This window comes from Bdellovibrio bacteriovorus (genome assembly GCF_001592735.1).
GTDB lineage: Bacteria > Bdellovibrionota > Bdellovibrionia > Bdellovibrionales > Bdellovibrionaceae > Bdellovibrio > Bdellovibrio bacteriovorus_D.
Genome location: NZ_LUKE01000006.1, coordinates 192,738 through 250,408 on the forward strand (window position 1 = coordinate 192,738; position 57,671 = coordinate 250,408).

Annotated in this window: 54 protein-coding genes and 1 riboswitch (1 of these 55 only partly in view); of the genes, 34 read left to right on the forward strand and 20 right to left on the reverse strand. The window is 45.9% G+C overall.

All coding sequences use genetic code 11. The features are described from left to right. Nucleotides 1-44: 44 nt before the first annotated feature. From AZI86_RS17815 to nrdR, 3 genes are read right to left on the reverse strand one after another with little or no spacing between them, the layout of a single operon-like run. Nucleotides 45-497, reverse strand: coding sequence for a hypothetical protein (locus AZI86_RS17815; protein WP_061836646.1), 453 nt, complete (start codon nt 495-497; stop codon nt 45-47). Further along, complete coding sequence (gene nusB / locus AZI86_RS17820) at nt 497-904, reverse strand: transcription antitermination factor NusB (protein ID WP_061836647.1); 408 nt, start codon at nt 902-904, stop codon at nt 497-499. Before nusB ends, AZI86_RS17815 begins: the two co-directional genes overlap by 1 nt. Continuing rightward, nucleotides 843-1,427: a transcriptional regulator NrdR gene (gene nrdR / locus AZI86_RS17825; RefSeq protein WP_061836648.1), complete on the reverse strand. Its 585-nt coding sequence runs from the start codon at nt 1,425-1,427 to the stop codon at nt 843-845. The genes nusB and nrdR overlap by 62 nt, the downstream gene beginning before the upstream one ends. A gap of 147 nt (nt 1,428-1,574) precedes the next feature. Between nrdR and AZI86_RS17830 the strand changes: the two genes are divergently transcribed. The 4 genes from AZI86_RS17830 (at nt 1,575) to AZI86_RS17845 (ending at nt 4,830) form a co-directional block, all read left to right on the forward strand. Continuing rightward, nucleotides 1,575-2,207 (forward strand): hypothetical protein, encoded by a 633-nt coding sequence (locus AZI86_RS17830; RefSeq protein ID WP_253716010.1) that lies wholly within the window; start codon nt 1,575-1,577, stop codon nt 2,205-2,207. Continuing rightward, nucleotides 2,204-3,391, forward strand: coding sequence for an RsmB/NOP family class I SAM-dependent RNA methyltransferase (locus AZI86_RS17835; protein ID WP_061836650.1), 1,188 nt, complete (start codon nt 2,204-2,206; stop codon nt 3,389-3,391). Before AZI86_RS17830 ends, AZI86_RS17835 begins: the two co-directional genes overlap by 4 nt. 66 nt (nt 3,392-3,457) lie before the next feature. Further along, entirely contained in the window at nt 3,458-4,006 is a 549-nt protein-coding gene (locus AZI86_RS17840) for a hypothetical protein (protein WP_157684761.1), read from the forward strand. Between the two features lie 92 nt (nt 4,007-4,098). Next, nucleotides 4,099-4,830 (forward strand): hypothetical protein, encoded by a 732-nt coding sequence (locus AZI86_RS17845; RefSeq protein ID WP_061836652.1) that lies wholly within the window; start codon nt 4,099-4,101, stop codon nt 4,828-4,830. 339 nt (nt 4,831-5,169) lie between these two features. Here the strand turns inward: AZI86_RS17845 and AZI86_RS17850 are convergent, their stop codons facing one another. Continuing rightward, on the reverse strand, nt 5,170-5,925 hold the full coding sequence (locus AZI86_RS17850; protein WP_253716011.1) for a hypothetical protein: 756 nt from the start codon (nt 5,923-5,925) through the stop codon (nt 5,170-5,172). Nucleotides 5,926-6,019: 94 nt separating this feature from the next. On the opposite strand from AZI86_RS17850, the gene lgt reads away from it, so the two are divergent. Then, nucleotides 6,020-7,078 carry a prolipoprotein diacylglyceryl transferase gene (gene lgt / locus AZI86_RS17855; protein WP_061836653.1) on the forward strand — a complete coding sequence of 353 codons (1,059 nt, stop codon included), beginning with the start codon at nt 6,020-6,022 and terminating at the stop codon, nt 7,076-7,078. Nucleotides 7,079-7,114: 36 nt separating this feature from the next. Here the strand turns inward: lgt and AZI86_RS17860 are convergent, their stop codons facing one another. Together AZI86_RS17860 and hisS are read right to left on the reverse strand one after the other, a co-directional pair. Further along, on the reverse strand, nt 7,115-7,336 hold the full coding sequence (locus AZI86_RS17860) for a hypothetical protein (RefSeq protein ID WP_061836654.1): 222 nt from the start codon (nt 7,334-7,336) through the stop codon (nt 7,115-7,117). 50 nt (nt 7,337-7,386) lie between these two features. Beyond that, entirely contained in the window at nt 7,387-8,637 is a 1,251-nt protein-coding gene (hisS, locus tag AZI86_RS17865) for a histidine--tRNA ligase (protein ID WP_061836655.1), read from the reverse strand. A 131-nt stretch (nt 8,638-8,768) separates the two neighbouring features. On the opposite strand from hisS, the gene AZI86_RS17870 reads away from it, so the two are divergent. From AZI86_RS17870 to AZI86_RS17890, 5 genes are all read left to right on the forward strand, one after another. Next, entirely contained in the window at nt 8,769-9,218 is a 450-nt protein-coding gene (locus AZI86_RS17870; RefSeq protein WP_081111988.1) for a DUF3299 domain-containing protein, read from the forward strand. Nucleotides 9,219-9,260: 42 nt separating this feature from the next. Continuing rightward, nucleotides 9,261-9,755 carry a ZrgA family zinc uptake protein gene (locus AZI86_RS17875; protein ID WP_061836656.1) on the forward strand — a complete coding sequence of 165 codons (495 nt, stop codon included), beginning with the start codon at nt 9,261-9,263 and terminating at the stop codon, nt 9,753-9,755. Then, nucleotides 9,742-10,434, forward strand: a complete 693-nt coding sequence (locus AZI86_RS17880; protein WP_061836657.1) for an ABC transporter ATP-binding protein — start codon at nt 9,742-9,744, stop codon at nt 10,432-10,434. Before AZI86_RS17875 ends, AZI86_RS17880 begins: the two co-directional genes overlap by 14 nt. After that, complete coding sequence (locus AZI86_RS17885) at nt 10,431-11,696, forward strand: ABC transporter permease (RefSeq protein WP_061836658.1); 1,266 nt, start codon at nt 10,431-10,433, stop codon at nt 11,694-11,696. The genes AZI86_RS17880 and AZI86_RS17885 overlap by 4 nt, the downstream gene beginning before the upstream one ends. A gap of 88 nt (nt 11,697-11,784) precedes the next feature. After that, nucleotides 11,785-12,036: a hypothetical protein gene (locus tag AZI86_RS17890; RefSeq protein ID WP_061836659.1), complete on the forward strand. Its 252-nt coding sequence runs from the start codon at nt 11,785-11,787 to the stop codon at nt 12,034-12,036. Here AZI86_RS17890 and AZI86_RS17895 read toward each other — a convergent pair. From AZI86_RS17895 to AZI86_RS17905, 3 genes are read right to left on the reverse strand one after another with little or no spacing between them, the layout of a single operon-like run. Then, on the reverse strand, nt 12,033-13,862 hold the full coding sequence (locus tag AZI86_RS17895) for an adenylate/guanylate cyclase domain-containing protein (RefSeq protein WP_061836660.1): 1,830 nt from the start codon (nt 13,860-13,862) through the stop codon (nt 12,033-12,035). The two genes, AZI86_RS17890 and AZI86_RS17895, sit on opposite strands and share 4 nt — an antisense overlap. A 15-nt stretch (nt 13,863-13,877) precedes the next feature. Continuing rightward, complete coding sequence (locus AZI86_RS17900; protein ID WP_061836661.1) at nt 13,878-15,497, reverse strand: hypothetical protein; 1,620 nt, start codon at nt 15,495-15,497, stop codon at nt 13,878-13,880. After that, the gene (locus tag AZI86_RS17905) at nt 15,497-17,287 is read right to left on the reverse strand and encodes a FecR domain-containing protein (RefSeq protein ID WP_061836662.1); all 1,791 of its coding nucleotides are present in this window, start codon (nt 17,285-17,287) and stop codon (nt 15,497-15,499) included. The genes AZI86_RS17900 and AZI86_RS17905 overlap by 1 nt, the downstream gene beginning before the upstream one ends. Nucleotides 17,288-17,357: 70 nt before the next feature. Here AZI86_RS17905 and greB point away from each other — a divergent pair, with 70 nt between their 5' ends. The 3 genes from greB (at nt 17,358) to AZI86_RS17920 (ending at nt 19,359) form a co-directional block, all read left to right on the forward strand. Then, the gene (gene greB / locus AZI86_RS17910) at nt 17,358-17,834 is read left to right on the forward strand and encodes a transcription elongation factor GreB (RefSeq protein ID WP_061836663.1); all 477 of its coding nucleotides are present in this window, start codon (nt 17,358-17,360) and stop codon (nt 17,832-17,834) included. An 83-nt stretch (nt 17,835-17,917) separates the two neighbouring features. Beyond that, nucleotides 17,918-18,397: a DUF3465 domain-containing protein gene (locus AZI86_RS17915; protein WP_253716012.1), complete on the forward strand. Its 480-nt coding sequence runs from the start codon at nt 17,918-17,920 to the stop codon at nt 18,395-18,397. Then, the gene (locus tag AZI86_RS17920; protein WP_061836664.1) at nt 18,385-19,359 is read left to right on the forward strand and encodes a YheT family hydrolase; all 975 of its coding nucleotides are present in this window, start codon (nt 18,385-18,387) and stop codon (nt 19,357-19,359) included. Before AZI86_RS17915 ends, AZI86_RS17920 begins: the two co-directional genes overlap by 13 nt. Here the strand turns inward: AZI86_RS17920 and AZI86_RS17925 are convergent. Then, nucleotides 19,330-20,052 (reverse strand): glycosyltransferase, encoded by a 723-nt coding sequence (locus AZI86_RS17925; RefSeq protein WP_216635931.1) that lies wholly within the window; start codon nt 20,050-20,052, stop codon nt 19,330-19,332. The genes AZI86_RS17920 and AZI86_RS17925 overlap by 30 nt on opposite strands. A gap of 29 nt (nt 20,053-20,081) precedes the next feature. Here AZI86_RS17925 and AZI86_RS17930 point away from each other — a divergent pair, with 29 nt between their 5' ends. The 3 genes from AZI86_RS17930 to AZI86_RS17940 all read left to right on the forward strand — a co-directional run bounded on the left by AZI86_RS17930 (nt 20,082) and on the right by AZI86_RS17940 (nt 25,498). Beyond that, nucleotides 20,082-21,587 carry a hypothetical protein gene (locus AZI86_RS17930; protein WP_061836666.1) on the forward strand — a complete coding sequence of 502 codons (1,506 nt, stop codon included), beginning with the start codon at nt 20,082-20,084 and terminating at the stop codon, nt 21,585-21,587. Next, nucleotides 21,588-23,813, forward strand: coding sequence for a transglycosylase SLT domain-containing protein (locus tag AZI86_RS17935; RefSeq protein ID WP_253716013.1), 2,226 nt, complete (start codon nt 21,588-21,590; stop codon nt 23,811-23,813). It begins immediately after the preceding gene. A gap of 68 nt (nt 23,814-23,881) precedes the next feature. Next, nucleotides 23,882-25,498: a LysM peptidoglycan-binding domain-containing protein gene (locus AZI86_RS17940; RefSeq protein ID WP_061836668.1), complete on the forward strand. Its 1,617-nt coding sequence runs from the start codon at nt 23,882-23,884 to the stop codon at nt 25,496-25,498. A gap of 72 nt (nt 25,499-25,570) precedes the next feature. Here the strand turns inward: AZI86_RS17940 and AZI86_RS17945 are convergent, their stop codons facing one another. Continuing rightward, nucleotides 25,571-26,755, reverse strand: coding sequence for a hypothetical protein (locus AZI86_RS17945; RefSeq protein ID WP_061836669.1), 1,185 nt, complete (start codon nt 26,753-26,755; stop codon nt 25,571-25,573). A 126-nt stretch (nt 26,756-26,881) separates the two neighbouring features. Between AZI86_RS17945 and AZI86_RS17950 the strand changes: the two genes are divergently transcribed. Continuing rightward, nucleotides 26,882-27,478 (forward strand): hypothetical protein, encoded by a 597-nt coding sequence (locus AZI86_RS17950; protein WP_157684763.1) that lies wholly within the window; start codon nt 26,882-26,884, stop codon nt 27,476-27,478. Then, nucleotides 27,479-28,798, forward strand: coding sequence for a sensor histidine kinase (locus tag AZI86_RS17955; protein ID WP_061836671.1), 1,320 nt, complete (start codon nt 27,479-27,481; stop codon nt 28,796-28,798). 151 nt (nt 28,799-28,949) lie between these two features. Continuing rightward, nucleotides 28,950-29,032: riboswitch (cyclic di-GMP riboswitch) on the reverse strand. Nucleotides 29,033-29,494: 462 nt separating this feature from the next. Here the strand turns inward: AZI86_RS17955 and AZI86_RS17960 are convergent. Together AZI86_RS17960 and AZI86_RS17965 are read right to left on the reverse strand one after the other, a co-directional pair. After that, on the reverse strand, nt 29,495-29,857 hold the full coding sequence (locus tag AZI86_RS17960) for a VOC family protein (RefSeq protein WP_061836672.1): 363 nt from the start codon (nt 29,855-29,857) through the stop codon (nt 29,495-29,497). A gap of 139 nt (nt 29,858-29,996) precedes the next feature. After that, a complete protein-coding gene (locus tag AZI86_RS17965; protein ID WP_061836673.1) occupies nt 29,997-30,659 on the reverse strand; it encodes a glutathione S-transferase family protein in 663 nt (220 codons plus the stop codon). Nucleotides 30,660-30,846: 187 nt separating this feature from the next. Here AZI86_RS17965 and AZI86_RS17970 point away from each other — a divergent pair, with 187 nt between their 5' ends. Then, the gene (locus AZI86_RS17970; protein ID WP_061836674.1) at nt 30,847-32,301 is read left to right on the forward strand and encodes a mechanosensitive ion channel domain-containing protein; all 1,455 of its coding nucleotides are present in this window, start codon (nt 30,847-30,849) and stop codon (nt 32,299-32,301) included. On the opposite strand, the gene AZI86_RS17975 is transcribed toward AZI86_RS17970, so the two are convergent. Beyond that, entirely contained in the window at nt 32,298-33,092 is a 795-nt protein-coding gene (locus tag AZI86_RS17975; protein WP_061836675.1) for an Mrp/NBP35 family ATP-binding protein, read from the reverse strand. The genes AZI86_RS17970 and AZI86_RS17975 overlap by 4 nt on opposite strands. A gap of 47 nt (nt 33,093-33,139) precedes the next feature. Between AZI86_RS17975 and AZI86_RS17980 the strand changes: the two genes are divergently transcribed. Both AZI86_RS17980 and AZI86_RS17985 read left to right on the forward strand, forming a co-directional pair. Beyond that, nucleotides 33,140-33,568, forward strand: coding sequence for a hypothetical protein (locus AZI86_RS17980; RefSeq protein WP_061836676.1), 429 nt, complete (start codon nt 33,140-33,142; stop codon nt 33,566-33,568). Between the two features lie 75 nt (nt 33,569-33,643). Beyond that, entirely contained in the window at nt 33,644-35,242 is a 1,599-nt protein-coding gene (locus AZI86_RS17985) for a hypothetical protein (RefSeq protein ID WP_061836677.1), read from the forward strand. Nucleotides 35,243-35,245: 3 nt separating this feature from the next. Here the strand turns inward: AZI86_RS17985 and AZI86_RS17990 are convergent, their stop codons facing one another. The 5 genes from AZI86_RS17990 to AZI86_RS19075 all read right to left on the reverse strand — a co-directional run bounded on the left by AZI86_RS17990 (nt 35,246) and on the right by AZI86_RS19075 (nt 41,109). Next, on the reverse strand, nt 35,246-36,064 hold the full coding sequence (locus AZI86_RS17990) for a TIGR02147 family protein (protein WP_061836678.1): 819 nt from the start codon (nt 36,062-36,064) through the stop codon (nt 35,246-35,248). After that, nucleotides 36,061-36,780 (reverse strand): hypothetical protein, encoded by a 720-nt coding sequence (locus AZI86_RS17995; RefSeq protein WP_061836679.1) that lies wholly within the window; start codon nt 36,778-36,780, stop codon nt 36,061-36,063. Before AZI86_RS17995 ends, AZI86_RS17990 begins: the two co-directional genes overlap by 4 nt. Beyond that, nucleotides 36,777-37,496, reverse strand: a complete 720-nt coding sequence (locus AZI86_RS18000; RefSeq protein WP_061836680.1) for a hypothetical protein — start codon at nt 37,494-37,496, stop codon at nt 36,777-36,779. Before AZI86_RS18000 ends, AZI86_RS17995 begins: the two co-directional genes overlap by 4 nt. A 108-nt stretch (nt 37,497-37,604) precedes the next feature. Beyond that, nucleotides 37,605-40,670 carry an efflux RND transporter permease subunit gene (locus tag AZI86_RS18005; protein ID WP_061836681.1) on the reverse strand — a complete coding sequence of 1,022 codons (3,066 nt, stop codon included), beginning with the start codon at nt 40,668-40,670 and terminating at the stop codon, nt 37,605-37,607. 85 nt (nt 40,671-40,755) lie between these two features. Further along, a complete protein-coding gene (locus AZI86_RS19075) occupies nt 40,756-41,109 on the reverse strand; it encodes a photosynthetic reaction center cytochrome c subunit family protein (RefSeq protein ID WP_157684764.1) in 354 nt (117 codons plus the stop codon). Between the two features lie 119 nt (nt 41,110-41,228). Between AZI86_RS19075 and AZI86_RS18015 the strand changes: the two genes are divergently transcribed. The 12 genes from AZI86_RS18015 to ppdK all read left to right on the forward strand — a co-directional run bounded on the left by AZI86_RS18015 (nt 41,229) and on the right by ppdK (nt 56,255). Next, nucleotides 41,229-42,563, forward strand: a complete 1,335-nt coding sequence (locus tag AZI86_RS18015) for a glycine--tRNA ligase (protein WP_061836683.1) — start codon at nt 41,229-41,231, stop codon at nt 42,561-42,563. 211 nt (nt 42,564-42,774) lie between these two features. Next, nucleotides 42,775-43,485, forward strand: a complete 711-nt coding sequence (locus tag AZI86_RS18020) for a MotA/TolQ/ExbB proton channel family protein (RefSeq protein WP_061836684.1) — start codon at nt 42,775-42,777, stop codon at nt 43,483-43,485. A 9-nt stretch (nt 43,486-43,494) separates the two neighbouring features. After that, nucleotides 43,495-43,950, forward strand: coding sequence for an ExbD/TolR family protein (locus AZI86_RS18025; protein ID WP_061836685.1), 456 nt, complete (start codon nt 43,495-43,497; stop codon nt 43,948-43,950). A gap of 9 nt (nt 43,951-43,959) precedes the next feature. Further along, nucleotides 43,960-44,457 (forward strand): ExbD/TolR family protein, encoded by a 498-nt coding sequence (locus AZI86_RS18030; RefSeq protein ID WP_061836686.1) that lies wholly within the window; start codon nt 43,960-43,962, stop codon nt 44,455-44,457. Nucleotides 44,458-44,496: 39 nt separating this feature from the next. Beyond that, the gene (locus tag AZI86_RS18035) at nt 44,497-47,481 is read left to right on the forward strand and encodes a tetratricopeptide repeat protein (protein WP_061836687.1); all 2,985 of its coding nucleotides are present in this window, start codon (nt 44,497-44,499) and stop codon (nt 47,479-47,481) included. After that, the gene (locus AZI86_RS18040; RefSeq protein ID WP_253716014.1) at nt 47,481-47,738 is read left to right on the forward strand and encodes a hypothetical protein; all 258 of its coding nucleotides are present in this window, start codon (nt 47,481-47,483) and stop codon (nt 47,736-47,738) included. Before AZI86_RS18035 ends, AZI86_RS18040 begins: the two co-directional genes overlap by 1 nt. Beyond that, entirely contained in the window at nt 47,735-48,868 is a 1,134-nt protein-coding gene (locus AZI86_RS18045) for an AgmX/PglI C-terminal domain-containing protein (RefSeq protein ID WP_061836689.1), read from the forward strand. The genes AZI86_RS18040 and AZI86_RS18045 overlap by 4 nt, the downstream gene beginning before the upstream one ends. Nucleotides 48,869-48,871: 3 nt before the next feature. Then, nucleotides 48,872-50,026 carry a hypothetical protein gene (locus tag AZI86_RS18050; protein ID WP_061836690.1) on the forward strand — a complete coding sequence of 385 codons (1,155 nt, stop codon included), beginning with the start codon at nt 48,872-48,874 and terminating at the stop codon, nt 50,024-50,026. Then, complete coding sequence (locus AZI86_RS18055) at nt 50,023-50,748, forward strand: outer membrane beta-barrel domain-containing protein (RefSeq protein ID WP_061836691.1); 726 nt, start codon at nt 50,023-50,025, stop codon at nt 50,746-50,748. Before AZI86_RS18050 ends, AZI86_RS18055 begins: the two co-directional genes overlap by 4 nt. Further along, nucleotides 50,745-52,340 (forward strand): tetratricopeptide repeat protein, encoded by a 1,596-nt coding sequence (locus AZI86_RS18060; protein WP_061836692.1) that lies wholly within the window; start codon nt 50,745-50,747, stop codon nt 52,338-52,340. The genes AZI86_RS18055 and AZI86_RS18060 overlap by 4 nt, the downstream gene beginning before the upstream one ends. Before the next feature lie 3 nt (nt 52,341-52,343). Further along, a complete protein-coding gene (locus tag AZI86_RS18065) occupies nt 52,344-53,381 on the forward strand; it encodes a vWA domain-containing protein (protein ID WP_061836693.1) in 1,038 nt (345 codons plus the stop codon). A gap of 165 nt (nt 53,382-53,546) precedes the next feature. Next, nucleotides 53,547-56,255, forward strand: coding sequence for a pyruvate, phosphate dikinase (gene ppdK / locus AZI86_RS18070; protein WP_061836694.1), 2,709 nt, complete (start codon nt 53,547-53,549; stop codon nt 56,253-56,255). Nucleotides 56,256-56,262: 7 nt separating this feature from the next. Here the strand turns inward: ppdK and AZI86_RS18075 are convergent, their stop codons facing one another. Continuing rightward, complete coding sequence (locus AZI86_RS18075; RefSeq protein WP_061836695.1) at nt 56,263-57,033, reverse strand: heparin lyase I family protein; 771 nt, start codon at nt 57,031-57,033, stop codon at nt 56,263-56,265. Nucleotides 57,034-57,289: 256 nt separating this feature from the next. Between AZI86_RS18075 and AZI86_RS18080 the strand changes: the two genes are divergently transcribed. Next, nucleotides 57,290-57,671 carry the 5' portion of a hypothetical protein gene (locus tag AZI86_RS18080; protein ID WP_061836696.1) on the forward strand. Its footprint extends 242 nt past the window's final position, so 382 of the gene's 624 nt are visible here — the first part of the coding sequence; its start codon is at nt 57,290-57,292; its stop codon lies off the right edge, out of view.

The following is a 57,671-nucleotide window of genomic DNA, read 5'->3' on the forward strand; positions in this document are numbered from 1 at the left end:
AACTTATCTATATGCTCAGTAATATTGTGGGGAGAATTAGGTCGTTAATCAAGCACGACGGTGAATTCAGGGACTGTATGGTGGGACTGCCAAGCGGTCTGAAGGCTCCCGGTACTTTGTCCAGGAGGCAAGAAGACACGCAAAGAAGGCTCTTTAAGCTGGCTCCAAACTTCGAAAATTCTTGTGCTCCATTCGCGCAGGTCACCATTCCAAGGAAGAATGACCACCCACTTATTTGGCAGCAGATTTTCAGAGCTGATCATCAGGGGAGTGGTCCCCATTTTCTGGGGTGTGCGAACATTCAGCTCACTTTCACGCAAGACATCGGTCAGATATTTTTCTAAGTGCGGGGATACATGGCGAGAAGATTTGCAAACTTGAAAGTTTAAATACCAATCAAGTTTGGCTGTCCATTGCGACTTTTCCAAATCAGGCACGATCCACAAGTCGGATCCAGGATTCAATGCACTGGCCTGGGAAAGAACGCTCAAAGCCATCAGCGGGCCTTACTAACTTGGTCCAGAAGACCATTAACGAAACTTGCCGATTCTGTGGTTCCGTATTTTTTGGCAATCTCTACGGCTTCATTGATAGCGATATTTTCTTTGATCGGATCAGCGGCGAATTTCATTTCATACACAGCGATACGCAAAATATTGCGATCAATGGTCGCCATGCGCTCCACTTTCCAGTGAGCACTAGAAGCTTGGATTTTAGCATCGATTTCGGCTTTTTTACTTTGCACGCCTTTGATCAACGCATCGGCGTAAGAAGTGGTTTCTTCTTCAACACTTTGTTCAAAAACATCGAGCAATGTTTGTGGGCTGATTTGCGGCGCGAACTCAGTTTGAAATAGGATTTGGAGAGCGAGTTCTCTGGCTTGTCGTCTTGCTGTCAGTTTCATGGTTCGGTTTCTTTTCGTTGTCTACTAAGTTCATGGAAGTCAGACTTAATTGTGGATTATTTGTATCCACAAAATCAAGAAGTTCAGTGTCTTCCAGGGTCTCGACAAATTCTTGGACGTCTTTAAAGGTACGATACACACTTGCAAAACGGATGTAAGCCACGTCATCAAGCTGTTTGATTTCAGCCATGACTTTCTTTCCGATCAAGCGAGAAGAGATTTCGCTCTCTCCACGGTTGATAACCCAGGCCGAGATACGTTCAACGACCGCGTCGATTTGCGCTAGACTTACGGGGCGTTTTTGACAAGCTGCTTGCAGGCCTTTTAAGATTTTCTCTTTGCTGAAAGGTTCACGGCGTCCATCTTTTTTAATGATGAAGGGGAAAGCCAACATGATGGTTTCCACCGTCGAGAAACGGGCTTTGCATTCTAAACATTCGCGACGCCGACGGATGCTGCCATCCTTCTGCACTCGCGTGTCTAAAACTCTGTCATCTGCATGCGCACAAAATGGGCATTTCATAGTCTTTGGTCCCGTCCTAAAGCTGCTTGGAGATTAGGGGAGCGGGCATTCATGAGTCAATCTAAGCAGAGGTAATGCTAGGCTGCGTCAAGGGCTTAACTCTGGCAGCAAAAGCTGGATAGAATAGAAGACAGAATTGAGGTGCGTGTGAAGACTTTTCTTTTGATCATTTTGCCCTTGTTGGTCGGTTCGGTCGGATGGGCGCAAAGCTCTCAACCTATCGTGGGGCGCGATGCGGCGACGAAGTATTTTCAAAAAAGAGATGTTTCCAATGATATCCAAAGTGGTGGCATCACGGGCGCAAATGATCACTATCTGGCTTTACACTACGGAAGATTGATGTCTTCTCAGTCTTATGATTGGGGAAAAAACGGCCAAGAAGATGATGTCGGTAAAAACAATTTCGGCGTCACCTATCGCATCGGCGAGTGGGTGAACTCGATGGATATGAACATCCGTATCGACTATATGGACTATGAGATTGCCGGAGAAAAACCGACGAAACTTTCATTCCTACCTTTGATCACATTCCCGGATGCGAATTCTCGCTTTCCGCTTTATTTCGGTGCGGGCTTAGGCTTGGGAGTTTTCTTAAAGCAAATCAACGAAAAATCGGCGATCTCTTTGGACTATCAATTGGTGGCGGGGGCCAGATTTTTCAACGTCTTTGAAAACACTGGCTTCTTTATCGAAGCTGGTCTAAAAAACAGCCTTTTCATCCTGTCCTCAGGACAATATAACGGCACCTTTTTAGCAGGTGGATTGGTATTTACGTTTTGAAAATTCATAAGCACTTGGTTGCGCAGGTCGTGACCACTCTGGAAGAGATTTTTGATCAAGGGCAATACGCCGACAAAGTCATCGAACGTTCGATGAAGTCCAACAAAGCTTGGGGCGCACGAGACCGCAAGTTTTTTGCCGAAACCGTTTACGAAATCGTGCGTTGGGAGCGTCTTTTAAGTCATGTCGCTGACAATAACGATTTTTGGGCCATCTGGGCCGCGTACTGGATTCGTCAAGGTCATGAGCTTCCAGACTGGGAAGAGCTTTCCGATATCGATGCAAAATTCATTCAAGCACGTTTAAAAGATCTGCCGTCTTTTGCGGTGGCTCAGTCGATTCCGGACTGGATGCACGAGCGTGGCACAACTGAATTAGGGGATGCGTGGAAAGACGTGATGCGCGCGTTGAATAAGCCCGCAGAAGTTTTCTTACGCGTAAACACTTTGAAATCAAATCCCGATCAAGTGATTAAATCTTTAGCCGAAGATGGCATTGAAGCGGTGAAAGTTTCTGCGGATTTGCCGGTGGCTTTGCGTTTGCCGGTAAGAAAAAATGTCTTCACTTCGAAGGCTTTCAAAGAAGGTTTCTTTGAAGTGCAAGATGCTTCTTCACAAATGATTGCTCCACTTTTGGGAGTTGAGCCGGGTCATCGCGTGATTGATGCGTGCGCGGGGGCTGGTGGCAAAAGCTTGCACATGGCCGCGATGATGAAGAACAAAGGCAAGATCATCTCTTTAGATATTCACGAATGGAAATTAAATGAGCTAAAAATCCGTGCGCGCCGAGATGGGGTGGACGTGATTGAAACCCGTTTGATTGATTCTTCCAAAGTGATCAAACGCATGCACGCAACGGCCGATCGTTTGTTATTGGATGTGCCGTGTTCCGGAATGGGCGTGCTTCGTCGTAATCCCGATACAAAATGGAAATTAAATAACGACGAGATCGCGCGCCTGCAGCAGCTGCAATATGAAATCTTAACCAGCTATTGTGTCATGACCAAAAAAGGCGGGCGCATGGTTTATGCGACTTGCAGTATCCTGCCGAGTGAAAACGAAAAGCAGATCGAACGTTTCTTAAAAGAGCACGGTCAGGACTGGACCTTGATTCAAGAAATTCATTTGCGCCCGGATAAAGAGGGCTTTGATGGATTTTATGGAGCCCTTTTAGAACGACGTTAGTCCAAAGTTGTTAGCTGGACTTGGTAGTTTATGGCGAAGCTCTCAAAACCACGAGATACTCATTTTGTGGGCCGTATAGCTTTTCTTGTCCTCTTCTTAACAGCTTCCTCGTCTTTTGCCGGTATTATGATTGATGTCGGTGGCATCTATTATTCAGATTCTTTAACAACTCCCAGTGATCGCACTTCCACGCAGATGTTTTATGGAGGGGGGTTATTATTAGACCTCGGCAAACAAGCCTGGTTGGGATTTAACTATTCTGGAATAAATCAAACGCAGTCGACCAGTACGACAACAACCTTTAGCAGTTCCGATATGGGTGTGGGATTTAAATATCAACTGGGTCGCGGGAAATTATACAACTTTGGTGCTGCCTATAATCTGATAAGTAAAGCCACTTATTCATCTGGAACGACGAATGAAAACTGGGAAGGCACAAGCTTTTTAGTTTCATTCGGTGTGTCACCCGAAGTCGCCGAGAAACTTTATATTGGTATGTCGTTGAACTATTTTTCGGCAAGTTACACCAAGAAGATTGTAAATAATGTTGAATCCAGTGCGTCGAATGGCAAAACTTGGCTATTTCCGATGCTCACCGTCACCAAACAGTGGTGACGCAAGAGGCTGATACCGCACATTAGTTTATTTTCATTTGAAACGTCCCCACCCCATTGATATCACCTTCGGGCAACAAACAGGGGGACCTAATGATTCGTTCACTAACAGCATTCGTTTTGGCTTTGGGCTTGGCAAACACAGCTTTGGCCGTTGATAAATCTTACTATGAAATCAAAAACATGAAAGTGACGGACGTCACTGAAAAATACTCTTCTCAAGTAAACCCAATGGCTCAGCCAGGTTTGAATGAAGAGTGCGCATCTTCTGGTCCATTCGCGATCCGTTACTCTGGTCAAGCACCAGCAGATTTGAATCCACTAAATGGTGTAGAGTTGATCGTAGATCAAATCATCAACATTGGTAAAAAAATCTGGACGATCGTTCAAGCGGGTAAACCAGTGATGAACATCAAATTGGATACAGCCAATGCTCTTCCAAAAGGTTTGACTTGCTGGTCTGATCTTTCTGGTTGGAATGTTCCTGAATCAAAAGTTTACCAAATCGATTACACAAATGGTTTCGGTATGAACGTAGTAAGCTTCGCGTACCGCGTAACTTACACTGCGGGCGGATCAGCAAACGGCGTGGGTAAATACATCACGAACGCGACCTTTATGCCAGCTAACGTAAAAGTAGCATGGGGCTTCCAATTCGACGCCGAAGCAGCCATCCCATCAGTATTCAACACGGGAACAAAAGAAGCTCCAGTAGCAGGAATGCAAATGAACATGGGCTGGAAAGTAACTTCTCCAGTAGTAGAACACTTGTCATCAGAATCATACTTCGTGTCTGGCGAAAACAAGTTAATCAAATTGCAATAATCTTGGTAACACGAGTTTTATAGGCTCAAAGGTCCCTCCGGGACCTTTTTGCTTTTTTAGGAACGCAAAAAGTCTTTCGACGTGATGACCTTCACGAAGCCCAAATTCCGTCTGATCTAAGTTCTTATTTTTTTATTTTCTGATTTCTTCTTATTGCTTCAACCAAGACTGGTTCATTGAGATGGGGTGTTACCCTTAATTTGTGGGCTCCGCAGCGACACGAAGTCGTATGAACCTGCGGCGAGGCCCGGATGGCCGTCCCACAAATTAAGGGTAACACTCCATCTCAATGGTAAAGCAGGCTATGATTGAAAAAAGAAGCAAGAACCAACAAGAAGGCTAAAAGAAGATTTTGATTCCTGACCTAATCCCTGTGCGATCGGTGACAGTGTCTTCCGTCGCAGCAGGGATCTTGTTTTTTTGGCTCTCCTTATACCAAGCACCGAAGATCCGCAGAGCTTTGAAGTCTATGAAAACTCCCGCTTCGGTCATATCTCCTTTGACGTCGCCTAATTCATCAGTCGATGTCGGCAGGAAATATCTGTATTTTCCGTCGATTCCAAAATATTTGGTTAAGTATAATTGCAAACTGGCTTGCCCGAATTGCTGACGTAAAGTGCTCGTATCCGAAGTGCGCGTGCGTTGACCATAATGAATGGTGAACGAGGTGTTCTGAATGGAATTTCCTAAAAGGCGCAGATTGAAAATACCGGAAAGATCGTTGAAGCCTTCTTCCGTATTATTCTCATATTCGGCGGTCACCCCCACGAGTTGGGCATAGGCGGCGGCTTCGGCCTTGTAAGACGAATGCGATTTTGCTTCGGAGCCATCGCCAAGATCGGTCTTAAACGAGTTGTAAGAGCCCGACATCATAAATTCAAACGCGGACGGTGAATTAAGGGAAAGCCATTGATCCATCATGCGATTGCGCTCTTTCATCGCGAGCCAATCGGTGAGGGACCAGCGGCCTTTTTCGCGATTGGCGGATCTTTGGGTGAAGTCGATCCCAGAGCTCCATTTGCTCTTGGTTTGAGCCTCAGACAGAGACGAAAAGATGATAATGCACAGTAGAAGCAAGGATGTAATTCTAGACATAGGCTTATTTTCCCGCTTTTATATCGAAAACCCTAATTTTTCCCACGCTGAGACGTACTGTTTGTCTCAAAATATGTCGAAAAAAGGAGGCCTCGTGGTTCACGATTTTGACCCATTTGCACTTAGAATTTCCGGAGACTTCGGTATCCGTTGGTATGGTTTGTCTTACATGATGGGCTTTATTTGTGCCTATCTTCTGATCAAGTGGTTGGCCCAACGCCAGCGTTCGGGATTAACCGCCCAAATGGTGGGCGATTTCATCACGTATGGTGCGATTGGCACTTTGGTGGGCGGTCGTCTGGGGTATGTATTTTTTTATGGCCCGGATTTGTTAACAAAATTCAAAGGTGAGTTCCCTTGGTGGGGAGTTCTCGCGGTGAACGAAGGCGGGATGGCGAGCCACGGTGGTATTATCGGGATCGTGATTGCGTGTTGGTTGTTTGCCCGCAAATACTCCGTGAACACACTTTATCTTTTCGATTTAGTGGCCGTTGTTGGACCTTTGGGAGTTTTCTTTGGTCGTATTGCGAACTTTATCAACGGTGAACTTGTGGGACGTCCTTGTGATCCGACCTATCCGTTGGCGGTGAAGTTTCCTCAAGATATTTATTCTTGGCCGGCGGCAGAAGCGGGACGTTTACCGGAGCTTGCACCCGTGGCTGAAAAAGTCGGTGTGACATCTGAAAAATGGTTAGAGCTCGCGCAAAATTTCCGTATGGACATCGGCGCGCGCGAACAGTTGTATGATATTTTAAATAAAATCGTTGTCGGCATCCAAGATGGCAACACGGCGGCCAAAGAGGCCATCGCGCCTTTATTAACGCCTCGTTATCCATCACAGCTTTTTGCGGCTTTAGGCGAAGGCTTGTTTTTGTTTTTAATTTTGTTCTTCTTGTGGCGCAAACCGCGTAAGCCAGGATTTATCGCGGCTTGTTTTGTATTGCTGTATGCGATCGTGCGTGTGATCGATGAACACTTCCGTATGCCCGATGCACATATCGGTTATCAGTGGTTGGGATTGACTCGTGGTCAGTGGTTAAGTGTGGTGATGTTTATCGTCGGCTTGATCTTGATGTTCGTTTGGACCCGAGCAAGTTCGTTGTCGGTGCCTGGCTGGGCAAGAGGATATTCGATCAAGTTAAATCGTAAGTAGTCACCGGCAAGCCGGTGACAGGCGGTCTTCGCAAACCTAGTGAGCCGTGGTGCAAACTTTTTCGACGCATTTCTTGCCACCACAATCTGCATCTTTGGTGCAGGCTTGTGGAGCCGCTGAAATATCAGCACTGGGATCTGGCAGGTCTTGGTTAATAACTTCTGCATGGGGGCCTGAATGGGCCGTAGAAACAGAATCCGATTTTTTAGTACATGATAGACACGACAACGCAAAAAGTACGATAACTAAAAACTTCATTCTAAACTCCATGAAAAAAGCGGCCCATCGTGGAGCCTAAAAAATTAAAACTAAATTTTAAATTCGTAAGTCGTCAATGCCGCGCGCGAGATTTCGCTTTGTTCGCCGCTAGCAAAGTTTTTTATCGTGACCGTTTTATTGGCGACTTCATTTCCACCCAAGATCAAAGCGTAATGCGCACCCAGTTTGTTGGCTTTTTGCATTTTCTTGCCCATTTTTCCTGAGAGGAAGTTCTCGGTCTTAATTCCGCGGGCGCGAAGCTCGTGGGATAATTTCACGCTTTCAGCTTCCCCTTGGTCGTCAGCGCCGATCACCGCGACTAAAAGATCTTTTTTCACGGCCAGCTCGGGTGGAACAAGATCAGCCAAACGGTCAAGACCTGCGCCCCAGCCGACGGCCGGTGTGCGTGGGCCGCCCATGGACTCAATCAATCCATCGTAACGACCGCCAGCTAAAACGGTTCCTTGGGCACCTAACTTTTGCGTGGTGAATTCAAAAACAGTGTGAGTGTAGTAATCTAAACCACGCACCAATAATGGATTTAATTTAAATGGAATCCCCAAGGCCTCGATGCCTTTAAGGACGCCGGCAAAAAAATCTTTCGAAGTTGCATTTAGATATTCTGCAAACTTAGGCGCGCCGGTATTGATTTTTTTATCGCCCTCGTCTTTGGAATCTAAAATGCGCAAAGGATTTTTTTCCAAACGCATCTTACTATCTGCGGACAAAGAATCGACGTGTTGAGAGAAGTATTTTACTAGCGCATCGCGATAGGCGGTGCGGCTTTCTGCATCACCCAGAGTATTGATTTCAAGCGTGCACTCGGCCGCGATTCCGATGGATTTTAAAAAGTCCCAAGCAAGCGCGATCGTTTCAACATCCGCCAGGGGCGAATCGTAACCTAAGCACTCGGTGCCGATTTGATAGAATTGGCGATAGCGGCCTTTTTGCGGGCGTTCATAGCGAAACATCGGACCTGAATAATAAAATTTAAGAGGTAAATTCTGACTTAAGCCCTCGGAAATAAAGGCGCGCGCCACTCCCGCCGTGCCCTCCGGTCTCAGCGTGAGATTTTCTCCACCCCGATCGGTGAAGTCATAAGTTTCTTTGTTTACGACGTCAGAAGTTTCGCCCAAAGTGCGATGAAAAACGTCAGAAAATTCGAAAATAGGAGTTTCAATTTCTCCGTAACCATACAGAATCGCGTTGCGATAGGCTGATTCTTCGACAAAGCGGAAAACATTCGAAAGCTCCGGAAGAAGATCGCGGGTGCCTCGTACACATTGAAATTTGTTACTCATAACTATCCTCTTAGATCTGACGTGAACTCCTTTATATCAGAGTGAAGGGCGCGGCGCAAAGCTATTGCATTTACCCCAGGCGAAGTCTTTAATATAAGGAGGAACAATCGGCGAAAATAGGATCTGAAATCATGAAAAAGTTTGTATTAATCGGTATTTTCATTTTAGCCACGGTGGCCGGAGCCGCTCTTTACCATTCCGGCGCGTTAAGTCCTTCGGCGCTAACGGGAGTGGAAGTGGATTGGCGCTTGTTAGGCGATATGGATTATATCACCGGCAAGGCCAGCTCCGAATTAACGGCGCTCAATGGCCAAGCTGTCAAAATTCCGGGGTTTATGGTTCCGTTAGAAGATAACCAGAGAGATGTCGTTGAGTTTTTGTTAGTTCCCAGTCCTCAAGCTTGTATTCACGTGCCGCCACCACCACCGAATCAAATGGTCTACGTGAAAATGAAAAGGGGTGCTGAGGCCGCGCAAGGACCCATCTGGGTTTACGGCACTTTGAATCTTGTCACTAAAAAGTCCATGTATGGAGATGCTTCATTCGAACTCGTCGGCGAGGCTATCGAGCCTTATCGCTAGACCCTTTCGCACAAAGCGAAAGTGCAAAATACGGAGGTTTCAATGCTTAAAGTGATTTTATTTTCTATCACGGCGCTCTCAATTTCAGTCTATGCGCAAGAACACAAAGCCCATGTGCATGGAGCGGCCCAGGTCAGCATGGGCTTTGATGGATCTAAAGGAAAAATTGAGTTTAAAGCACCCGCTGAAACTGTGTTTGGATTTGAACACGAGGCGCGTTCGAAAAAAGATCGTGAGGCCAAAGACAAAGGCCTGCAAGCGCTCAATGACAACATTTCTGAAATGATTGCGTTTGATAAAGAACTGGCTTGCGAAATAAAAATGGAAGCTTCTCAAGTGAATCAAGAAAAAGATCACGCCGATGTGGAAGTAGAATATGCGGTCACTTGTCAAAAGCCAGTTGCGGGGTCCACCATCACATTTAATTTTAAAAAAGGCCTTTCTCGGATTAAAAAGGTGAAGGTCGAAGTGATTGCGGACGAAGTGCAAAAGTCGTTAGAAGTGAAAAAGAACGGAGAAAGTCTTGAGCTCAAGTAATATCCTGATCGAAGTTCGGGACCTGCAGTTTGACTATTTAGACGGGACATCCGTTTTGAATATTCCCGAATTTTCGGTCTTACGCGGGGAAGAACTCTTTCTTTATGGACCCAGTGGAACGGGAAAAACCACTTTGTTAGAAATCTTAGCGGGGGTCTTAAAACCCTCGAAAGGAACTTTAAAAATTTTAGGTTGTGACCTAGTGCAAATGTCGGATGCGGAAAGGGATTCTTTCAGGTCCGAGCATATGGGTTACATCTTTCAGAACTTCAATTTGATTCCTTATCTTAGTGTTCAAGAAAATATCGAACTGCCTTTACATTTAAGTGCAGCTCGTCGTGCCCGTTTAGGCAGTGTCGGCACCGACTTAGTGATTCGCGGCCTGTGCGGAAACTTAGGTATTGGGGATTTGTTAAGTAAACCTGTCGGGGCCTTGAGTGTCGGTCAACAACAGCGCGTGGCCGTGGCCAGAGCTCTTTTGGGGAAGCCGGATTTATTACTGGCCGATGAACCCACATCGGCTTTAGATTTTGATCATCGCGAGAAGTTTTTAAAACTCATGTTCGAACTTGCGGAGCTTTATGGAACCACCGTGGTGTTTGTTTCGCATGATCGCACGATGGAAAAGCTATTCACTCGCACCATTTCTTTAGAGTCTATCAATAGGGCGCATGCATGATTTTTTTGAAACTGGCCATCAAGTCGCTTCGCAACCGTGCTTTTTCAACAACCCTGACGGTGATTTCAATTTGTCTTAGTGTCACTTTGCTTTTGACGGTGGAAAGGGCCAAGCGCGCTGCCGAAGAAGGTTTCACCCAAACCATCAGCCGCACGGATTTGATCGTGGGCGCACGCAGTGGTCCCTTGCAACTGATCTTGTACACGGTCTTCAATATGGGAAATGCCACGCACAATATTTCCTATGATTCCTATAAAACCATCAGCCAATTGCCGAATGTGGCTTGGACCATTCCTTACTCTTTAGGAGACGGTCATCGCGGTTTCCGGGTGGTCGGCACCAACGAAGATTTTTTTAAGTATTATCATTATCGCGGTTACCAGAAGGTGGAACTGGAGCAGGGCGTTCCTTTTGACAAGTTGTGGGACGTGGTGATTGGGGCGGATGTCGCCAATAAATTAGGTTATAAACTAGGAAATCGTATTGTGATATCCCACGGGGTCACCAAAACAGAAGGTGTGCTTAATCACGATGACAAACCTTTTGTGGTCTCGGGGATTATGAAGCCGACGGGAACGCCTTTGGATCGCGCGGTGTATGTCTCTTTAGAAGGGATGGAGGCCTTGCACTTAGATTGGCAAGATGGCTCGGCCCCCACGTCGGACAAGGTGATTCCGAAAGAAAAGATCTCTAAAGAAAATATAAAAGTTGATACGATCACCGCTTTCTTTTTAGGAGCTAAATCCAGAGCCGAAACATTACGCCTGCAAAGAGAAATCAACGACTTTAAATCTGAGCCGTTATTGGCAATCATTCCCGGCGTTGTTTTGTCCGAGCTATGGCAAGGACTTTCTTATATCGAAGGAGTTTTGCGCGGAATTTCTTGGATGGTTGTGGTGGTCGGTTTTTTAGGAATGCTGATTGCATTAACGACAACATTAAATGAACGCCGTCGTGAAATGGCGATCTTGCGCGCTGTGGGTGCCAGGTCCTTCCAAATCGTGGGGCTTTTGGTTTTCGAATCAGCACTGCTGACAACCTTAGGAGTTTTATTTGGCGTGCTTCTTTCTTACGTCTCAATGGCGGTATTAGGTCCGTGGGCTGAACGAGAATTTGGACTTTATTTAGCTGGGGCGGCATTCACCAAAAAAGAACTGTTATACGTCATTGTTACCTTGGTGGGTGGAACCGTTATTGGTTTAATTCCAGCCCTGCGCGCTCAACGCTTAGCCTTAAAAGACGGGCTTAGTATTAAGATTTAACAAGGGCTTCACGTAAGCCTGTTAACTATCAATACCGTTGAAATTAAAATGCGGTGTTATTGGAGGCATAATGCTCTTAGGAGGTCTTATGCCCAAAGTTAATAATGTTGAATACAAGTCCCCAAATTCCACCGCCTTTTTCGGTCAGAAAAAAGAAACCGTCGCGACCGAATTAAAAACGGCGGCCGGTGTGATGGCTGGCGCCTGGGCCTTAAAAAAATTCCCTAAAATTGCGGTGTTTGGACTGATTGGTGTTGGCATCATCATCGGCATGACCGTCAAGGAAGTCGCGCGCAGCGTGGACCGATTTCCACGCCGACGACCTGAGGACTTGCACTAAGCGACGTCTTTGGCGATTTTTACTTTATCCGCGGATTCGGCCTCATAGTCCGAGTAAGCCGTTTTTACTTCGACCATATGGCCGTCCTCCGCGACGTATCCGCGCACTTTAAACATCTTTAAAGCTTCAGAGCGGCCTTTAACTTCGGCAGCCCCTGCAAGTTCAATTTTAAAGGCTTCGCCGATTTTTTCGATGACCGTATCTGAAATTAAAAGATCAGCACCGAAAGCTTTCGTCGAAGCCTCGATTCGTGAAGCCGTATTGACGGTATTTCCGATGACGGTGTATTCCATACGTTCATCAGATCCGATCGTTCCGGAAATCGCCGGGCCTGCATGCAAGCCCATTCCGATATTAATCGGAGGTTGCCCACGGTTGATGCGTTTTTCATTCAGTTTTTCTAATGAACGACGCATTTCCAAACAAGCGCGAACTGCATTGTGAGCATCCTTCTGTGTTCCTTGCGGAGCCCCCCAAACGGCCATGATGGCATCCCCGATAAATTTATCTACGACGCCGCCGTGAGAGTTAATAATTTTTACCATCACGCCAAAATATTCATTGAGCATTTCAACGACTTCTTCCGGAGAGCGTTTTTCTGAAAAAGCGGTGAAACCACGAATGTCTGAAAAGAAAACGACGACTTCTTTAGACTGACCGCCGACACCAATGTCTTTGCTGATTAAGTCTTCGGCAACCGAAGATCCATGGAATTTTGAAAAAAGGTTTTTCACCTTATCGCGTTCTTTTAAACCCTCGGTCATATGATCGAAGGCTTCCGCTAAATCGCCCACTTCGTCGTGAGACCGCACTTGCGACCGGGCTTTCACATCGAAATTACCCTTGGAAACCAAATGAATCATGTCCGCCAATTTTTCAATCGGGGAGGTGAGAGTCATTGAGAATAAGAAGATAAAGAAAATGGCCATCGAAATCGCCGAACCCGCTACAAAGATCGCGCGGCGTTTTACTTCGTTAGAAACTTCTAAGATCGTTTCTTCAGAAGTTTGCGAAATAACCGTGCCGCCGAAAGACGTTTTGACCGAGGCGCCGAAAATATTTTTATCAGTGTCGGGATCCACAAACTTCGTTTGGAACTGGGGAGATTTTTGTTCTAAAGCTTTTTGCACGATCGGATATTTTTTCATGTTAAGACGGGCGATGGCTTTATGTTCATCTTTATGAGCTAAAAGTTCACCGTCACGGTCGACAAGGTACTGCGTTCTTTCCGAAGGGTCCGTGAAAGGTTTTTCTAACGGGGACAGCATGACATCCGCAATCGCGATATGCGTGATTTTTCCCTGATCATCCCTGACTAACGGAATACCGATGGTAATCAACGCGGGCGCCTTCGGATAAGAGCCATTGCGAATTTCTAAATTTCCTTGCGCCACAGAGCGTACGGGAAATTTCTGCCAAGCTCGCAGATGAGTAATATAATTAGGATTCAGTTCATAAGATTTTAGAATATCGTCTTTCACTTTTCGCGAAATACTTTCAACGCTGCTGCCATCAAGTTTTAGAACTTCGATGGAAACAAAGTTTTTATCTTTGGCAAAGTTAAAATCGAGATCGTTGTTCGAAGTTTGTTGAGTCGTGTCCTTCATTAAAATCGAAGCCGTAACGCGTGTTTTATCCACCAAAGAGGCCACGATGTTGTCGACTTCCTTGGCTTTCGCGGCCGCGGATTCCAAGTTCGCGATATCTACTTGCTCTGAAGATTTCTTTTCAAAATAATCAGAAGAGATCCAAGTGATCGTGCCCGTGGCGGCTACCAAGATCAGGATCGTAACGGTGATGAGTTTTGTTGAAATAGGTATTCTCATGCAAATCTCCACGAGCTAAAAAGCCCACTCCGCGAAAAAGTTTAAATAGTTCCCCACGACGGTGGACTCAACAGTATTACCAAAATTCAAAGAAGGATCGATCGGGGTATATGGATTGGACTGATATTTCACGCGGTCTTCGCGCATCGCCCAACCCACCAGGCCCGTAAAGTTTTGAGTCATACGATAACTGCCTAAGATACCAATCTGGTAAGACATCGCCGGTTCGATATCGCGGTTATTAGGCGTTTCCATTTTCAATAGCGAATTATACAAGTGAGCATTAAATTGAATACCCAGTTTTGGCGTTAACGAGTACCAGAATTCAGCGCCAATGTGAGGACCGGCGACCACGACCTTGGTGTCTTCAGCACTCGAGGTGCTGGCATCGGCGATGCTGTCGGGATGTTCTTTAATATAAGGGCCGGCTTGCAGACGCAGCTCGGTGCGATCCCCCATGGAGATGCGGTAGACGCTGTTAAGTTCGGTGGAAGCAAAAGTTTTAGTTTTTCCGTCGAAAGTAAAACCACTTAAGTCTAAGATTCCTAAAAATCCCCAAGGAGTGCTTGAACCAAACCACCCCACACCCAAGCGACCCGTTCCGCCCACGGCATTGTACGTGCCTTTAGATGATTTTTCTGGATATACACCTGAAAACTTCACTTCAGTAATAAGATACGAGGCAATCCCGTACCAGCCGGTCACGCGATCAATGGATTTTCTGACTAAGGCCGTGTATTCCGCGGCAGGGGAGCGGTCACCAGAACGAACTTTGAAGCTTAATTTAGCAAGCTCTGAACTAGGGCGCATATTTCCATTGGCGCGGACCGCGACTTTATAAAGGCCTCCGGGCCAAGAAGGATCGAAATCTAAGTTCGCGGACGTGGTTTTTTCAATGGATTTAAACTTTTCAAATTTCTTCGTGCGTTCGTCGCGACGGATAATATAGATATCATAAGACGTCGCGTATTCGGGGGCTTCCCATTTCAATTCGCGCACGAATTCTGTTTCAGGTTTATCTAAAGAGGGCTTCTCTAATTTTTTGCCGTTGAGGGCAAATTTAGATGTCGCCGTTCCTTCGCTAATAATTCCTTCTCTATTAGAAGCGCTCACACTCCAAGAATAATTGGCGGCGACGGGAACTTCCGCTTTGAAGTAAGGCTCGGTTAATTTTTGCGTGATGGCGGTGGTGCCATCTTCGGAAGTCAGTTTGAATTCGTATTGATCAGCACCGCCCACGGCTTCCCATTTGAATTCGATTTCTTTTTTGTCGGCAGAATCAGTCTCTATTTTATCTGTCAGTGGCGATTTTAAAACGACATTATCTAATCCCACGTTGAAATCACTTTGCGGGCTCCAGTCCCCCGGAACGCCACGATAATCGCGCGAACGAAGCCGCATTAAATATTTCCCGGGCGTGAGGCGACCATTCCACGCAGCATCTTTAGTTTTAAAGTTAAATGCCTTTGGTTCTTCAGAATCGATTTTGACGGGGATAAGTTCGATTTCATAGCTTGTCGCGCCCTCGATGGCTTCCCACTCAAAATTCACCAAACGACGATACTTCGCCGCTTCGGCGATTCCCGTCGTGAAAATGAAAATGAAAAGGAAAATCCCCGCGGTCGCTTTAAGCATCAATTCACCTGGATTTTCTTTAAGGTCGGCGCCTTAAGACCCGAATTGTCAGGAACGGTGAGCTTACGCGGAGCACTTGTTTGACCGGGACGACCATAGGTGTCCGTCGCGGAAACTTCGACTTCGTATTCACCAGGTAAAAGATTTTTCAATGAAGTCGCCGGACCTCGGTAACGAGATTTCTTAAGCTCTTTGCCATCTTTTTTGATCGTCAGCCAGTATTCTTGCGCGCCCTCTAAGGCCGTCCATTGCAACTGAGTTTTACCATTCATCTCGGCTCGCAATTCACCCTCGCGAGGAATGAATGTCGGAGCTTCTAATAATGGACGAGGTAAAACGTTAATAGGTTCTGATGTTTTTGTGCCCAAAACTTCGCCGGTCTTATTTAAGGCTTCAACCGAAGCAATATAGCGACCGGGTTTCGCCAAGGTCGTGGTGAATTGCGTGGTGGTCGCATCAAAACTTTGCGCGGTTTCTGGGGCGGCATGTTCTTCAAGAAGTTTCACGCGCCATAAAGCGACCTGGTCGGATTTATCAACCTTCCAGTCCATGCCAAATTGTGGTTGGCCCACATAGTATTGAGTCGTCGGGGTGTGCAGATCCACATTTACGGGAACTAATGCTACCGGAGTTTTTACTTCTGGCTCTGTTGAAACGGTGAACTTTTGGATTTTACCCAAAAGAGGCGTCGCGGAATCCGTGTATGTCGAGCTCATGCGCCAATAATAAGTGCCTGCAGCTAAATTGCTCGCGGTGAAAGAGTCTTCGTTGGCGAAAGATTTTGCCGAGACTTTCTTTTGTAAATTCGCATCTGCCCAGATTTCTAAGGTCGTCTGTTTAGTGTCATCACCTTTTTGCCAGCGGAACTCAACGGCAGCCGGAGTTTGTGCCACCGTGATATGGGCATCCGCGGTCGGGAAGACCACCGTCGGGGCGTAGCGAGCCATGACATCAGTGCGGTACACGCGTGTCTCGATGATGCGGCCTTCAGGTGTTGTGCCGACAAGCTTCCAGTAATGACGTCCGAAAGTCAGCGGGGCTTTTAGGTAGGATGGACCGCCCTCGCTGACCTTAAACTCTTGCAGTTTTTTACGGCTGGGGCCGGCCCACAATGAAACTTTTGTTTGGGCGGGAAAACCCTCCCATTGAAATATCACCGGCTGCAAAGATTCCGCGTTCATCGCAATGGGTTTTTGCGGAAGCGGAGAAATGATTCTCACATCATCGCGAGATTTCAAATCTTGCGTTTGACCATCGGTTCCTTGCATGGAAGCGCGGCCTTCTAAGACATCGATGTTTAATTTTCCGCCAGAGCCTTTGCTTAAAGACGCAGAGGCTTGGGAAAGATCGACTTTTCCATTTTCAGAATTTAAAACCAGGCCGGGACCATTCTCTGTTCCCGCACCTTCTTGGGCGTTGACGAAAAGAGAACCTTCCATCAAGTCCAAAGAGATTTCGCCAGCAGATTTTTTTATCACGATCAACGACTCCGGCTCTAAATCCAAATAGCGATCCGAATCGGTGAACTGAATGCGCACCTCGCCCTTTTCACTCGTACGAATGGCTTCACCGTCGTACAAGGGTTCCCCGGTATTGACTAATTGCCATAACAAACGCGAAGCGGGACGGCGTTGGATATCGTCCACAACATTGCCGACATAAGCCAAAGGTTTTTCATTTCCATTTCGTGAAAATTTTTGATCAGAGGATTGATACCAATACCAGGTTGCAGCAAAAACAGATGACGATGTCAAAGCGGCGATAAGCAAGCGTTTCCACTGTTTTTTCATCAAATTCCTCCTCTGTCTTATTTCGGAATTTTCACTAGAAAGCTCAAGGGAGTTGGTCTAGAGTCTAGGCATGGATTCAACAAAGAACTACATCACGCCCGAAGGTCTAGCTAAACTTAAAGCCGAGTACCATGCTTTGATGCACGATGAGCGCCCTAAGCTGGTCGAGGTCGTGGCGTGGGCCGCGAGCAACGGGGATCGTTCCGAAAACGCGGATTATCAATATGGGAAAAGGCGTTTACGCGAAATCGACCGCCGCGTGCATTTTCTGACCAAACGAATTGAAGACGCGGAGGTCGTGGATCCCAAGGCGATGAAAGCGGCAACCGTGCTTTTTTCAGCTACCGTGACTATAACTAACGAGGACGGCGAAGAGTTTGTGTACCAAATCGTAGGGGAAGACGAGTTTGACCCGAAAATGGGTCGCATTTCATGGAAATCCCCGGTGGCAAAAGCCCTCTTAGGCAAGAAAGTCGGCGATGAAGTGAGGCTTGTGAAACCGGCCGGTGAAGAGTTCGTCACCATCGAGCAGATCGAGTACAAGTAAAAATTATAATGCCTGACAGAGACGTTGCTGAATGAAAGCGAATTAGCCAAACTCCGGTCCGCTTACAAGCAGGGGGGTTTTGGGTGAAATTTTATTTTGCGGTTCTATTGTGTTTCCTAAGTTTGGCTATGGGTCTAGAGGCAAGTGCGAAAGCCAAGCCTAAAAATCCTCCTCCGCACATAGAGCGTGAAATTGAAAAACGCCAAAGCATTGCGGGTCATGGGGAGGATGCGGATTTAGTTGATGCCGTGAACAATCGTCGTCCCGTTAATTTTGTGGAAGGCTCAGGTTTGTTGGTCGTGACAATTCTTCCAGACGATACTAATGGCCGAGAGCACCAAAAATGGGTTGTCCAGCTTTCCAATGGAAAATTAGTTCAAGCCGTGTACAATTCAGACATGTGCCCACGCGTTCCTTTAAAAGAAGGTGACGTCGTGGACATGGGTGGACAGTTTATCTGGACACCAAAGGGTGGACTGATTCACTGGTTGCATCACGATCCTCGCGGGAATCGTCCTGATGGATACGTAACTTTAAACGGAACAGTATATTGCGGAAAATAGAACTTCTTCCATGTAAAGCGCCCTTTTGGGCCAACAGCGGTCACACACAAACGCTGTGGGGGCATTTTTTAAAATCGCCGACGCTTTCGCAATTAGGAGCTTTAAATAAAGTCGATCTTCCTGATGGGGATCGACTTTTTTGTTATATCACTGAAGGCCCCTCGGACACGGTGGTCGCACTTTTTCATGGTTTGTCGGGTGATGTGCACTCGGACTACATGCAGCGCACAGCTCTTTTGTGCCAGCAACTGGGGCACACCTTTGTGCTTGTGAATCATCGCGGCGCAGGGGAAGGTTTTTTAGAGGCTCGTCATCCTTATCATTCCGGCAGAGCTGAAGATATGTCTGCTGTTTTGGGATTCTTGCGCGGGAAATTTTCAAATAAAAAATTGATCGCTATTGGTTATTCGATGAGTGCCAATATCTTACTAACTCTTTTAGGCGGTTTCCGCGGAACTCATTTGCCGGACGGGGCGATTGCGGTGAATGGGCCGATTGATTTAGGCCAGGGCTCGGCCTTGCTAAAAAAAGGTCTTAACCGCATCTATGATATGCGTTTCGTTTTAAGCTTGCGTAAGCTGGTTCAAGAAAGACATCGCCTGGGGTTGAGTGATCGTTATGAGATTTCGCCATGGGCGACGATTTGGGATTTTGACGAGATCTATACGGCCCCGGCCTCGGGATTTAAAAATCGTGCGGATTATTATGCGCAATGTTCGGCGAAAAACTATATTCCGAACATTAAAACACCGACGTATGTTTTAACGGCGGGCGATGATCCTTTTGTATCAGCAGAGAATTATTTAAAAACAGAATTTCCAAAAAGCACGCAGCTGCATATCGAAGCTCGCGGCGGGCATATGGGATATCTTTCGGCACAAGCCACCCCTTTTGGGTCCACTCGATGGTTGGATTATTACCTGCATGAAGCTTTACAGGGTCTCAAACAGACTTTGGCGTAAAAGTTCCCACCTTGCGCTCCAGAGAGAAAAGTCGGTCGGGCGCAGTCCTGAATCATGAATATGCAAAAAATGTTGGGGAAGGTTTTTCTGTCTTAAAACTTTCTGACAATGATTTGCTAAAAACCACCCTTTGGATTTTTTGAGCTCTGGTGCATTTTCAATTTCAGACCAAGCTGTTTTACGAAGACCGCCAATTTCGCACAAAGGATCTAGAGCGCTGTGCGGATTTTTTTCTTTTAAAATTTTATTAAAAGTATTTTCTGTTTTCAGGGCAGCATGCAGGCTGTGGGTCATGACTTCCGATTTTTTTGAATAGCGCTCACCCCAGCACGCCATCATGCTTGGTTCGGACATGAGATGTTGCAGGATTTTAAAAAGATCGCCTAAGGGAGTTGCCATCATCAGCGAAGGGAAGATGATGAGCTCACCCCGGGCATGACTTGCACCTTTTTGCAGGCTTTGGGCGCGTCCGATTTTTGCCGCATTAGTCAGAATCTGCCAAGATTCATTTTGCGGTGCCGTTGACTTCAGTTCTTTTAAAACATGTTCTTCAGGTGTGCTGTCAATGACGCAAATCAGCTCGTAATTCAGCGGAAATTTTTGAAAGAAAGCACGAAAGTCTTGAATAAAAAGCGGCAGCGCTTTTAAGTCGCGAAACAAATAAATCACGAATGAACAATGTGGGGTTGACACGCTGGATTCCATCTTTACCATAGTTAGCAATGAAATCATTCAAGGTCACGCAAAACTCCGAAGCGAAATACCTCCAAACCTTGTTCTTGATAGTTCTGGGACTCGCGGTCTTGGCGTCGCGTTTTTATGGTCTTACCTTTAAACCGGTGCATTTTGATGAGGGCATCAATGGTTGGTTCTCATCCCAAGTGGCTGAACTGGGGTATTACAAATATGACCCGAATAATTATCACGGTCCTTTGTATTTTTACGTTTTACGCTTTTTTGAAATCGTTTTTGGTAAAAGCATTACGACCTTGCGCGCAGTGCCCAGTCTTTTTGCCGTGTTAAGCGTGATGCTTTTTGCGCTGCCGTCTTTAGGCGGTGTGGTGTGGCGTCGCTGGGTGATGGGGCTTTTACTGATCAGCCCGGCATTTATTTTTTTTGGGCGTTCAGGCATCCATGAAATGCCGTTCGTATTTTTTCAGTTGGTTTTTGCAATGGGCATCCTGCGCAGTCTGGAAGAAAAAGACGGCACGGCTTTAAACTGCCTGATGATCGGCCTTTTTGGTATGATCACTCTGAAAGAAACTTTTGCGGTGACGCTTTTTAGTTTCGCGATGGGACTCTTGGCATTAGGACCCAAAAAAATCTGGGAATTGGTTTCGCTTAGAGATTGGAAGCAGGCATGGACTTATAAGCAAAGTATTTTGCTTGCCATTTTGCTTTGGGCCTTTCTGGTTATGTTCACCGGCTTTTTTAAAAACTTTGCCGGCCTTATAGATTTTTTCCGCGCGTTTTTACCCTGGATGAAAACCGGTGTTCATGGCAATGGTCATGATAAATATTTTTTCTATTGGATAGATACCTTGTGGCAGGCAGAGCCCCTGGTTCTTCTGGGTGTGCTTTTAGCCATGGCAGGGGTGTTTTCTCATCACCGTGGACTTAAATTGATCAGCGTTTTTTCGCTGGTGCAGCTTTTCGTTTATTCTGCGATTCCCTATAAAACGGTGTGGTGCATACTCAGTTTGGTTTGGGGATTTTACCTGGTGATTGCTTATCATCTGGCAAACACCACCAGTCCCAAGCTTCGCTGGGGATTGATGGTGGCAGTGTTTTTCGGTGGACTGTTTAATCTTTGGAGTTCTTATGAGTCTTCCTATCGCAATCCAATTAATTTAGATCATCGCTATGTTTACGTGAATTCCACATACGAAGTAAATGAAGTGATAGATTTCCTTTTGCAAAACAATCCCGAAAAGACTGCACGAGTGCAAGTGGGAATGGTTGAACAATGGCCATGGCCGTGGCTGCTGAGGGACTTTCCGATTGTGAGTTATGAAGGCTGTATGAAAAGCTTTTCTCCAGAACTAGAAATTTATTTCTGTGATAAAGCTGACACCGATTACATGGATCAAACCTTAGCAGAAGCTTATTGGAAGGCGGAATTTGAATTCCGTCAGGAAAAAGGCGCATCTTCGTATGTGTATTTGAAAAAGTCAGTTTTCCCAACCGTTCCATTTAAGCGCGTTCAGGAAATTCCCGGGAAGGAGTAGATGATGAAAAAAACAAGTGTGCTGATGTTGGCCCTAGCAGCCAGTGTCCCGGTGGGTGCTCAAGTTTCTAAGATCTCTGTGCTTAAAGATCTGCCCGCAAAGCCTGTGGTTGATCTTTATTCATTAAAAAGCGAAAAAAAAACCAAGCTGTCTCCGTTATCACAGCTGAAAGATTATGAAATTCGTCTGAAATGGTCGGAGTGCTCTAAGCTAGCACCTAAAGTTTTTGCGACGTCTAAAGATCTGCAAGGCTGGGTGGCTTTGGCTTGGCTTCATTGTGCAGAACAGGAAAATAAAAAAGGATCTTCAACCTTGTCAATTCAGGCGGCTTTAAATGCGATCGATGGGCATGAAAAGCTTTTCGCGGAAGGTCCTTGGTCTTCGGATTTGGCGCAAAGCTACAGTTCTTTGCGATTAAAAATATTAGAAGCACAAGTCGCCAAAAAAGATTTAAAAGCGGTGACGGCGTTAGAAAAAATTCTGGCGGATCGCTATCAGCTCAGTAAAGATCAAAAAGCTTTGGTTTATCAGTTGTTGGGTGATTTGGCATTGTTGAAAGTAAATTATCCCGAAGCGCAATTCTTGTTTGAGCAAGCGCAAGAATACAAAGACTCCGCTTACCTTCAAGAAAAATTGGATTTTCTTAAAAAAGCGCGTGGAGAAACGGCGACCGTTTTACCAATTCCGGCTCCGCTAGAGACGGGTGAAGAAATCCGCATCGAAGAGCGGATTCGCCAGTCGATGAAACAAAACGAAGTCACGTCGGCCATTCAGGATGCGGTGATTATTTTAAATCAATATCCGGGCAGTCGTTCGGCACGTCGACTCAAAGATCGTCCTTTAGAAATTTATCTGCAAATCAGTGATGCCAATGCCAAAAGCAAAGCGCTGAATTTGATGGAAGAGGCGGATGGCAGTCGGATTTTAGAGTGGGCGCAAAATCTGCATCGTCGGGCTGATTACGCGGCCGCCTTAAAGCTTTCCGAAGAAGCCTCAGAAAAATTGTCAGGCTCGGCCCAAGCCACTAGTGCATTATGGATGGCCGGGCGCAGTGCTCATTTCTTAGGTCAATACGGCGAGGCTTTGAAATACTTCAATAAACTGATTGTCGGGCATAATGGCTCTGACGAAGCGGCGGAAGCTTTGTTCCGTTCGAGCTTGATTTATTATCGTCAAAAAGATTATTCCAGCAGCTCGGCTCTGTTAGAGCGTCTGCTTTTGCAAAATCGGGATCGCTATGACTTAAACGGTCGTTATTGGTTGGTGCGCGCTTTACAGCAAACTAATCCCGAACGCGCCAAGATTGAAGCGGCCGACTTAATAAATCGTTATCCTTTTTCGTATTACGGATTAAGACTGCGCGCCGAAGCCCAAGATATGAAGCTGACTTGGCCTGAGGTGAAAGAAAAAAATATTTCTTTGCAAAGTGATATTTACCTTGTGGGCGAACAAAAAAAATCATGGCAGCGCTTTAAAGAACTGTCGGCGGCGGGCTGGTTAACGGAGGCTCAAAAAGAGTTGTCGGGCTTACCGCCTATTAAAGATGCTACTTTGAAAATGACGATGGCCCAGAAGTTTGCGGATCGTGGTCAATTCATGCCCGCGATTCGTTTTGTCAACGAAGCGATGGAAGCAGATCCACATTTGCGGCAAGAACAGTTTTTAAAAATCGGGTACCCCATGATTTTCAAAGATCTTTATAATGCCGAATCAGAACGCTATGGTGTGAGCTCGGTGGTGTTGCGCAGTCTGACTCGTCAAGAAAGTGGCTTTAATTTGCGAGCCGTGTCCACGTCCAACGCTTTGGGTTTGATGCAGATGATTCCGCCCACGGCCCAAGAAGTCTCAAAAAAACTGGGACTGAAAATTGAATTACCCGACGATATGTTCCGTCCCGAAGTAAATATTCCGATGGGCTCGTTCTATGTTTCCCAGATGTTAGACCAGTTCAAAGATAATATTCCGTTCGCACTCGCCGCTTATAACGCAGGACCTACCAGAGTTAAAATCTGGATCGAGTTGCGTCCCGAAGTAAGTGCTTTGTTAACAAAACAAAGCAGCGAAATTGCAGATGAGCTGTGGTTTGATGAGCTTCCATGGACAGAAACCAGTTTTTACGTGAAAGCCATACTGCGCAACATTTTGCTCTATCGTCTAGTCGATGAAGGCCCGCTGACTTTAAAACCCGTCCTATGGGCGGATTTGCGGAATAAAAAGGCAAAATAAGGGCGTTGTTTTATTGAAAAATGGCCCTTCTTTCTGTAGCCTAAAACCTGCGTCGAAAGAGAGGGCTCATGCGGAGACTTTACACACTGGTTTTGGTCCTGGCCATGATGGCTGGTTGTGCACATAAAAATGATGGTGCTTCAACAAAACAAATCCCAGGAACGGGACCAACCTCGGAATCAGAGATCAAAGACATCTCTTCATTCCGTTTGTCTGATCCGGAAGGCCCTAAGGTGGTCGATCAGGAGTTGGAAACAATTCCTACAGAAGTAAATCCCTTGGTTGAAAAGTGGATTGCCTATTTCCAAGGACGGGGACGTCCTCATATGGAACGTTACTTAGCTCGTTCCACTCGTTATGAAAAACTAATGAAAAAAGTTTTGCGTGATAACGGTCTTCCTGAAGACTTGTTCTATATCGCATTGATTGAGTCCGGATTTAGTTCGCATGCCACCTCGCACGCTTCGGCGGTCGGTTACTGGCAGTTTATTCGCGGAACGGGAAAACGGTATGGTTTAGAGATCACACCGTTTGTGGACGAACGTCGTGACCCGGTATTTGCCACGCAAGCGGCGGCTGAATATTTCAAAGGTTTATATTCAGTTTTTGGATCTTGGTATTTGGCGATGGCTTCTTACAACGTGGGTGAAAACCGGGTGAAGCGTGAAGTGATGAATCACTACACGCGTGATTTTTGGGAGCTAGCTCGTAAAAAACGTTTGCCTAAAGAAACAATCAATTACGTTCCTAAATTTATTGCGGCAAAAATGATCGCTAAAGAACCAGATAAATATGGTTTCGGCGAAATCGATTACTTGCCACCAATTGAGTTTGATCACATCACTTTGACTAAAGCAGTGAATCTTCGCGCGATGGCCGATAAGTTGTCTTTGAACTATGAAGACTTCAAAGCTTTGAATCCTCGTTTTAAAGGTGAAGTGGCGACGCTGAAAGGTTCTGATTTGGTTTTACGTATTCCTCCAGGGATGACAGAAACGGCCGTTGTGGCGGCAAATGAATCCGTGGTTGAAAGTGTGCAGTTCATCGCCGACTCGGGCGATACGACATCTTATCGTGTTCGTCGTGGTGATACTTTAAGCACGATTGCTCGCCGTTATCGTACGACGGTGGCCTACCTTCGTGATTTGAATGATCTTCCTCGTCGTAAACCCATGAAAGTGGGCATGCGTTTGTATGTTCCAGATCGTACACCGGTGAAAGATCGTCCAACCACCGCAGGTTCTTTGGCGAAACGTTCAAAAAATGCAGACTCCGTTGTGAAAAACACAGTTTCGGTAAGTGCTGATGGTCGTCATTACATCGTGCAATCGGGTGATTCTTTATACACAATCGCGCGCAAGTATTCGACCAGTGTTTCTGAGCTTCAACGCTTAAATAACATCAAACGCGGTCGTGTGTTGAAAGTAGGAATGAAAATCATCGTTCCAAATCCAGACAGCACATCCATGACTCGTGGGGTGGCGAGCTCGGTTGCTAAGGCAACCCCTGTTAAGTCAGCGCCAAAACAACGTGTTCACGTGGTTCGTCGTGGAGAAAACCTTTCCGTGATCGCGGCTCGTTACAATGTGCCATTGACCGATATCAAGCAGAAAAACAATATCCGCAATGCTTCGACACTTTTAGTGGGAACGCGCATTTTAATTCCGCCGGTCGCCTCTAATTAAGCTTAAGCTCATCAGAAAACAAAAAAGGAATTGGTGAACCAATTCCTTTTTTTGTTTTAACGTCTTAAAAAATTAAAAGCGCTCTTCGATATGAAAACCTTTGATTGCCTCGCGAATCAGGTTTCCCTTAATGCTAAAATAAGGTGTCGCGGTTTTATTGATAATTTCGGATCGGCGCCCTTGATAAAGATAGTACATATAATTTTGCAGGGTCTCTTCGGTAATGCCCGGATGTTGATCGGCGCGATTGCGAATCTGTATTAAGAACTCTGCTGATTTTCCTAAAGTGGCAATGGCCGCTTTTTCGGGGTCGTACAGATCTTCTTTTTCTATACCATAGTGCTTGGTGATCAATTCTGGAATGTCTTTGATTTGGGTGGGTCCGCGGCTGTTATCAGAGGTGTCAAGGCCATTGCCTTTTCTTAAGGACACGATGTAGGGAACCATTTCTTTAAAGCGATAAGTCCAGCTTTTTCCGAAATTAGTTTCCGGAGCTAAAACCCCATAAGCAAATTCAGCTAACAGGTTGTATTCGTCGTTTTCTAACTTATAGATCTCCATCAAACGAGGTTTTTGTTTTTCTAATGCTTGAACATAGCGCTGACTAAAGCGATCCGTGCGATCTGTGGTGAAGCGAGTTTCATGGACTGTATAGTTGCGAGGCGTGTAGTTAAACTCTTTTAAATTTTTCAGCACATCTTCAGAGTTAAATGTGATATGGCGGTTGCGAATACGAAAGCGATGGGCCGTTGTCTCGGGGACTACATACAAAACCATCCCCTTAGTTAAAGGCGGAGTTTCGGTGGTGAAAAATAATCCATGAGCAGATTGATCTTTTTCCGCGCGCGCAAAATAAACACCGCCTTTCACTCCCAAAAGGGAATAAATTCCAGAGCCCCCTTTGGCAAGCTCATCACCGGCGTAAGTTTTAACTTTTAACGTGGCTAAACGCTGGGCTTTTTCATCTAGGACATAAAGCATTTTGGTTTTCTTGTCTAAAATTGCGTAAGGGGAAGGATTTTGCCGCTGATAATAGTCGATAACGATCAGGTCACCCAAAGTATTGGAATACTTCTTAAGGTCATTATACCGTTCATAATCCTGATCCGTGAGGGCCGATGTGGCCGGCAGGGAAAGTAAGATGGACATGGTAAATAAAAGCAGCTTTTTCATGCTCTTAGACCAGAGCAATGCCGGTGCCACCGAAAGCGTCGCTAAAGTGTCTATATCGTTACTCGTTCCCAAAAGGTGTTTCATTATGAGATGAACTTCGTTTGATGACAAAACTTGGTAGTCAGGTAGGACTTGTTAATTAACAATGTGTACGCTTAGTAAAGTTTTGCATGTTTGCTTCCAAAATTTTACCCAGCTATGCTCATATCTATGAAGAAATGGATAGCGGTCACGATCTGGATACTCTGTGTGGGAGTGGGACTTCAATTTCTTTGGTCCTATGAAAACAAAGCAGCGATCAGTAAAAAAGCGCCCTTAAGAATTCCGGCTTCACATTCTATCACCTTGGACGCACGTCGGCCGACGGTGGTAGTTTTTGCGCATCCTTATTGTCCTTGTTCGCGGGCAAGCCTTGTCCAGTTAGAAAGAATTTTTGGTACGTTTGAAAATAAATTAAGTGCCCGTATTTACTTTTATAAACCAAAAGGGCAGACCGACGAGTGGCTAAAAACGGAATTGTGGCGAATGGCTTCGCGCTTTCCCAACACCGCGATCACCCCGGATCACGAAGGGTATGAAGCCAAACGATTTGGCGCAACAACTTCAGGGGAAGTTTTTGTGTACTCTCCGGATGGAGCCATGCTTTTTCATGGCGGCTTAACGGCCTCGCGGGGACACGAGGGGGACAGTGTTGGCACCCGCAGCTTAGAGCAAATCGTGCATCAAGGTTTCAGCGAAGTGGTTGAGGCTGCTGTTTTTGGATGCTCGCTTTTTCAAAATACCAAAGACACCTTCGGGGGATCTTAGATGGAAAATTCCAGCTATCTTCCTGAAGCTCAAGCCTTGCAAGAAGTTCGTCAGCACGATAACTACGTCAAGATCGATCGTGCTTTTGGTTGGCTGATGATCGGGCAGTGGGTGTTTGGAATTTTGGCGGCCGTGGTGATTTCGCCCTACACCTGGATTGGCGAGGCCAAACAGGTGCACCTTCACGTGTGGGCCTCCGTCCTGCTGGGGGGCTTGATTTGTCTTTTTCCATTTTATTTAAGTCGTCGTCAGGCGGGTGATTTTCTTACTCGTCATGTGATGGCGGTGGCGCAGCTTTTATATTCATCGTTATTGATTCACTTGATGGGCGGGCGGATCGAGGCCCATTTTCATATATTTGGATCATTGGCTTTTTTAGCCTACTATCGTGATGCCAAAGTGATCTACACGGCTTCGGTGGTCACTGTCTTAGATCATTTGATCCGGGGTTATATTTATCCTTTATCTGTGTACGGAGTTTTAAATGCTTCAGAGTGGCGGTGGCTAGAGCATACCGCGTGGGTGATTTTTGAAGATGTCTTTTTATTGATCGCAATTAAAAATGGCCTGCATGAAATTAAGAAAAGCACGATGTATGAAGCCGCTCTGATCAAAGAGCGCGAGCGAGCTTTGAATCTTTCAAAAATCAAAACTAGATTTTTATCTAATATGAGTCACGAAATTCGCACGCCATTAAACAGCATTGTGGGCTACAGTGATTTATTAGGGCAGACGCCGTTGAACCCGGAACAACAGCAGTATATCGGCACGATTCATCGTTGTACCGAATCGCTATTGGGGGTGGTGAATGATGTCTTAGATATCAGCCGAATTGAAAGCGGGCGTTTGACGGTGGAAAAAGGGGCTTTTGATATTCGTGAACTGCAATCCACTTTGCAGGGAATTTTTGCCGTTCAGTGCGAAAAAAAGAAAATCCAATTGCGCGTGATTACCGAGGGCGATTGGCCGCCGATGGTCACGGGAGATCGTCATCGCTTGCAGCAGGTCTTAGTGAATCTTTTAGGAAATGCGGTCAAATTCACGCAAGAGGGTTCGGTTCACTTGCACCTTCGTCGGGACGGCGATTGTGCGATTTGGTCGGTCAGTGACACGGGCATCGGCATTCGACCCGAGAATCAGGAATTAGTTTTTGGTCCTTTCACGCAAGAAGATGCCTCCACGGCTCGCAAATTTGGCGGCTCAGGCTTAGGCCTGACGATAAGTCGTGCGCTTGTAGAGCAAATGGGTGGTGAATTAAAAATGCAAAGCACCCCAGGGGTGGGATCTGTTTTTGAATTTTCCGTGAAAGTCATTGAGTAGGAATTTAGATTCCTGTTGCGCCTAAAAAAGTGCTTGCGAGGAATCGTCTGTGATAACTCGCAAGCTAAGGGGAATGAAACCAATCCTTGTATGTATATAACTTTGAACCTTCCATATGCACACCTCTGATTCCTCAGGTGACTCATTGACCTTTGGCAGCTGGCTGACATGGCTTGCGCCGACATCCCTTTAGCTTTGCGTCCCAGCGTTTCCACTGGTTTGCCTTGAGGCAAAGGAAGGATCTAAATCCTAACGAGTATAACCCTAGGAACCTCCTTTGAGTTATTTATCGCCCCGGCCGGGCCGAAGCATCCCGTAGATCCAACCTTAAATGTTTATCCGTCATTCTTTATCGAGGCCCAGACCGCATTAAACCTCGTGGTAGCAATCCTGGTGATTCGCACGTCACTTCGGTGGTTCGTCATGATGATCATGTATTCTATGTTTCATCTCGCGTCCTTTCTTAGCTGGCCCAATAAGCATTCGCCTACCCGTGGTAAGCCTCACGAGCCTTCGGTTTCAACTCTTTTAGGATAGCTCGACCAAAGTTTTGTTTTCAAGAGGGTGAGATTCGATTCTCAAAATACGTCACAAAAAAGCGGAAAATCGTCTCGAGTGCAGAAAATCGGGGTGTTTTGTGTTTAAGGATGAAACGAAAAAAGTCCTCCATGGGCATGACCTGGAGGAACCAAAGAATTATAAATCTGCTTCCAAACCAAAAACGTTACCGTAAGGATCTTTTATTTGCACGATGGTTCTTTTAACTTCGTCCACTCTAAGAGGTCCACGATACACTTGACCATCTAGACTCTTAGCTTTGGCAATAGCGTTCTCCAGATTGTCGACCAACCAGTAACCCACCGATCCTCCCGTGGACAGAGGTGACTTTTGATCTGCGAGAGAGATATCAAAAAGAGTATTTCCAATTCTGAAAGAGGCGAAGTTTTCTAAATCCTCGATAGGTTCAATACCAAAAAAAGATTTGTACCAGTCTCGACTGTTTTGAACGTTTGATACACAAATACGGATGGTTGCGAAATTTCTGATATTAAATGCCATGTCTTGATACTAAATATTTTTGCAAAAGAGTCATGAGATTATTGAGTGGTTTGAATATTTTTATGGAATCATAGACGGGTGCGCGGGTTGTCCCTTGCGCACCCACGAAGGTGAAATGGATTTGAGCGCGGAAAATATTTTACCACGCACTGCCGCGGGCGATGCCTAGCCGGTCTTCGTAATTTTCTAGAACTTTGATAAACGCCGGACGTTCCTCACAGCGCTTTCGGTATTTTTCAATCTGAGGATAACCGCTTAGAACTTCGTTTTTCCGTAGTTCGCGAAGCACGCACACAAAAATAATATCCGCGACGGTGAACACATCACCGGTAATAAATTCTTGATTTTTCAACATGTCGTCGATGGTCGGTAAGAATTGTCCTAAAACTTCGACGTACCAAGGGCGTAAAGCTTTTAAGTGAGGATTGTTGTCCCCTTGAAGATCCGCAAATAAAATCGGCAACGCAAAAAGTTCGATATTGTTTAAGGATGTGATCAACCAACGATACACTTGCGCCCGTCCTTGAAGGTCGGAAGGGATCAGCTTTCCGGATTTTTCTGCTAGGTATAGCAGGATGGCGCCGGATTCAGTGAGAACGTACCCATTATCATCAATGGCCGGGACTTGTTTGAAGGGCGATACGTCGGCAAACCAAGTTTCTTCTTGCAATCCCTTCGGACCACAATCAAGTCCTACGGTTTCATAAGCTATCCCGCATTCCTCTAAAGTCCACATCGCACGGATGTCACGCGTGTATCCCCAAAGAAATGGTGGCAGTGATTTGAAAACGTAAACTTTCATCAGTGATCCTTGCTTAGGATGAAGTGACTGTTGAATATACAAAATAGCATTGTGCCCGCGTCGGGTCATGACCTAATATAAATCAACAGAGTGCCAAGCGACAAAAGCCCCATTGGTTTTACTCAAAAACCCTTGGCTATCATTGAGGGATCGCCCGTTTTGCATTTATATAATTCTAGGGAGGCTTATGAAGAATCTTGCAGTACTAGCCTTTGTTTTGTTTTCCATTATTTCCGCCACCACCCACGCGCAGTGGGGTGCGATCATTCGCACGACAACCACGCCTTCCAATAACGGAAAAGCCGAAGTCGCCGCGCCTGGTTTTCCGATTCTGGAGTTTCCCACCCCTGAAAGTGATCGCAAAATCATGGATCAGTTGCAAAGCCTGGTGAAAGAATCAGGATGGTTTTCAACTATTCATATCCGAGTCAAAGATGGCATCGTGGTGCTTGAAGGAAACATCAAAAGTCGCGAGCACTTGAATGTGTTTTTAGAAACCGCGCAACGCTTGCCGATGACGGTGGCGGTGATCAACAAGGTGCGGGTGCAGCCGCCGCTGGCGGACAACATTGAGCCCGTCATCGAACAGCTGCGTGATTTTGGTCAAAAAGCGTGGCAAATGCTACCGGTGCTTTTGATCAGTATCTTTGTGGTCGTCTTTTTTATTTTCTTTGGCGGGTATCTTTCTGACGGAATTAGAAATATTTGGAAGTGGCGAATTCCCAATCCTTTTTTGTTGGCTTTAGTTACGCGGCTGACCATGGTGCCGATCTGGATTCTGGTATTTTATTTTGCGTTAAGAATTGTAGGGGTTTCAAATCTTGAGGCCACAATTATCGGGGCGACGGGTTTTCTGACTCTGCTTTTCGCGTTGGCCTTTAAAGGGATCGGTGAAAATTATCTGGCTGGTATTTTACTAGCCAGTCGCAGTCCGTTTACAAAAGGGGATTTAATCAAGGTCGGGGATCATCAAGGGTACGTGCAAAACCTCAATATGCGTGGAACCACGATCATTGATTTTAACGGAAATCTGATTCTTATTCCCAATATTATGGTCATTCAGTCGGTCGTTGAAAATCGCACGGCGAACCCCAGCATGCGCACTTCGTTTTTTGTGAACATTGGTTATCATGAATCCATTTCGCGTGTTCAAGAGCTGATTATCAATGCCTTAAAAGAAGTGAATGGGATTTTGTCCGACCCCGCGCCGAACGTGGTGGTGGAGGAGTTGACTCCGTCCGCGGTGCGCTTAAGGGTCATGGTGTGGTTAGATGCCAAGAACAGCGCTGAAGCCAGAGTGAAATCGCGCGCGATGATGAAGACAAAAGATATCTTGTTAGTAAATGGCATCACGATACCCGATGAAGCCCGCGAAATTATTTTTGCCGACGACTTAAAAGTTCAATTGGTGCAAGATGCTGCCCAAAAATCCACGCAAACAGATCGCAAAGAGCAGATTCGCAGGGCGGCGGCTTACAATTTAGAAGACGCCAAGAAAGAAGAAAATTTGCCGATCGAAGAGCCTAAAGAAAAACTGATGGACTTAGCCAAACAAAATCCGTTGCCGGGAAATAAAGATTCATCTGATTTATTAGAACCCTCTAAGCCGAAAGAGGGTTCTGAGGAAGAGAAAAAAAATTAAGGACAAAGTTCGCGCAAGCGATCTGCCATACGCATAAAGCTTTGAGCTTCCGCCCCCGCAGAGTTGGCATCAACCACGGGAATGCCCGCTTCGCAAGAAAGTCCTACAGACGGGTTGAAGGGAACTTCACCTAGTTTTGGAATGTTTTTGCTTTTGGCGTAGCTATCGATTTCGCCCTTAGGAAATAGCTGCATTTTTTCGCCATTGGCGGGGTTGATCATATAAGCCATATTTTCAACCATACCCAATAAAGGCACGTTCACGCGCTCAAACATGTCGACTGCTTTTTTGACGTCAAGCAAAGCTACGTTTTGTGGAGTTGAAACCACCACGGCACCAGCAAGTGGAACTTTTTGCGCGAGGGTCAATTGGATGTCACCAGTCCCAGGTGGCAGGTCTACCAAAAGATAATCCAGCTCTCCCCAGTTTACGTCGCGCAGGAATTGGTCCATGGCTTTAAAAAGCATTGGTCCACGCCAAACCACGGCCGAATTTTCTTCGATCAAGAATCCAATCGACATCAACTTCATCCCATAACGGGTGATGGGTTCAAGCTGGTTCGTCTCGGCGTTAATGTGAGGTTTTTGTCCTAAAGCGCCTAACATTCGAGGGATGCTCGGGCCATAAATATCGGCATCTAATAAACCGACCTTGCTTTTTTTGCTTAAAGCCATGGCAAGATTGGTCGCCACCGTGCTTTTTCCCACCCCCCCCTTACCGGAGCTGATCGCAATAATGTGTTTCACTCCGGGAATGCCGGTCTGTTTTTCAAAAGGATTGGGGGCAGCCATAGGGACTCCTTGATAAATGCTTGCGGACAACGAATAATAGAACTTGGATGAATAGCCAAGACTTTTTGACTATCAATTTGGTAGGAGCCGGCGCGTTTGTGCTTTGGTACCTCGTTTCACGAGGCGGACCGATTCAACCCACTCGTCTTAACATGAAAGCTCCCGACACAGCGCCCACGGTGCTAGAGCCAGCTATTTCACAAGCCCCAGATCACGACGCGCCTAGCTCGGCGCCCGCATTGGCAAGAAATAGCCCTATCAACCACTCGATGACTCCAAAAATGAAGTCGTTGAATGTGATGTTCATTTACAATGGGCACAGCTGGGATGCGTACGAAGTTTTAGGAGTTCCGGCTGGAGCTTCGATCCCCATCGTGACCGAAGCTTATCAGACAGCGTTACGCCGTTGCACCGGGGCAGAGTCGGCCGAGTTTCTAGAGACGGCCTATAAGGCCATCCTCAATAAATCAGCTTAAGACGTTAGCCAAGCTGGTAACACTTCCTTGCTGCAAGCTCTTGTGAAAATGTAAGTGAGCACCGACAAGTGGAGTATGAGAACCTTTCGGTATATTTTTGTATTAGTGGCGATCTCTTCACACGTGTTAGCATCACCTTTACAGCTCACTTATCAAGGGCGCATCATCAGTTCGAAAGGCGTACCTTTAGAATATGACGACGTGTCTTTCGAGTTTCGCATCACCAACCCTCAGGGCACGTGCGTGCTGTATCGAGAGCGGCTCAATTCGGTGGATATGACCAACTCGAAAGGCGTCTTTGATACGCCGATCGGAGCGGGTACTAAATTATATCCGCCATCTACAAGTTCCACTCTGATGGATGCTTTTTCCAATCAAAGTTCAATGTCCTGTGAAGGTGGTGGCACTTACAGTCCCGTCGCCGATGATGGACGACTTTTGCGCGTTCTTTTCCACGACGGCAATGGGTGGAAGGTGATCAGTCCCGATAATAAAATTCGATCTGTTCCTTATGCCGGATTTGCGTATGCATCCCAAAAATTAGGAAACCACTGGGCGAACGAGTTTTTTTTAAAAACAGGTGTCCCGACATGCACTACGGGAGAAGTTTTGAGCACCACTGGTGCGGGGATTCTAATTTGTACACCGGATGTTGGAGGCAGCTCGGGAGGAGCTACGCGGATCGTGGCTTCCGCGTTGCCGGGAAGTCCGGCCCTAGGTGACGTCGCCATTGATTCAGGTGATGGCAACAAATTTAAATGGTATGACGGATCAGCGTGGCAATCGGCTCAGAGTGTGGCAGGAGGAGCCGGAGATATTTTAAATGGAGGAAACTCCACGGGCAGTTCGGTCTTTGTGGGAACAAATGATGCACAAAGTGTGTCGCTAGAAACCAATAATATACCCAGATTGACGATCACATCGGGCGGCAATATTGCGTTGGGTGGGACCACGACCACCGATCGCATGGCCTTGATCGCCAATGATGAGGGAGCGCGTTTTCGCGTCATCAATAACAGTTCAAGTGTGGCTCGTTATCCTGGTATCAGTGTCCAAAACTTTGCGGGAACCGGTGACGGGTATCCTGGTATTAGTTTGATAAATGGGGCGGGAAGTTCGACGTCCCCTACGGCTTCTAGTGCCGGCGATAATTTGGGGCGAATCACATTTTATGGCTTGGATTCTGCGGGCACGGCGAGGTCGGCTGCGTATATTCAAAGTACTCTTGCTGAAAATGTCACAAGCACCGCTTCTGGTGGGAACCTGCAGTTTTTTACAAGTAATACCGGATCGGTAGTGCCTACAGCTCGCATGACGATTACGTCCGCGGGTAATATCGGTATCGGCACGACATCTCCGACGGCAAAATTAGAAGTGGCCGGTCATATTGCGAATTCGGCGCCCAGTGCCAGTATCACGGCGTGCGGAACCAGTCCCTCGATCTCGGGGAATGATACTCGCGGGGAAATCACTTTAGGCGGCGGCTCTCCCACGTCGTGCCGTGTGAATTTTACGACGGCGTTTAACACCGCCCCTTATTGTGTGGTCAGCCCCTCGCAAGGCGACGCGGGCGCGATTCGATATTGGGTTGTTTCCGCGACGACCTCTTTAACCTTAAATCTTTCGGCGGCCGCAACGGCAGGTCAGAAGTTTAGTTATTTTTGTATTCAATAAGGGCTATTTGTTTTCGCCTAAAGGAAAAAAAGCTGTGCTCAATTGATAAATGGTGTCGGCTGCGTTTTCTTCACAAAGACTGAAGATTTCTTGATAAAATTTTGCGAGGAGGAATTCTATCTTATTATAGTTTTCTTTTTTAATGGCCAAGGTTAGACCCTGAATGCTTCTTTTTTCGCGTGGGACATCGCGAATGGATTCTTTAGCCAAGTCGAGCATTTGGCTGTGGAAATTTCCTAGGGCGACACTTTTTTGAGCGACGGTGGTATGGCTGAGTTCTTCTTTTTTGATGCGGATATAAATGTCATTTTCTTTTTTTATCATGCCCACCTGTTGAAGAACGGTGAGCGCTTTTTGAATTTGCACGATGGTCAGTCGAGGTCTTAAAACGGATTTAAAATCACTGGCCAAACGAAATTCTTTATCCAGGCTGAGGGCCTCCATGATGGCCGCATAATACCACTCTGAAATCATCGTAAATTCATTGAGGCTCAAGCGATTGACACTTACTTGTTTGGATGGCCGTAAAGCTTCTTGTATCTGTCGGTAAGAGTCTGGAAATTTGTGTTTGCTAAACTGAATCAAACATTCCGCATAAAGGCGCTCTTGTTCAGAAAACTCGAGAGCTTTGGCAATTTTTAGAACGTGTGCTAAAGTCGGCTCTCTTTTTCGGCTTAAAATTCGCGACAACGGGCCCGGGGCGGAAAAACCTAATTTCATACTCCATGAACGCAACGAATAGCGGGGGCGTTTTTTCTGAATGTCTAGCAATCTGGCATTCAAAAAATCAACAAAATCATCGAATTCATAAATGCTTTTCATTGATGTTTTTTCTTTTCGCAAATGAGGTTGGTCGCGGGGCCATAAAGTTTGCTGGCTATTTCGACCTCGTAGGTCGTCAAGGGAGCTATACCGTCACGCTCAAGAAGCAGATTTTTCATTGTTCCGGAGTCAATTCCATCAACCAGGCTGGTCAGAAATATCCGGGCTCTACCCGCGTCAAGATGCCCGTAAACATCTTTTGAAAACTGCGTGAAATCTTGTTGCAGGCGTAGCAAAGACATCGTTTTTTCTTGGGACATCCGAATGCGTTTAATTAAGCTTGGAATATAAGCTTGGGTCGTGGACGTATGCAGAATAACCTGGCGCAGAACACAGTTTTTCGGCAAAGCTATTGGCAGTTGGTTGTCATCCAAAAGCGGAAGCTCGTCGGTGGTAGCAGGCTCTGTTATTTTTTTTAGATCCTGGCGATAATAGCACCAGACCGGTTGAAACAGATGAGGCGTGGCCCACTGAAAACGAGCCCACACTTCATCATAAAATGTATCTTCTTCGAAAGTACCGAAAATTTTATTCTGACTGGTCCAAGCAATGAAAGGTTGAATAGATTTTAGATTCTTTTCGCCTTCGGCGGAAAGATCCCCACCATTAAAAAAACTCGTTTTTGCCGCGTCCTTAAAACAAACAACAACTTGAGCACCATCCGCCATGGTGGGTAAGGCCGCCGTTAAAAGTAAAAAGAAGAGGCATTCCTTCACATAGCACCATCGCAAAGGGGAGCCTTATAAGGCCCGAATTGAGTATAAATCTTCCGGGCTTCTGATGTGTTTTCAGCTAAAAGGGCGGCGACCAAAAGGCGTGTTAAAACGCCATCCTCATGACCATAGGAATTCACCGCATAAGTAAATAAAAGCTCATGAACGCGCAAAATCCCCGTTTGGGACGGACAGCTCGACTTAGAAAGACGTTTTAACAACGGCTTACTAAAATAAAAATGAGGACCCTGGCGAATGATGGCCTGCTTTAAAACGCAATTTTTCGGAAGATCAAGCAGAGAGGTTTTGTCATCAATGAAAGGCAATTCATCATTAACTCCGATATCTGTTTTTCCCATCTGCAGGCAGGCTTCGGTGGTCCCATCAAAATTGGCGTCTAACTTTGAAAAAGCACTGAGAAGTGTTTTATAAACTTCATCCGGCCCCATTTTACAAATTTGCGATTGTCGCGCCTCGGACAATTTTTCGGGATGCCATTTTTTTGCCAAGTAGAAATCTAAGACATCCATCGATTTAAGGCGATGTAAACCTTGGGCGGAAATGTCTCCGCCATTAAAAAAAGAAGGGTCCGCATTTTGATCAAAACAAATGACGACATGTCCAGGATTGCCGACAAAAAAACCACCGGCACAAGAAACTGCAGTCACTCCCAAGCACAAAAACGTAAAAAGAATCGCTCTGGTTAAAACGCTAGTCATTGTAGCTCCGTGAAGAGCCGATTTTTTATGGTTTGCAGAAGCTGAAGTCAATCACGCGGCAAAGGAAGCGTTACCATGTTGGTACTATTTTCAGAAAAGGGGTCGATCCTAAAGATCAACCACCTTATGCTTACTTTCAAGCGGCACAAGAGCCATATATAAAGCCGGCACGACAAACAAAGTCAGGATCGTTGAAACAATGGTTCCCCCGATAATCGCCAAGCCCATCGGCAAACGCGTTTCCGCACCAATACCATGACCAAACACTAAAGGTGTTGCTGCCGCTACCGTCGCCACAGAAGTCATTAAAATCGGACGCAGACGAATCGGGCAAGCTTCAAGCAGGGCTTCGTTCGGTGACTTCTTCCCTTCACGATGCTGATTGGTGAATTCCACCAGCATGATCGAGTTCTTTTTCGCGATCCCCATTAAGACAATCAATCCAATGAAGCTGAAAAGATTCAAGGACACATCAAACATCCATAACGCCACCAAGGCTCCGGTCACGCTGAATGGCAAGGCGACAAGGACCGTGATCGGATGGATGAATGAGTTAAACTGCACCGCTAAAATCATATAGGCGACCAGAACCCCGACCAGCATTGCTCCGTAAAGACTTTGAAATGATTGCGCAAAGCCAGCCGAAGCTCCTTCGAGCGCAAAAGAATATCCCGGAGGCAATATTTCTTTGGCGATCTGGCCCGCTCTTTCTAAGACGTGGGATTGGGATTGTCCCGGACCTAAATTTCCGAAAACCGAAATCGCGCGTTGACGGTTCACGCGACTGATTCCTTGAATCGTGGATTGTTCTTCAATTTTCACTAACTGAGAAAGCGGGATGAGGTTGCCGAAATTGTTGCGTGCATTCAGATTTTCAAAATCTTTGGGCGATGAAATTTTATCTTCTTCAATTTTAAAGCGAATATCATAACGACGGCCATCGGCTGTGTAACGACCTTGGCGAAGTCCGCTGACTCCGGCGGCCAATACATCCCCCACGCTTTGCACGGAAACTCCGCGGGCTGACATGGCGGCGCGGTCGGGTTTTAAAATCAGTTCTGGCAAACCTTTGCGGAAGTCGGTGTCTAAATCCACGGCCAATTTTTCTTTTTCCAATCGATCCATCAGTTCTTGAGAAGCTTTTTGTAAAACCTCAAGATCGGGTCCTCGCAAGTTCACGGCCAAAGGATTTTGTCGTCCCGAGCTTAAATTGCGGGCGGAAATATCGCGCATGCTGATTCTTAATCCTTTGATTTTGCGCAATTCTCCGCGAAGCTCTTCCATCACCTGCATATGGGTCACGGAACGATCTGCTTTAGGAATCAGTTTTACCGGCAAAAAGATTTGATTCACATTTGCGGCGCCACCACCGCCGCCAATAGAGACGAAAAAGCCTTCAACGTTTTTATTAGCCTTCACGATTTTTTCAACTTGGATGGCGAAATCCGTGGTTGCTTCCAGAGAAGTGCCGGGAACAGCTTGCGCTGTCACGATGATAAAGTCCTGATCTTGCGGAGGAACGAATTCCTGACGAACTTTAGTAATCAAAACTAAAGAACCGGCAAAAAATAAAAGCGAAGCGATTATGATGGTGTATTTCCATCGGATCGTAAATTTTAAAGAGTTTTGATAAGAGTGCGCAAAGCGTTCAAAGAGATGGTCTAACCATGCCTCAAAGCGATTCACTTTGGGCTCGTTTCTTAAAAGAGCGGCGGCCCGCATCGGAGTGATGGTGACGGCTTCTAAAAGCGACAAAAGAACTGCCGCACTCATGGTGACACCGAATTGGAAAAAGAATTTACCGATGATGCCGTCCATAAAGACGACCGGTAAGAACACCGCAATGACGGCGGCCGTGGCCGCGGTCGCCGCGGGTAGAACTTCTTTTGCGCCTTCAGAAGCGGCCTTCGCGGAAGGCTTTCCCATGCGATAGTGGCGCACGATATTTTCTAGCAGCATGATTGCATCATCGACCACGATGGAAATTGAAAGTGTTAAGGCTAGAAGGGTGAAAAGATTTAAAGTGAAGCCGGAAAAATAAAGAATCGTAAAGGTGCCGACAATCGAAGTCGGAATGGAAAACAAAATATTAATGGCGGCTTGAATGCTTCCTAAGAACAAAAAGCAGACTAAAATGGTGATCAGCGCCGCGACCCACAGCTTTTCGATAGTCAAATCCACGGTGGCTTCCGTGGAGCGAGTGAAGTCGACACTCACGCGGTAGTTAAATCCTTTGGGAAATTGATCTTTAATTTCCTCCACTTTTTTAAGAACGTTCTTAGCGACCTCGACTTCGTTCGTCCCCCGTTGTTTACGGATAGAGATACCCACGGCCTGTTTGCCTTCCACACGTCCTTGACGGCGAATATCGGAAAGACCATCTTCAACCCGGGCCACGTCCTTGATGCGAATCACAACGTCTTGAATGCGCGCTCCACCGCGGTTGATGATTTGGATATTTTCAACTTCTTTAGTGGAGGCGGCTTCGCCTAACCAACGCACGCGCAGCTCGCGCTGACCATTTACAAATTGCCCGGCAGCACTTTCTAGATGTTGTTGGTTTAAAGCTTGAACAACATCGGTGACGGTCAGGTAGTATTTTTTTAATTTTGCGGGATCAATCCATACGCGTAAGTTGCGCTCCGAAAAACCGGTGATATTGACATCTCCGACTCCGGGCAAAAACCTCAACTGATCCATAAAATAAGTATCCACCCAGATCAGCATGTCACGAAGAGGAGCTTCGCCGTAGACCGTAAAAATGATAATAGGGTCTTCTTCGGGATTTTGTTTTCTAACGACTGCCGGATCAACCCCCGTGGGCCAGCGAATTTGACCCATCGCTGTTTGCACCTCTTGTAGAACAACGTCGACATTACGATTGATATCAAATTCTAAAGTGACTGAGCCTTGCCCTTGCCTTGCCGAAGAGCGCATTTCTTTAATACCCTCAATTGAAAGTAAAGCTTCCTCCATAGGGTCTAAGAGCTCAGCTTCCACGATTTCGGGGGCGGCACCTTCATAACTGACAGAAACATTCACGATCGGAAAGTCGACATCGGGCAGGGCACTGATTCCCATACGATTTAAAGAGATTGCCCCGAAGATGATCAAGCCAAACATAAGGGTCCAGGCAAAAACCGAGCGCTTGATCGAAAGATCTATCAGATTCATGAGGTGGTTCCTTTCTGATGATGCAACCCACTTTAGACGCAGCTAAAGCTCACCAGGTTCAATAAAAGAACACAAATTTTAAGATTTAATGAGCTTTATTTGGGGTGGGCTCTTTGTAATCGGGCATAAGCTTGCCGCGATGACACATGTAGCAAGTAGCGGCCGGGCCATTTTTGCCGTTCATGCCGTTTTCTTTCAACATTTGAGTGAGCTTCATATGCTCTTTTCCAACTTTGAAACTCTTTTTAGATCCGTCGGCAAAATTAGTAACTTTGTGACATTCAGTGCAGGTAACCCCGAGTTCGCGGGAAATGGTGATCATTTGTTCCCGGATTTGTTCCTCTTTGCTGACAAAAGCAGCGACGGACTCCGAGTGTGCGGTCGGGCTCCAAGATAATACTAAACCCAGTGATAAAATGAGCGATGATATGCGATGCATAAAACTATCTTGCGGGAAGCGCTGGTCCGAGATCAAGAGAGGGCCCCCAATTCTTGACCCGTTCTAGACCGAAGTGTAATTATGAAGGGCCCCTTCACCTCTTTTTGGAGCTCAAAGACATGAAAATTAAGCACTGTGATGACCTCAACACTCTTGTGAGTCTTAGCAAACGTCGCGGATTTGTATTTCAATCCAGCGAAATTTACGGAGGTCTAGCTAGTTGCTGGGATTACGGTCCTTTGGGTTCTTTGATGAAGTTGAATGTCAAGCGGGCCTGGTGGAATGCGATGACTCGCCGTAAGGACATCGTAGGTATTGATGCCGCTATTTTGATGCATCCGATGGTATGGAAAGCGTCTGGTCACGTGGACGGTTTTTCGGATCCTTTGGTGGATTGCAAATCTTGTAAAACACGTTTTCGCGCGGATAACACCGACTCTTATATCAATGAAAAAAAATGTCCAAATTGTGGCAGCAAAGATCTTTCTGAAGAGCGCAACTTCAATTTGATGTTTAAAACTCACATGGGTCCTTTGGAAGACACGGGCAGTGTGGTTTATTTGCGTCCGGAAACGGCTCAAGGTCACTTCGTGAACTTTCAAAACTGCCAGCAGTCATCCCGTTACAAAATTCCATTTGGTATCGCGGCGATCGGCAAGTCTTTCCGTAACGAAATCACTCCGGGTAATTTCATTTTCCGCACGCGTGAATTTGAACAAATGGAGATGCAATATTTCGTTAAACCAGGAACGGATGCGGAATACTTCAACCAGTGGAAAGAAATTCGCATGAATTTCTACACCAAATACGGCATCAAAAAAGAAAATATCAAATTCAAAGACCACGATAAACTGGCCCACTATGCCAAGGCGGCTGTGGATGTGGAATACAAATTCCCCATGGGTTATTCAGAACTTGAAGGTATCCATAATCGTTCGGATTTTGACTTGTCTCAACATTCAAAATTCTCGGGCAAAAACCTTGAGTATTTCGATGAAGCGAACAAAGAAAAATACATCCCTTACGTGATTGAAACCGCGGTGGGTTGTGATCGCCTGTTTTTGGCTTTCTTGTGTGATGCTTACCGTGAAGAAATCACGGCCGATGCTGAAGGCAAAGAAGACGTGCGCGTGGTTTTGGGTCTGCACCCGGAAATTGCGCCTTATAAAGTAGCCATCTTGCCGTTGTCCAAAAAAGAAGAGCTTTCTTCGATCGCTGAAAAACTGCGTGATGACTTGGCGATGGATTTTGATGTCACTTATGATGAAGCCCAATCCATCGGGAAGCGCTACCGTCGTCAAGATGAAGCCGGAACTCCGTTCTGTGTGACCGTTGACTTTGATACCATCAATGACCAAGCCGTGACGGTTCGTCACCGCGACACCATGGTGCAAGAGCGCATTGCGATGTCGCAATTAAGTTCGTATATCGCGGGTAAGTTGAAGTCGTTTTAGTTCCCGGGATCCTATCTATATATAAAGAGAAGGAATAAAAGCCGAGCCGAGAGGTTCGGCTTTTGTTTTTTGGAATCAACTCCACATGGATTATTAAGTTTTCCTTAAGATATAGTTACAAATTTGTTCATAACGTCCTGTGTAAACCCTGAATTGACTTTGCAAACCTCAGGACCATGGTCTGTAATTATTGGTAATCGGAGGGGAATCCATGGAATTTTTAACTAAACTTGCACTAGCTTTTGAACACGGTGGCTTCTGGATGTGGCCAATTTTACTTATCCAGGTATCGTCTATCGCGATCATGATCGAAAGAGCGTACGCGCTTTTTGTTCGTCGTAAAATCTCTCAAACTCAATTCGCACTAGGCTTTGAAGAGTCTATTCGTCGTGGCGAAATGGATCAAGTGATCACGAAAGCTCAAGCGGCTTCGGCACAAAATCCAGTGGCGCGCGCGATTGCCGCGGGTGCATTTGCAGCTAAAAACTTAGGCGGCAAAGAAGAGATCCAAGGAAAAATGGACGAAGTTCTTCTTGAAGAAAACGCTCACCTTGATCACCGCACAGGTTTCCTAACAATGCTTGGTAACGTAGCTACGTTGACCGGTCTTCTTGGAACTATCTCGGGTATGATTAAATCTTTCGCGGCTGTGGCGTTTGCAAATCCAGCGGACAAAGCATCTTTGCTTTCAGCAGGTATCTCTGAGGCGATGAATGCGACAGCTTACGGTTTGATTGCGGCGATCCCAGCTCTAGTAGCTTACGCGATCTTGCAAAATCGTGCGAATCGTTTGGCTGAAGACTTAAACCAAGGTGGACTCAAAGTTTACAACTGGTTGAGCTATGCTTATGAGCCACTGACTGCTTATCAAATCAAAACTGCCAATGCGAAGTCTGAGCGTAATAACGAAATCAATGCGTAGGAGCTGTTAGTGAAACAGTCTAAAAAGCATCTGGATTTTGAAGTCAACCTGGTTCCCTTCATCGACTTTTTGTCGGTCGCGATCTGCTTTCTTTTGATCACCGCTGTGTGGTTGAACGTGGGCTCGATGGACGTCAAACAAGCTGTCGGTGGACAGGCGCAAGAGGACACAAAGAAAAGTCCGCTTGTCTGGATTCGTATGACTCCGCAAGGGGACTTGGATCTGGAAGTCCAGCAGAGTTCGCTAGTTCCAGCGAACTTAAGAAAAATCCGCGTTGCTCAACTTGATAAACAAGTAAATTGGGAAGGTCTTGAAAAAGCCCTAGCTAATTTGCGTCAAGTAGAACCAGCGCTTAACACCGGTCTTATTCAACCTACGGCTTCAACCGCTTACGAAGAAATTATCGACGTAATGGATAAAATGAAAAAAGTTGGAATGAATGACCTTGGCGTATCGCCACTTTAGGGGGAACTTGTGATTGCTGATGGCGTATTAAAGACATCTGTATTGACGGGCACCCTTGAGGGTCACTCTATCATCACTCCCAAAGGGGCGAAGCATAAGCGTTCAATCGCTGCGGATCTTCTTTTGACTGCTTTGATTGATGCCTTTTCGATCCTGGTCATCTTTCTTTTGATGAACTTTTCAAGCACGGGCGAAATCCTGATGATTGGTAAAAACCAAGAGCTTCCAAAAGCACACTTGGCGGCCGTTCTTGAAAGAAATCCGGTTATCAAAGTTGATGATGGAAAAATCTATCTTGAAGATAAATTAGTCACCGCAAACTCTATCACGGCAGAGTTGTTGGAGCTTCGTAAGAAATTCCAAGAAACCAATCCTAAAGGGGAATTCCCAGGGATTGCGACGATCCAAGCGGATCGCCGCGTGAAGTACGAGCTTCTGAACCAAATTATCTTGGGGATGAATCAAGCGGGGTATAGCGATATTAAATTTGCCGTTGTCCTTAAATAGCTAGGGCACCGGCTTTCTGAAGGGGCGAGGGGGCTCACGATGAAAAAAGGGATTTTGATCTTATCTGCAACAGCCACGATGGCGACAGCGGGGGTTGCTTACGCGCAAACTTCAGAGACCACCCAAGACCTATTAATTCAAAAATTAACTCAAGTGCAACTGGGCTTGGCTCCGGCAGACCCTGCCAGAGCCGGTGTGCTTTTGCGCTTGGCCGATTTACACGCCGAACGTGCGCGCCAACTTTCAATGAAAGAATTAAATGACGGATGCACCGTGTGTAAAGCGGGTGATAAAGACCGTGAAAAAGCATTGAGCTTTTACAGCGAAGCATTGACGAAGGTGCCGCCGACGTCGATCGCCAAGGTGCAACTGCAAATGGGTCATCTTTATGAGCTTCAAGGTAAAGCTGATTTAGCTGAAAAAAGCTATTTAGCGATGTTGGGTTCATCCTCTTCTCCAGCAGAGATGGCTGAGGCGAATTTAAGCCTGGCGGAAATGGCTTTCCGTAAAAATGATTTCCAAAAAGCGCAAGACCTTTACGCCAAAGTTTTGGCAACGGAAGGTGCTAGCTCGCAAGGGTTGGCGGCTTATCGTAAGGCATGGTGTGCGTTCCGTATGGGAAATATGGAATCTGCGATCACGCAATTACAAGAAATTCTTAAAAATCCAAAATTACAATCGCGTATGGCCTCTTCTCGCGGAGTTGCAGATACTTCCTTCTTAATCGAAGTTTCGCAAGACACGGCGACTATCATGGCCGCGCGTGGAATCCAAAATTCTGACGCCGATGTCTTGTATTCTTTGACGCCAGAGCAGGCAAAAATTCAGCAAGTGACAACGCTAGCGCGTGAAGGTTTGCGTTTAGGACAAAAAGAACAAGCTTTAAAGGTCTGGGATTTTGTCTACCAACGCCAAGCAGATCCTAAAGGCCGCTTGGAGGCGCAAGTACGTATCGCGCAACTAAACTTTGATTTGAAAAACAATGCTGCTGCCAATAAAGCTTACCAAACAGGTTTAAGCCTTTGGGGTGCGACGGACTGTACGGTTGAATCTTGCGAAGAATCAGCCAAAGGTCTTCGTCAGTTTGTTGTTGGTTGGAATCGCCTTGAAAGTTCTAAAGCAAGCCCCGAGCTTTTAAATGCTTATACCGAATACTTCAAAGTTTTCGCCAATGACGAAGATATGTATGTATGGGGCTCGCAGGCCGCAGCTACGGCCGGTCAATATCCACAAGCCGTCGAGTGGACTGCTTTAGCGAACAAAGTGATCTTAGCGAAATATAATGCCGAAACAGATACCGCAGCGAAAAAATCTCAAAGCGAAAAATTAGAAAAAAATCTTCTTTTGGGTATCGAAAATGCGGAAAAAGCCAAGGACGAAAAACTTTTGGCATCAGCACAAGATGATTACCTGACGATGTCGATTGCAAAAGAAAAAGCATTTGATGTTCAGTATCAGCGCACTTATGCGATTTACCAAAAAGGTGATTACGTGAAGGCCGCGGATCAGTTGAAAAACTTGGCGATGTCTTCAAAAGGGTCTCGTCAGATCCAAATACAAGCAGCCGAACTTTCTTTAGATGCTTTAGCGTTGTTAAAAGACGATGCGCGTTTGCAAGCCTGGTCTTCAGAATACGCGGGCAAGTTTGCCGAGAAAAAAACGGACTTCCAACACATTCAACAAAAATCCATCTTAAACCAAACGGCGAAGCTGGCGGATTCTCAACCAGATCAAGCCTTGGCGACGATGATGTCGTTTAATGCGGCGGGGGCGACACCGGAAGATCGCAAAGTTTATTTAAAGAATAAAATCATCTTGAATGAAAAACTAAATAAGATCACCGAAGCTCGCGTGGCAACCGAAGATCTTTTGCGTGAACCGACTTTGACGGCGGAAGAAAAAGAGTTCGCTTTAGGTCGCAAGGTTTGGTTTGCCGAACTTGAGCTTGATTTTGCCACGGCTTTAAAAGCGGCAGAGCAAATGAAATTCAGCACTCTTTCCCAAGAAGAAAGAATGTTGAAGCTGGCGATGTATTCAGAGCTTGCGGATAAAGATCCTCAAACTTATTACAATCAATATCTTCGCCAATCTAAAGACGACGAGAAAAAAGCATTGATCGCAATGCAGTTAATTCGTTTGTCTAAAAACCCGGTGAAAGACCTTGATACCTACAAACCTTACTTCAAAAACAACGCCGGTCTTTTTGCTCGCGCCGGTCTTGAAGTTTACGGTCGTACCAATGACCGCAAAGTCTTAGAAAGAATCGCGAAAGAAAAAGGTTCTGCCAAGGGTGATGCGTTTGTGATGATCGACAAGATCCTTTTAATGGGTGACGTAAAAACCTTAGGAACTCAGCTTGCAAGTCATAACTTAGATACTAAAAACCAAAACACGATCGGCAAAAGCTTAAAAGCACGAGTGGTGTTGTTAGAAAAAGCCGATGGCTTAGCAAATCGCGCGATTGCCGCGGGTGACTGGGCTTCGCAATTGTTAGCCTTGGATTTAGTGGCTAAAGAAAATATGCGTTTTTATAACGAAGCCTTGGCTTTACCAATGCCAGCGGGTCTGACGCCTGAACAAGAAAGTGAATACTTAACGATCTTGTCTCAACAAGTGTCGCCGAATCAAAGTACGGCGACAATGGCTGAAACGAAAGTGAAAGAGTTCTGGGCGCAAGGAACAGCTTTAGATACTTATAAAGCTTTTGCGGCAAATAATATGGAATGGGCTAAATACATCGCGGAAGAAATTGAAGCGGTGGCGGCGATTGCTCCGGAAGCTCAGAAAACTGCTTGGTCCACGGCTTCCGTGGATATCAAAACAGCGGTGGGTGCTGTCAGCAAACCAAGCTTGGCCGAACTTGAAAAAGCTCGCACCAATTTAAAACAAAATCCATTTGCGAAAAGTGCGCTTGAAGAAGCTTTGGCTTTAGAAAGAAAAGCGCAACGTAAGAGCATGGTGGAATATCTAGAAGGTCGTTTGGCCTCTTTGAACACAAGTGCAGAACCTAAGGAGAAGCAATAATGAAATACGCATTGATGATGCTCGTGTTATTAGGCGCGGTGGCGAATGCAGCGCCGGAAAAAGCAGCTCCTGTAAAAGATAAAAAACAAGACGTTAACTTCGAAGATCTTTTGGTCAGCGGTCAATACCACTTCAGCGATGAAGCGGTGACCACGGTTGAAGAAGACAAAGTTTTAAACAGCTTGATTGGTGTTCGCACAGATTTCAAAGATCGCATGAAACAATCTGCGACATTGGGAGAGGTTAAATCTAAATGAGTAACCTAAGACTGATTTTTGAAGACAATCTTGGTAACGTGACTCGCCAGATCCCGGTGACGTCGAAAAAAGCGCAGGTCATTCAGCGCTTTGACACTAAACGCTTTGAGGTCGTGACGGATACATCGGCATTAGAAAAAGACAAAATCAAATTCTCCACGATCGCGGACTTAGACTTTGACGAAATGATGAATAAATCATTGCCGCTGGGAAGCTTTGGCACTTTAAAAGTAGTTAAAGAGATTTCGGCGGTTCCGGCGGACATCCCGGTAAAACAAGATGGTCGTCGTGATTTACGAGCCTCTATTTTGCTCGCTTTTGCATTTTTATTGACGATTGTTTCGATTCAAAAATTTGCGCCTCGCGAGAGTCAAAAAATTGATGAGCAATTAAAGCAAGAAGTCGTAAAAATCGTCCAAGCCAAAGAACAACGTCGTAAAACCGTCGCGCCAACAACAAATATGATGGCCGATCAAACAGCGACGAAGATGCCAACAAAACGTGCGGAACTGGTAAAACGTTCCGGTGCATTGGCCGCTTTAGGCAGTCTTCGCTCTGGCAAACAAAAAGGCGGTTTGAACTTAGGTGCGGTGAATACCACAGCGGGTATCGGCCTTGGGGGCAATGCGGGTAGCGGTGGTGTGCAAACGTCACTTTATGGAAAAGGTATTACCTCGGCGGCTTTAGGTACCGGAGGTAACGTTGCCGGTGGCGGTGGTTACGGCACTAAAGGTAAAGGCGGCGGTCAGGCGGGTTACGGCAGTCTTTCACTTGTTGGTTCAGCAGGTGGAGCGCCAGTGCCATTGGGTGCTGAAGCGGAAGTGGCTTCTGGTCTTGATAAATCAGCGATTGATGAAGTCATCCGTCGCAATATCGGCCAAGTTCGTTTTTGTTATGAACAGGCATTGCAAGGCACGCCCAATTTGAGTGGTCGCGTGGCAATGGGTTTCACCATCGGCGGTAACGGTTTAGTTAAAACGGCCAATGTGGAAAGCTCATCGATGGCAAATAAAGGTGTTGAAGATTGTATTACAATGCGTTTGAAAACGTGGAAGTTTCCATTGCCTCAAGGGGGCGTGGACGTAAAAGTAACTTATCCGTTCGTATTACGCAGACAAGGGCAGGGGTAACATATGAGAATTCTTTTAGCGGTACTAACAAGTGTTCTGTTTTTTACAGCGTGTGAGTTTAACCAAGATCCATTGGCCAATGCTCCAGAAAAAGTAAAAACTAACAATCCACCGATCACGAAGCCCGAAGGCCCTAAAGCCTGTCCGGTAGAGACGTTGTTTGTTGATGCTCCTTCTTACATCAATGCCCGCGTCAACGATGAAGTAAAAGTCCAAGTTGCAGGTCGCACCATGATTGATGGCTTGGAGCTTGAACTTAAAGTCGACAACATGAAAGACTTCCCTGGAGCAAAGTTTGATCCTGAAAAAGGCGTCTTTACTTGGGTTCCAAATAAGGAAGCGATCATTGGCGTACCCAGTGCCGTTTTTGTTTTGAATGTTTCCGTCGTCACGAAAGCAAGCCCGGTGTGCCAAGTCGCGATGTCGGCATCTCGAGCAGTACCGATCTTGGTTGTTAATGAATACGATGCCCCAGTGGTTAAAAGCGTTACTTCTCAAGGGCCTTTTATTGCGGGTGAAAAGTATGCAACTTTGACTTTTGCGATGGAAGATGTCGATGCCATCGATAAAAACGATGTGACTTTGAATTTCCGTAATTGTGATGATAACTTCAGCAATTCCATTGCTCATTTGATCAAAGTTAAAAGCATTGTTCAGGATGAAAATGTTGGAAAAAACTTTTCCGGCACTTTGCAATTAGATCTAACGAAATTTGAGTATTTTCCGAGTGGCAGATACTGCTTTGAAATGTTTGCTTTGTCGAAGTTTGGCATGATGTCTGAGGTGTATAAACACGAATTTGATATCGAAGCAAAATTACAAAAAGCACGTATGACTTTGGATGTTTTTCCGGACATGAATCAGGGCACGATGGCAGTTTATCCTTTTTCAATTTTTGAACCCGCAGGAAATGGAGTTTTGACGCTTTCATCTGTGGGAGATCTTGAAAAACAACTTCCTGGCAGTTCGATTGTTTGTAAGTCGGCTAGCGGCAATAAGGCGCAACTAAATTGCGTGGCTACCTTTGATGCCACCAACGCGATGATCAGAAATTATTCTCTGGCTTTGACCGTGGATAACGAAATGCCTCGCTCGGCTCAAAAATTATCTTCAACTATTTATATCAACGTTCGCGTATTGAAGGCGGTGACACCATGAAATCAGTTGTTCTTTTTTTAGCATTATTTTCAAGCGTGAGTGCCTTTGCCCAAGTTGAACAAGAACTAGATTCTTTCGGTGGCAATGAAGCTTTGTACTTAAAAGCCCAAGCTTTAAATCCGGAAGTTCAAAATGAAGTGGTGCAGAACCGCTTTATCAATCGCACCAACCGCGTGGAAGCTTCTTTAGAGGGATCAAGCGTATTTGGTGGGGATGCATACAACCGTACGAATAACATTGGTTTTAATGCTCACTATCACATCAATCCTCACTGGAGCATTGGTGCGAAATACAACTATGGCATTAACAAGTTAACTCCAGAAGGCACGGCGATGGTGCGTGAAGCGGCTCAAGAAGCCGAGCGTAATCCTGAAAACCCGAGTATCTTATTCCCGCAAGTGATTTATCCAAAATCAGAACTATTGGGCTTGATCAACTGGTACCCCATCGTAGGTAAATTAAGCTTTGGCAGCTGGGGTGTAGCGCACTTTGATACTTACTTCACGGCGGGTTACGGCACGATGGAATTAGGCTCTAATTCTCCTATGGCGTCTAGCAATGCAGGGGTGGCGACTTTGGGTGCGGGCTTGGGTTTCTGGTTGGGGTCAAACCTAACGACCCGAGTTGAATACCGTGCTGAACAATATTCGGCTCAATATTATGATCGTACCGAAGACATGTTAACTGGTGTGGCCTCATTACAGGTGGGTTGGATCTTATGAAGTTAGTCCATTCATTAACCACAGTATCGTTGCTGGTAAGTTTGCAAAATGTGGCCTTCGCTGAGGATGACTTGATGAGCATCCTTGAAGGAAAAAATGCGACACCAGCAGCGCAATTCGTTGAAAGTGAAGAAATCGCTAAGCTTAAAAAAGCGGTGAATCCTTCATCGGCCGAACAAAACATCTTTTTTCAATTCTTAGTTGAAAAAAATTACGAAAAAGCCCTTTTTCAATGGAGTGCCGCTTTCACCGGATCGGCGTTTGCTCAAACTGAAACGGGCAAAGCCTTAGAATCTTTTTTAAATTATAAAAATGGTTTGAAACTGACGGGTGTTGAAGGTCTTTTGGCGATCAAAGATCCTGAAAAAATCGACAACTCGGTGATCAGCTTATGGAAAGAAAACTTGAATGACAAAGACCCAGTATGGGGAATGGCGCAAGTAACTTGGCATCCCTTCTGGACACAGACTTTTGGTGTCGCGGCTGAAATGGCCGTGGTTCTGCAAAAAAGTTATGTGAACGAAGAAATTCCTGCTTTGACCGAGTTGATCAAAAAAACGCCGGTAGACTCAGTAGAACGCAACCTTTTGCAATGGCAATTGGTTTTGAATCTGGGAATTCGCGGGGATTCAGCTAAAGCCGCCCAAGTTTTGGCTCATTTGATGAAAGCTAAAAACAACCCGATCGATATGGATCTTATGACCATCACGGCGGGACGTTTGCTTTATCAAAATGGCTTTTTGGATGCTTCTTTAAAATACTACGAAAAGATCTCTAAAAAATCAGATTATTGGTTTCAAGCACAAGAAGAAATGGCTTGGGCTTACATGAGAAAAGGTGAGCCTCAAAATGCGATGGCGATCACAAAAACTCTGACTTACCCGCACTTTAAAGGATGGGTTGGGATTGAGTCGTATCTTTTAGGTTCTTTTAGCAGCCTTAAAGTTTGTGATTACCCAGGAGTTTTGAAAACGATGAAGTCGATCAAAACTCAGTTCGGGGATCACTTGATTGCTTTGGAAAAGCTAACAGCGGATCCAAATCAACCAGCGGCGACAAATTTGATGAAACTAATCGCTTCGGGTCCGGTTGATATTTCTAAACTTGGTAAAGACGCTCATATTTTGCCGAACCAGGCCTCACGCGATGAAGTCTTGGTTTTGTTGGTCAAAAGAAAGCAGTTTTTGACGAAAGAATCGGAAGTGGCAGAGCAGCTTTACGCGAAGTCTTTAACTTTCGGCAACCTGCAAGGACACTTTGAAACTTTGAAAAACCAAGTTCAGATCCGTGCACAAATGACGGAAGGTGCTGGATATCAGCGTATTCAAGAATTAGCCAAAGCGGAACTAGAAGATTCAAAACAAGTGATGCAACGTTTGCACATCGTCGAAGTTGAAATGATTCAACAAGTGGATTCGGCCTCTAAGTTTTTGAAACACGCTAACGGCGGGGAATCAAAAAAAGGATCGACAGGATCTAACTCTAAGTATGCGATGAGCTTTGCTAACGATAAAGAAATTTGGTTTGACGAGCTTTCTAATTACAAAGTGGATGTCAAAAAAGGTTGCGCGAAAAGCGTAGCTAAGGAGTAGTCTATGAACTTTGTTCGTCCCGTTCTGCTGTCGTCAGCAGTGTTTTTGACTTTATTGGGTTGTGCAAAAGAAGTTCCAAAGTTAGAAGCCGAAGCGATTATCAAGCAAGAAGAGGTCACGGAAAAGCCAAGTGACTTTGTTGTGTATGATCCGCGCGTAGATATTTTATTTGTGATCGATAATTCCGGCAGTATGGATAGAGCGCAAAAAGAAGTGGCACGCAATACGCGTCTTTTTGCAACTGAAATTTCCAGAGCCACTTTGCTTGACTATCATATCGGCGTTGTTTCCACGGATATGAGCGCACGAGACGATGTTGGCAGTTACGGTAAACTTGCGGGCTTTCCAAATTTTGTGGATAAAAATACGACGGAAGCCGTTCGTAAACTGTCTAGTCGTATGCTCTTAGGCACTGATGGCAGCGCGACAGAGATGATGTTTGCGCCCGTGAGAGCGGCTCTTTCAGAACCTAACCAGTCGACTTATAATAAGGATTTTTACCGTCCAGGAGCCTTCTTGGCGATCATCTTTATCACGGATGCGGCGGAACAGTCGGGAATCAGTGGCAAGGACTTCTTGAGCTTTTTGTTAACTAAAAAGATCAATCCAGAAAAAGTCTTGGCTTACGGTGCTATTCGTAAGTTCAAAGAGGCGGACTCTTGCTTAAAAGGTGTTGAACCTTTGGATGAAAAGTTAGAGCAATTCTTGGCCAGCGTGACCAATGGTGCGCCGGTGAATGGACAAGACCAGCCCAACGTGGTCAGCCTTTGTGATAAAAAATTCGGACGCAAGCTTGCGGATTTTGCGAAGGACATCGTTCAGCGCACCGCAAACTCAATCCGTTTGAAAAAGACTCCGGATGTAACGACAATCCGCGTATTTTACGGCAATCAAGAGATTCCAAATACCTATGGAACAGGTTGGACTTATGAAACTAAGTCCAACTCTATCATCCTGGGGGGGGATATTCCCTGGGATACGACGCAAAGCAACCCACAGCTAAGAATCGATTTCAAAGTGATCGAAGAGAAGCTGAAATAGTAAATCCGCAATAAAATTAAAGAAAAAGGGCATCAATCAGCAAAAGATTTATGCCCTTTTTATTTGCATTTAACTCATCGCGAAGCTCCACGAATTTCAATTGATGTTCAGCACTTAGAAGTGTTTTATGTGTCTTAAAGACATCATATCACTTTCGAGGGCTTTATGCAGACCAACGTGAGCACTGAAGAAAAACCAAAAACAACCATTCCGCAAAAATTCGTCTACTTCTTCGCCGCCGGCGAAAGCGAAGGCAATGCCGGAATGAAAAACATCTTGGGTGGAAAAGGGGCCAATCTTGCAGAGATGACTTCTTTGGGAATTCCGGTGCCCCCCGGATTCACCATCTCTACTGAAATCTGTACTCACTACTCTGAAGCAGGTGGCAAACTTCCTGAATGGGTTCGTCCGGCCGTCACAGCGGCGATGGCGAAAGTGGAAGCCAAGATAGGCAAAAAATTTGGTGATGTGAAAGATCCACTTTTAGTTTCGGTTCGTTCCGGCGCACGCGCTTCCATGCCCGGGATGATGGATACCATTTTAAATCTTGGCTTAAATGATCAAACGGTGGAAGGCTTAGCGAAGTCTTCCAACAACCCACGCTTTGCTTGGGATTCTTACCGTCGCTTTATCCAGATGTATTCGGATGTTGTGATGGGTATGAACTCATCCCTTCTTGAAGTGACCTTGGAAGATTTAAAAGAAGAAAAACACTACAAGCTTGATACAGAAATGACCGTTGATGACTTGAAGATTTTAGTAAAAAAATTCAAAGATCTCGTTCATCAAATGACGGGCCAATCTTTTCCGGCAGATCCTTGGGAACAATTGTGGGGTGCGGTTTCTGCCGTGTTCAGTTCTTGGAATACTCCGCGTGCGATCACTTACCGTGAACTTCACAGCATCCCGGCAAGCTGGGGAACCGCGGTGAATGTTCAATCCATGGTCTTTGGAAACATGGGGGATGATTCAGCAACGGGTGTGGCGTTTACTAGAAATCCGTCCACAGGTGAAAAAGCATTCTATGGAGAGTTCTTAATCAACGCTCAAGGTGAAGACGTGGTTGCGGGAATCCGCACGCCACAGCCGATCACCAAAATCGCGGCGGCAGCTTCAGGGCAGATGTCTTTAGAAGAAGCTTTGCCTCATGCTTACAACCAACTGGTTGAGATTTATAAAAAATTAGAAGCTCACTATCGCGATATGCAAGACATCGAGTTCACCATTGAAAAAGGAACTTTGTGGATGCTGCAAACTCGTAATGGAAAACGCACAGCCGCGGCGGCATTAAAAATTGCGTGTGACATGATCGATGAAAAATTGATCACCGAACAAGAAGCGATCTTGCGTTTAGAGCCTTCGGCTTTAGATCAGCTTTTACATCCAACATTAGATCCCAAAGCGCAAAAAACTGTTTTAGCGAAAGGTCTTCCTGCATCTCCGGGTGGGGTGAATGGCCAGATCGTATTTAGCTCTGAAGAAGCCGTTGAGTGGAAAGAACAAGGTAAGAAAGTTATCTTGGTTCGGGTAGAGACGTCTCCTGAAGACATCGCGGGTATGATTGCCGCTCAAGGTATCTTGACCTCACGGGGTGGTATGACATCGCATGCGGCGGTTGTTGCGCGCGGTATGGGTAAATGCTGTGTGGCCGGTTGTGGTGATGTTGATGTCGACTATCGTAACGAAACGATGAAAGTAAAAGGTTACGTTCTTAAAAAAGGTGACGTGATCACTTTAGACGGTTCTACGGGTGAAGTTTATTTAGGCGAAGTCAAAACGATTGAGCCTAAATTAGAAGGCACTTTTGAACGTATCATGAAAATCGCCGACGGCGTTCGCAAATTAAAAGTGCGCACCAATGCCGACACGCCTAAAGACGCGCAAACCGCGCGCAACTTTGGCGCGGAAGGTATCGGTCTTTGCCGTACCGAACATATGTTCTTTGGCCCGGATCGTATCGATGCGGTTCGTGAAATGATTATCGCGGATAATAAAACAGAGCGCGAAAGAGCTTTGGCGAAACTCTTGCCAATGCAACGTGATGACTTTTATCAGTTGTTTAAAATTATGGACGGCTTGCCGGTGACAATTCGTTTGTTGGATCCACCTCTTCATGAGTTCGTGCCTCACACGGATGAAGAAACGAAGGATTTGGCAAAACGTATCGGGACAGACTTTGAACGTCTTCGTTCGAAAGTAAAATCTTTGCATGAGTTTAATCCGATGTTGGGTCACCGCGGTTGCCGTTTGGCGATCACCTATCCGGAGATCTATGCTATGCAAGTGCGTGCGATCGCCGAAGCGGCTTGCCAATTGATTTCTGAAGGGAAAAAATTAATTCCAGAAATCATGATTCCATTGATTGCAACAGACAAAGAGCTCGACACTCTTCGTGTGTTAACGGTGAATGAAGTTAAAAAAGTTCAAGCGGAAAAAGGTATCAAATTTGATTACCAAGTAGGCACGATGATCGAGCTTCCTCGTGCCGCGATCACGGCGGATTCCATTGCGGAATACGCGGACTTCTTTAGCTTTGGCACGAATGACCTAACGCAAACGACCTTGGGTCTTTCTCGTGATGACTCAGGCCGGTTCTTGGGCACGTATGTGTCGACGGGAATTCTACCTAAAGATCCATTCATGTCGATTGACCAACAAGGCGTGGGTTCCTTAGTAAGAATGGGAACGGATTTAGGTCGTCGCACAAAACCTCATCTGAAGGTGGGCGTGTGCGGAGAGCATGGTGGCGATCCAGATTCTATCGAGTTCTTCCACCGTGTGGGGCTTGATTACGTATCTTGTTCACCGTTCCGAGTGCCTATCGCCAGACTTGCGGCCGCTCGTGCGGCGTTGCTGGGTAAGAAACTGCACTAGCTTACACCTACGGTCGGTCGACACCGCGAGGTGCGGAAAGGGTGGAGTGGCCGCCGGTGTGAGTCCTTTTATAGTCTGTGTGGTAAATCCATAACGGTCTAGAAAAGGACTCTGTCGTATAAATTCCCAGCTTAAAATAAGGGGCGGTGCTGTCGGCACGGTAGCCGACGGGGCCGCGATAATTCGCGACTTTTCGATTATTCATCCACACTTCGATACGGCCCTTGTTGTCAGCGGACCACAAAGCGCGAACTTTCCAACGTGTCCATTGCCCGTAAACGGCGGGTTGAGCGTAAAGGATTTGTCCCGGTCCTTTAAGGCCCTGTTTGCGAATCACGTTTTCGTTGAAAAGAGGGAGCACGAATTTTCCGTTTTTGAGGCGGATTGAAAAAGGCGGGCGTTCCGCGGCCACACCGGGAGCCTTGTTATCATGCCATTGAGCGAACACCAAATTGGGGATGTCCCCCTCGTTGAGTTGCGTGGGGACATAAGTCGAAAATTCATAGATCGCTAAGGTGCCATGTTCGAATCGCAAAGGGTCTTCGATTTCGGCCCTCCAGCCATTGTGAATTTGCGCTGTTTGTGGAGAGATTTGAAAGCGGGCCACGCACTTTTCTTCCACCTCTTTGAAAGCCAATGCATCCCCCTCTCCAATACGACGTAAAGACCAACCATTGGCAGAGCAATCGGTGAGCTTGCTTGGCGGAGGCGTCACAAGAGCTAAAGCGGAGACGCTAAAGAGTGTGGTAAGAAGGAGAGTTAAAAGCGTGGAATTCATAGGCTCTTTTTTAAATGAAATAGCGGCAGATTGAAACTTTTGGAAATTTCTCGTGTTTCAGAGTGGTACATATTTCAAACACAGTGACACTTTTGGGGCTGCCCATTTGCGGCAATGTCAACGGAACAGTCAGTTTTAGTCCCATACACAGTCCCTCCACAATGCCTTAATACCTTGAAACACTTGGGTTTTCGGGTATGCCATGAGGGTTGGCAACGCTCTTGCTTTAGGGAATAGGTATAAAGGAAGTGAAATTATGAAAACATATACTACGATCTATAAAATCTTTAAGGCGATGTCGTTGATTGCAATGACCTTAGTTTTAGCAAACTGCGGAAAAAGCGATAACGGCGGTGGTTCAGCAAACACAAGTGGATACGTCCTATCAAATGGACAATGTCTATATAACGGAACAACAACTCCATTGAGTTCTTGCCAATCAGTAGCGACTGCTGGTTACGGCTGGGCCAACGGACAATGTTACCAAGTTGGTGGTGGTGCTTACACTATGACGAACCAAACTTACTGCGCTAGTTACCCTAACTATCAATTGATCGGTAATATGTGTTACCAAATTACTAACGGTGTACAAACTCAAGTAAGCTCTACTTATTGTGCGACAACGGGTTACGGTACTG

Coding starts and splice junctions, on each gene's coding strand:
- AZI86_RS17970 (WP_061836674.1), top strand. CDS start 30,847: ATGAAGAATCTTGCAGTACTAGCCTTTGTTTTGTTTTCCATTATTTCC.
- AZI86_RS17935 (WP_253716013.1), top strand. CDS start 21,588: ATGATGAAAAAAACAAGTGTGCTGATGTTGGCCCTAGCAGCCAGTGTC.
- AZI86_RS17950 (WP_157684763.1), top strand. CDS start 26,882: ATGAAGAAATGGATAGCGGTCACGATCTGGATACTCTGTGTGGGAGTG.
- AZI86_RS17905 (WP_061836662.1), bottom strand. CDS start 17,287: ATGAAAAAACAGTGGAAACGCTTGCTTATCGCCGCTTTGACATCGTCA.
- AZI86_RS18035 (WP_061836687.1), top strand. CDS start 44,497: ATGAAAAAAGGGATTTTGATCTTATCTGCAACAGCCACGATGGCGACA.
- AZI86_RS19075 (WP_157684764.1), bottom strand. CDS start 41,109: ATGCATCGCATATCATCGCTCATTTTATCACTGGGTTTAGTATTATCT.
- nusB (WP_061836647.1), bottom strand. CDS start 904: ATGAAACTGACAGCAAGACGACAAGCCAGAGAACTCGCTCTCCAAATC.
- ppdK (WP_061836694.1), top strand. CDS start 53,547: ATGCAGACCAACGTGAGCACTGAAGAAAAACCAAAAACAACCATTCCG.
- AZI86_RS17955 (WP_061836671.1), top strand. CDS start 27,479: ATGGAAAATTCCAGCTATCTTCCTGAAGCTCAAGCCTTGCAAGAAGTT.
- AZI86_RS17930 (WP_061836666.1), top strand. CDS start 20,082: ATGAAATCATTCAAGGTCACGCAAAACTCCGAAGCGAAATACCTCCAA.
- AZI86_RS17900 (WP_061836661.1), bottom strand. CDS start 15,497: ATGCTTAAAGCGACCGCGGGGATTTTCCTTTTCATTTTCATTTTCACG.
- AZI86_RS18060 (WP_061836692.1), top strand. CDS start 50,745: ATGAAGTTAGTCCATTCATTAACCACAGTATCGTTGCTGGTAAGTTTG.
- AZI86_RS17940 (WP_061836668.1), top strand. CDS start 23,882: ATGCGGAGACTTTACACACTGGTTTTGGTCCTGGCCATGATGGCTGGT.
- AZI86_RS18045 (WP_061836689.1), top strand. CDS start 47,735: ATGAGTAACCTAAGACTGATTTTTGAAGACAATCTTGGTAACGTGACT.
- AZI86_RS17870 (WP_081111988.1), top strand. CDS start 8,769: ATGAAAAAGTTTGTATTAATCGGTATTTTCATTTTAGCCACGGTGGCC.
- AZI86_RS17965 (WP_061836673.1), bottom strand. CDS start 30,659: ATGAAAGTTTACGTTTTCAAATCACTGCCACCATTTCTTTGGGGATAC.
- AZI86_RS17975 (WP_061836675.1), bottom strand. CDS start 33,092: ATGGCTGCCCCCAATCCTTTTGAAAAACAGACCGGCATTCCCGGAGTG.
- AZI86_RS17815 (WP_061836646.1), bottom strand. CDS start 497: ATGGCTTTGAGCGTTCTTTCCCAGGCCAGTGCATTGAATCCTGGATCC.
- AZI86_RS17945 (WP_061836669.1), bottom strand. CDS start 26,755: ATGAAACACCTTTTGGGAACGAGTAACGATATAGACACTTTAGCGACG.
- AZI86_RS18015 (WP_061836683.1), top strand. CDS start 41,229: ATGAAAATTAAGCACTGTGATGACCTCAACACTCTTGTGAGTCTTAGC.
- AZI86_RS17860 (WP_061836654.1), bottom strand. CDS start 7,336: ATGAAGTTTTTAGTTATCGTACTTTTTGCGTTGTCGTGTCTATCATGT.
- AZI86_RS17895 (WP_061836660.1), bottom strand. CDS start 13,862: ATGAGAATACCTATTTCAACAAAACTCATCACCGTTACGATCCTGATC.
- AZI86_RS17885 (WP_061836658.1), top strand. CDS start 10,431: ATGATTTTTTTGAAACTGGCCATCAAGTCGCTTCGCAACCGTGCTTTT.
- AZI86_RS17985 (WP_061836677.1), top strand. CDS start 33,644: ATGAGAACCTTTCGGTATATTTTTGTATTAGTGGCGATCTCTTCACAC.
- AZI86_RS18075 (WP_061836695.1), bottom strand. CDS start 57,033: ATGAATTCCACGCTTTTAACTCTCCTTCTTACCACACTCTTTAGCGTC.
- nrdR (WP_061836648.1), bottom strand. CDS start 1,427: ATGAAATGCCCATTTTGTGCGCATGCAGATGACAGAGTTTTAGACACG.
- AZI86_RS18065 (WP_061836693.1), top strand. CDS start 52,344: ATGAACTTTGTTCGTCCCGTTCTGCTGTCGTCAGCAGTGTTTTTGACT.
- AZI86_RS18040 (WP_253716014.1), top strand. CDS start 47,481: ATGAAATACGCATTGATGATGCTCGTGTTATTAGGCGCGGTGGCGAAT.
- AZI86_RS18055 (WP_061836691.1), top strand. CDS start 50,023: ATGAAATCAGTTGTTCTTTTTTTAGCATTATTTTCAAGCGTGAGTGCC.
- AZI86_RS18050 (WP_061836690.1), top strand. CDS start 48,872: ATGAGAATTCTTTTAGCGGTACTAACAAGTGTTCTGTTTTTTACAGCG.
- AZI86_RS17990 (WP_061836678.1), bottom strand. CDS start 36,064: ATGAAAAGCATTTATGAATTCGATGATTTTGTTGATTTTTTGAATGCC.
- hisS (WP_061836655.1), bottom strand. CDS start 8,637: ATGAGTAACAAATTTCAATGTGTACGAGGCACCCGCGATCTTCTTCCG.
- AZI86_RS17960 (WP_061836672.1), bottom strand. CDS start 29,857: ATGGCATTTAATATCAGAAATTTCGCAACCATCCGTATTTGTGTATCA.
- AZI86_RS17890 (WP_061836659.1), top strand. CDS start 11,785: ATGCCCAAAGTTAATAATGTTGAATACAAGTCCCCAAATTCCACCGCC.
- AZI86_RS17845 (WP_061836652.1), top strand. CDS start 4,099: ATGATTCGTTCACTAACAGCATTCGTTTTGGCTTTGGGCTTGGCAAAC.
- AZI86_RS18000 (WP_061836680.1), bottom strand. CDS start 37,496: ATGACTAGCGTTTTAACCAGAGCGATTCTTTTTACGTTTTTGTGCTTG.
- AZI86_RS17850 (WP_253716011.1), bottom strand. CDS start 5,925: ATGTCTAGAATTACATCCTTGCTTCTACTGTGCATTATCATCTTTTCG.
- AZI86_RS17875 (WP_061836656.1), top strand. CDS start 9,261: ATGCTTAAAGTGATTTTATTTTCTATCACGGCGCTCTCAATTTCAGTC.
- AZI86_RS18020 (WP_061836684.1), top strand. CDS start 42,775: ATGGAATTTTTAACTAAACTTGCACTAGCTTTTGAACACGGTGGCTTC.
- AZI86_RS18005 (WP_061836681.1), bottom strand. CDS start 40,670: ATGAATCTGATAGATCTTTCGATCAAGCGCTCGGTTTTTGCCTGGACC.
- AZI86_RS17980 (WP_061836676.1), top strand. CDS start 33,140: ATGAATAGCCAAGACTTTTTGACTATCAATTTGGTAGGAGCCGGCGCG.
- greB (WP_061836663.1), top strand. CDS start 17,358: ATGGATTCAACAAAGAACTACATCACGCCCGAAGGTCTAGCTAAACTT.